Below are 55,778 nucleotides of genomic sequence, written 5' to 3' on the forward strand. Positions count from 1 at the left end.
GTCCGTCGGTCCGGTGCCCGCGGGTCCGCAGCCCGTGGGTCGGCGGCGCAGGGGTCCGCAGCCCGCCGGTCGGGAGTCTGTGGGTCGACAGCACGCCGGCCCGCAGTACACGGGGCCGCAGTACGCAGGTCCGCAGGCAGCCGGTCCGCGGCCCGTCGGTCCGGAGGGCGCCGGTCCGGAGCCTTCGGGCCGGGCGGACCGGCGGCGGGCCGCGCGGGGGAAGGGGGCCGGGCGCTCGCGGCGGGTGGTCGTGGCCGTCGGAGCCGTCGGGGTGGTGTCGGCGGTGGCCCTGATCGCGGGGCTGTCCTCGCCGGACTCCTCCTCGGACCCCTCGCGGGATCCGCGCGACGGCACCCCCTCCGCCTCCACCGGCACGAGCGGCGCCACGGACCCGGCCTCTTCCGTCCGCCCCGCTGCCCCGGGGGTGTCGCCCACCGATGGGTCGGCGACCGGCGGTGTCGCCTCGCCCGGCGTGAGCGCCTCCACGGCCGACTCCGCGGCCCCGGAGTCGAGCGGGAGCCCGTCGGCCGGCAGCTCCTCCGCCCCGGCCGCCCCGTCGCCCTCAGCGAGCTCCACCTCCGCCGACGGCCCCGGCAACTCCGGCAAGGGGCGCGGACAGGGCGCCACCAAGGGTCCTAAGTAGCCCCGCTTCCGGGTAGGTTGACCTCGCCGAACACGACGGTGCGGCCGTGGCCCCCATGTGTGACGGTGTTGCTCGCCCGAAGGCGCGGGCTCGGCACAGCTTCTTGCCCAATCACCCACCCCTCTTCACAATGTGCATGACAAAATCGCGGGCGGCCGGAAAATTTCCGGTCGCCCAAGTCGCAAGAGGGGACCCCCACATGAGAAAGCCTCTCGTCGCCGCACTCTCCGTCCTGGCCTTCGCCGGGATGAGTACGGCACCCGCGGTCGCCGCCGAACCCACGGCCGCGAGCGTGGGCAAGAGCGTCGGCGCGGACACGGTCACCTCCGTGGTCGACGACGTGGTCACGTCCACCACCGCGAGTCTGTCCCAGCTCACGTCACCGTCGCCGAAGCTCCAGGCGGTGACCCTCGCCGGCACGGTCGCGCTCAGCAACTGCTCCGGCTCGGTCATCCGCTTCCCGAACTCCCTGGACACCGACCCGGCGCTGGTCCTCAGCAACGGGCACTGCCTCACCACCGGCTTCCCCGCGCCGGGCGAGGTGCTCACCAACCAGGCCTCCACTCGGACCTTCGGGCTGCTCAACTCCTCCGGCACCCGGGTCGCGACCCTGCGCGCCAGCAAGCTCGCCTACGGCACGATGACCGACACGGACGTGTCGATCTACCAGCTCACCAGCACGTACGCGTCGATCAAGAGCTCGTACGGCATCTCCCCGCTCACCGTGCAGGACACGCACCCGACCGCCGGGACCGCGATAACCGTGGCCTCCGGGTACTGGAAGCGCCTCTACAACTGCAACATCGACGGGTTCGCGTACCGGCTGAAGGAGGGCGACTGGACCTGGAAGGACTCGGTCCGTTACACCTCCGCCTGCCAGACCATCGGCGGCACCTCGGGCTCGCCCGTGATCGACCAGGCCACCGGCAAGGTCGTCGCCGTCAACAACACCGGCAACGAGGACGGCGAGACCTGCACGGAGAACAACCCGTGCGAGGTCGACGCGAACGGCAACGTCACCGTGCGCGAGGGCATCAACTACGCCCAGGAGATCTACAACATCCCGGCCTGCTTCACCACGGGCAACCAGCTGAACCTGAACGCGAGCACCTGCACCCTGCCCAAGCCGTAAGGGCGGCGCGGTAAGGCACGAGCCGTTCCGTCACATGGGACTGTGACGGACCGCTCTGCCGGCAAGTACGTCCGTGCGGCGGCCGTCCTCGATCACGAACCGGCCGTCGACCAGGACGTGCGGAATGCCCGTCGGCAGCTTGCGCGGGTCGGCGAAGGTCGAGCCCGGAGCCACCGTGTCCGGGTCGAACAGGACCAGGTCCGCCCGGTAACCCTCCTTGACCAGACCGCGGTCCGGCAGGCGCAACCGTGACGCCGGGCGCGAGGTGAGGTGGGCCACGCACTCCTCCAGGGAGAGGACGCCCAACTCCCTCACATACGTGCCGAGATACTGCGGGAACGTGCCGTACGCCCGCGGATGCGGCTTCGCGCCCTGGAGGATGCCGTCGGAGCCGCCGGTGTGGACGCGGTGGCGCATGATCATGCGGACGTTCTCCTCGTGGCCGACGTGCTGGAGGATCGACGGGGCCAGCCGGTCGGCGAGCAGCAGGTGCCGTGCGGTCGCCCAACTGTCCAGGCGGCGGCCCACGTACTCCGACAGCGAGGGATCGGTGACCCCCGAGATCTCGATCGTGTCCCACTCCATCGGCACGCCGTGGCAGCCGTCCGAGCCGATGACCTCAAGGTGGTGGCGGATGCGCTCCGCGGTCCCGTCGTCCGCGAGCCGCTTCAGGACCGCCTCGGGGCCGCCTTCGCTCGCCCAACTCGGCAGCATGGCCGCCAGGGTGGTGGAGCCGGGGGTGTAGGGGTAGGTGTCCAGGCTGATGTCGGCGCCCGACGCCAGCGCCTCGTCCAGCAACGCGATCAGCTCCGGCGCCCGGCCCTCGTTCACGCCGAAGTTCATGGTGGCGTGGGCGAGATGGAGGGAACAGCCGGCCTCCCGGGTCAGGGCGACCATCTCCGCGTAGGCCTCCAGGGCTCCCGCCCCGTACGAGCGGTGGTGCGGGCAGTAGTAGCCGCCGTACCGCGCCACCACCCGGCACAGTTCGGTGAGTTCGGCGTCCTTGGCGTACATGCCGGGGGTGTAGGTCAGCCCGGACGACATGCCGAGCGCGCCCTGTTCCATGCCTTCGGCGACCAACTCGCGCATACGGTCCAGCTCTTGCGGAGTCGCCTCGCGGTCCTCCCAGCCGACGGCGAGTGCGCGGACCGTGCCCTGGGGGATCAGATAGGCCGCGTTGACGGCGATCCCGCGGTCGAGGCGGTCCAGGTACTCGCCCACCGACCGCCAGTCGAAGTCGATGTCGTCGCCGTAGCTGTTCCAGCCGGTGATGGCGCGGCGGACCTCCTCCAGGGTGCGGTCGTCGACCGGGGCGTACGACAGCCCGTCCTGGCCCAGCACTTCGAGCGTGACCCCCTGCGCGGCCTTGGCGCTGTGGTCCGGGTCGCGCAGGAGGGCGAGGTCGCTGTGGGCGTGCATGTCGATGAAGCCCGGGGAGAGGACCAGGCCTTCGGCGTCCAACTCGCGGCGGGCCTTGGGGCGTTGGCAGCCCGCGTCGGCCGCCTCCTTGACGATCGAGACGATCCGGCCGGCGTCCACGACCACGTCGGCGCGGTACGAGGGGGCGCCGCTGCCGTCGACGACGTCCACGTCCCGGATGACGAGCTCTTCCATGCCGGACCTCCCGCTCCTGGAAGCTTCTAGAAGAACGTACGGATGTATTCGACGACCGTCCCGTCGGCCTCCGCCACCGGGATCAGCTGCCACTTGTCGAAGGACGTGCACGGGTGGGAGAGGCCGAGGCCCAGCCAGTCACCGACCTCCAGGTCCGCCTCCGGGGCGGTGCGCAGCCAGGCGTGCTGGTCGGAGAGGGCGGTCACCTCGACGCCGGTCGCGGGGCGCTCGGCGTTGTCGCGGCGGACCACCTGGGGGAACGGGAGGTCGAGGTCGTAGGCCGCGTCCCGCTTGCCCGCGTTGGCGAAGGCCTGCTCGGGGGAGGGGCGGGAGACGATCTGGGTCCAGAGGCGGAACGCGGGCTCCAGCGCGCCCTCCTCGGGGACCCGGTTGAAGGGGGTCACCTTGCGGTAGTGGCCGTCGTCGTGCGAGACGTAGGCGCCCGAGCGCAGCAACTTCAGTACGGGGAGCGAGAGTTCGGGGATCTCGGCGAAGACGTCGGCGACCGCGTCGAACCAGGCGCTGCCGCCCGCGCTGATCACGATCTCGTCCAGTCCTGCTCCGGCGAACCGTCCCGCCTTGTCGAACTCGGCGGTCAGGGCGACGAGTCGGCGCAGCCAGGCATGCACGCGCTCCGGGTTCGCCCGCGGGACCTCGCCCTCGTAGCCGACGACGCCGACGAGCCGTAGCGTTCCGGTGGCCGCGACCGCGTCGGCGACCGCCGCGCACTCCGCCTCCGTACGGGCGCCGGTGCGGGCGCCCTCACCGGCGGCGAGTTCGACGACGACGTCCAGGGGGCGTGTCGTCCCTTGCAGGGCCGCGTCCATCAGCTCGACTCCGCGGACGGAGTCGATGTAGCAGACGAAGCGGAAGTCCGCGTCGCTCGCGAGTTCCCCGGCGATCCAGCGCAGGGCTGCCGGGTCCACGAGTTCGTTGGCGAGGAAGATCCGCTCGATCCCGTAGGCCCGGGCGACCCGTACCTGGTGGGGGACGGCGAGGGTGATGCCCCAGGCGCCGTGTTCGATCTGGCGGTGGAAGAGCTGGGGGGCCATGGTCGTCTTGCCGTGCGGGGCGAAGGCGAGGCCGTGGCGGGCGGCGTACGTCTCCATGAGCCGGAGGTTGTGGTCCAGGCGCTCGGCGGAGAGGGCCAGTACGGGGGTCGTGAAGCCGTCGGTGAAGAGGTTGCGGCGCTGGGCGGTCAGCTCGGCGACGGTCAGGCCGTCCGCGTCCGGCGGGAGGCCCTTGAAGCGGTGGTCGACGCGGTCCTCCGCGAGACGGGCGAGCGCTTCGGTATCGGACACGGGGCCTCCCTGAAAGGGTGCGTTGCAGTATGTGCAACGTCCATTGCGTATATCGCTTACTGCTGTCTAACATCCACGCCAAGGTTGGGTCAATGAAGGAGCTACGACCATCGTGAATGCCCCCGACGCCGTGGACGTCGTCGCGCTCGGCGAGTCCATGGTCACGTTCCTGCCCAGCCGGCCGGGGCGGCTCGCCGACGTGCCGTCCTTCGACCGGGCGATCGGTGGGGCGGAGTCGAACGTGGCGTGCGGGTTGGCTGCAGCCGGCTTCGCGGTTCGGTGGGTCAGCCGGGTCGGGGTCGACGGGTTCGGGGATCACCTGGTCGAGACGGTCGGGGGGTATGGGGTCGATGTCTCGGCCGTCGGTCGGGATGCGGCTCGTCCTACCGGGGTGTACTTCCGTACGGCGGGGGATCGGGCTTCGGATGCGCATGAGGTCGCGTACTACCGGGCGGGGTCGGCGGCTTCGGCGATGTCGGTCGAGAACGTGGACCTCTCGGTGGTGCGGGCGGGTCGTTTGCTGCATCTGTCGGGGATCACTGCGGCCTTGTCGGACGACTGTCTCGGGTTGCTGCGGGAGTTGACGGCTCCGGGGGGCGGGCGGCCGGTGGTGTCGTTCGACGTCAATTACCGGGCCGGATTGTGGCGGGATGCCGAGGGGCCTCGGGTGCTGCTGGAGCTGGCTCGGCGGGCCGACATCGTGTTCGTGGGGGAGGACGAGGCGGAGGGGGCGTGGGGGGTCGCGGGGGGCCCCGCGGCGATACGTGCGGTGCTGCCCGAACCTTCAATGCTGGTGGTGAAACAGGGGTCGGTGGGGGCAACTGCCTTCGTGTCGGCCGCGGGCAGTGGTGGGCTGATCGCGCAGTTCCCCGCGCCCCTAGGTGGGTCCCAGGCGCCGCCAGTTGATACGCCGCCGTCGCTGCGGGCAGTCGTGCCGCAGGGCGGCACGGGTGGGCGCAGCGGCACCCCGCAAGCGCGGGCGAGCGAATCCCACCCCCGGCCGACCCTCGCACCGGGCACCTTCGTACCCGCCCTCACCGTCGACGTCGTAGCCACCACCGGCGCCGGCGACGCCTTCGCAGCCGGATTCCTCTCGGCGACCCTCCGCAACCTCCCTGTGAGGGATCGGATAAGGCACGGTCACCTCTGGGCCGCCGCCACCCTCACCACCCCCGGTGACCTCGCCGCACCCCCCTCCCGCGCACACGCCGACCGCCTCGCCACCGTCGGGGACGACGCGTGGGGGACACTTCGACTCGGCCCCGGCTGGACGCAAGCCGACACGGCCCCGGAGGAGGTACGCACCCCATGAGCCAGACCGTCGACCGAGCACTCAGCATCCTGCCGCTGCTCGCCGAGGGCCCCGCCGACCTCGGTCAGGTCGCCGACCGCCTCGGTGTTCACAAGTCCACCGCGCTGCGGCTCCTCCGCACCCTGCACGAGCACGGCATGGTCTACCGCCAGTCCGACCAGCGCTACCGCCTCGGCGCCCGGCTCATCGCGCTCGCCCAGGAGGCGATGGAGAACCTCGACATCCGGGAGATCGCCCACCCCCACCTCGTCGCCCTCAACGAGCAGTGCGGGCACACCGTCCACCTCGCCGTGTACGAGGAGGACGAGGTGCTGTACATCGACAAGGTCGAGAGCCGTTACCCGGTGCGGATGTACTCCCGGATCGGGAAACCGGTGGCCATCACCGTCGCCGCGGTCGCCAAGCTGCTGCTCGCCGATCTGCCCGAGGCCGAGCGGCGCGCCCTCGCCGACAAGCTCGACTACCCCCTGTACACGGCCCGTTCGACACCCAACGCCCCCGCCTTCCTCAAGGAGCTGGAGCGGGTGCGCGAACAGGGCTGGGCCACCGATCTCGGTGGCCACGAGGAGTCCATCAACTGCGTCGCGGCCCCCGTCCGCGGTGCCGACGGCAAGGTCGTCGCCGCGATGTCGGTCTCCGCGCCGAACGTCGTCGTCACCGCCGAGGAACTCCTCACCCTGCTCCCGCAGGTCCGCCGTACGGCCGATGCCATCAGCGGCGAGTACTCCGGCAGAACCCCAGCAAAGGACCCCAAGGACCCCGTATGACGGACAAGATCGCGCTCACCCCCAAGACGCACACCACCCCGCCCGCGAAGTTCTCCCACGGGGTGCGGAAGGGCAACATCCTCCAGGTCGCCGGGCAGGTCGGCTTCCTGCCGGCCGAGGAGGGCAAGCCCCCCACACCGGCCGGTCCCACCCTGCGCGAGCAGACCCTCCAGACCCTCGCCAACGTCAAGGCGATCCTGGAGGAGGGCGGCGCCTCCTGGGACGACGTGATGATGATCCGCGTCTATCTCACGGACGTGGACCACTTCGCCGAGATGAACGGCATCTACAACACCTACTTCGAGGAGCAGGGCCTCACCGCGCCCCCGGCCGCCCGTACGACGGTCTACGTCGGCCTGCCCGCCGGGCTCCTCATCGAGATCGACGCGCTGGCCGTCCTCGGCTGAAGCCCCGTCGGCTCCACCAACTCCCGCACGCGGTACGACGGTACGGCGCCCCACGAGGTGCCGTACCGCGCTCCCCCCTGCCCGAAAGCCGGATGTACTCACCCAGAGGACCCCCCATGACGTCCTTTCCGCTCGCCGCCACCGCCCCCGAGGCCCCACCCCACACCGGTGGCCTGCTCCTTCTGATCGACGGCACCGCGGGTCTGCTGACCGTGGCCGCCCTCGGTATCGCCCTGCTCCTCTTCCTGATCATCAAGGCGAGACTCCAGCCCTTCGTCGCCCTGCTCGGCGTCTCCATAGCCGTCGGCCTGCTCGCGGGCCTCTCGGTCACCGAACTCTTCGGCACGGTCCAGCGGTCGGACGCCGTGTCCACCATCGAGTCCGGGATGGGCGGCATCCTCGGCCATGTCGCGATCATCATCGGCCTGGGCACCATGCTCGGGGCGATCCTCGAAGTCAGCGGCGGCGCCGAGGTGTTGGCGTCCCGGCTGCTCAATCTCTTCGGGGAGAAGCGGGCGCCGCTCGCCATGGGCCTCACCGGCCTGATCTTCGGTATCCCGGTCTTCTTCGACGTCGGCATCTTCGTGCTCGCGCCGATCGTGTACGCGGCGGCCAAGCGCAGCGGCAAGTCGATCCTGCTCTACTGCCTGCCGCTGCTGGCCGGCCTCTCGATGACCCACGCCTTCCTGCCCCCGCACCCCGGCCCGGTCGCCGCCGCCGGACTGCTCCACGTGGACCTCGGCTGGGTGATCCTCATGGGCATCGTCTGCGGCATCCCGGCGGTGCTCGCCGCGTGGGCCTACTCCGCGTGGATCGGCCGCCGCATCTTCGTCGCCGTACCGCAGGACATGGTGGAGGCCGCGGCCGAGGCCAAGCAGGCGGTCGTCGAGGAACAGCGGGCGCAGGGTGTCGTACCGCGCGAGGACCCTGTCCCCCTCGGCACGGTCCTCGGCATCATCGGTACGCCCCTGGTCCTGATCCTCGCCGCCACGTTCTCCTCGATCGCGCTCGACCCCTCCACCGGCCGCTCGGTCATCGAGTTCTTCGGCAGCCCCTTCGTGGCGCTGACGATCGCCCTGGTCCTCGCGTACTACCTGCTCGGCATCCGCCGCGGCTGGTCCCGCAAGTCCCTGGAGACGGTGTCGACGGCGTCCCTCAAGCCGGTCGGCAACATCCTGCTCGTCGTCGGCGCGGGCGGGGTCTTCGGCGCGGTCCTCAAGGCCAGCGGGGTCGCCCAGGCGCTCTCCGACACCTGCAACGACGTCGGCCTGCCGGTGATCGTGCTGTCGTACCTGATCTCCGTGGTCCTGCGGGTGGCCCAGGGTTCGGCGACGGTCGCGATCGTGACGACGGCCGGCATCGTGGCGCCGCTGCTGTCCGAGGGCCACCACTCCCAGGCCTTCGTCGCCCTCGTCATCATGGCGATCTCGGCCGGTTCCATCTTCGCGTCGCACGTCAACGACGGGGGCTTCTGGATGGTGGCCAAGTACTTCGGCATCAGCGAACGGGACACGCTGAAGACGTGGACCGTACTTGAGACGGTGCTGTCGGTGGCGGGGTTCGCGGTGGCGGCCGTACTGAGTGTGTTCGTTTGACCTGCTCCTCGGGCTGAAGCCTGAAGAGCCTGGCCGTCCTCATCCGGACCTGTTCCGCTACGCGGCACTTGTTCGGATGAGGGTTCCGTGGCTTCCTGTTTCTTCGCGCTGTGCCAGAACGGGTTCAGGTCTTACCGGCGCTCCGCAGGCTGATGCCGCCAGTCCGGCGGCCTGTTTCACGTTGATCGCGGCGTTGTGGTCGCGGTCGTGGAGGGTGTTGCAGGCAGGGCAGGTCCATTCCCGTACGCGCAGGGGTTTGGGCCCATCCCGATGCCCGCAGGTGGAGCACGTCTGGCTGGTGGGCTCGAACCGGCCGATCTTGACGAAGGTCCGCCCATAACGCTGCGCCTTGTACTGAAGCATGGCCACGAACTGCGACCAGCCCGCGTCGTGGACACTCTTGGCCAACCGGGTGCGTGCAAGTCCGGAGACCGCCAAATCTTCCACCGCGACCGCTTGGTTATCGCGGATCAGCTGGGTGGAGAGCTGGTGATGGAACTCTTTGCGCGCGTCAGCCACGCCCGCGTGGGCGCGGGCGAGCTTCAGCCGGGCTTTGGCCCGGTTCTTCGATCCCTTCTGTTTGCGCGACATTTCCCGTTGGGCTTTCTTCAGCTTCTTCTCCGCGCGGCGCAGAAACCGCGGCGAGTCGATCTTCGTGCCGTCGGAGAGGACCGCGAAGTGCGTGAGCCCCAGATCGATGCCCACGGCACTGCCCGGCTCCGGTTCGTCCCAGCGGGCCCGGTCCGTCGCGGAGTCGGTGTCGATGACGAACGAGGCGAAGTACCGCCCCGCCGCATCCAGGATCACCGTCACACTGGAGGGCACGGCGGGCAGGGCACGCGACCACTTGACCTTCACGGCACCGATCTTCGGCAGAGCTAGCCGCCCACCGCTGGTGATCTTCCAGCAGGCGTTGGCGGTGAACCGGATCGACTGCCGGGTGTCCTTACGCGACTTGAAACGCGGAGCACCTACCCGCTTCCCCTTGCGCTCCCCTTTGTGGGAAGCGAAGAAGTTCTTGTATGCGGCCTCCACATCCCGCAAAGACTGCTGCAGCACCACCGAGGAGACCTCGCCCAGCCAGCAGCGCTCGACCGTGTGCCGGGCCTGGGTGATCAGCCGTTTCGACAACTCGGCCGCGTTCGGGAACGGCAGACCCGCGGTGCGGGCGTCTTCCCGTGCCCGTACCGCATCGTTGAACACCACCCGCGCACACCCGAACGCCCTGGCCAACGCGGTGCGCTGACCGGGCTCCGGGTACAGGCGGAAGGCGTATCGAAGCTGCATTCGGTGATCGTACGAACACACACCATTCGATGTCGCCGGGAACATCCGTTCCCCGTCTCACCTCTATGGGTGCAGTATCCGGCTCCGCCGGAACGACACCGCGACGCTCTGCGCCGCAGTCACGAGATTCGCTTCGCCGCCGGGCTGAAGCCCGATGCATTGCGAATGAAACTCGGTAGCCCCATGTAGGCGTCCGATAACGATGTAGGGGCTGGCTGTGTCCGGCACAGGATCGTCGACCATACTGCCCGCTGTGGAGCAGCGCATAGGTTCGAGCAGCCAGCCCCTGGAAGGCGCCGGATTCGACCCGGCCTACATCCCCGGGCTCACCTCACCCGTGTCCGGCGAGGCGGAGTCCGTCCCGGAGGACCCGGAGGTGACTCCGGAGGAGGTCGTCGAGGAGCCCGCCGGAGAGGCCGTTGAGGAGTCCGCCGAAGGGCCCGTCGAGGAGGAGGCCCCCGAAGGCCCCGTCTTCGAGGCCTCCGACCGGCGCGCGAAGATCGTCGCCGACCACCGGGGTGTACGGCTCTTCCTCGACGACCAGGCCTGTGAGTTCCGCTGGGACGAGATCGGTGCCGTCGAGACGGAGTCCCCGCGCTTCGGCAAGCGGTTCACCATCACGGTGCACACACCCGACCGCCGCTGGTATCCCATCGAAATCGAGGCCAAGTCGAGGTCGAGCTTCGAGGAGTGGGACGGACAGCTGGACGCGGTGATGGACAAGTACTTCGAAGAAGAGGCTGAGGACACCGACTAGGGGGCGCGGAGAGCTGCGCGACCAGCCCTCACCGGCCCGCAGCTCCCCCCAAACCTCTAGCAGTACTGAGACTCCTTGCCGATGGACCGGTACATGCAGTCCGAGTTCTCCAGCAGTTGCAGCACCGCGTCCCGGTTCCGGGACGTCTCCCGCTCGATCACCTCGTCGGGCGGGTAGAACCCACCACCGGAACTCGACGACGGGTACATCTCGAAGGTGTACGAGAAGATCTTGTGGGTGCCCCAGAGGTAGTCGTCGATCGACCCGTCGGTGATGTACAGGTCGCTGGCCTGCTCCGCCGTGTACCCGTTGCTCGCGGCCATCTTCTGCCCGACCGCCTTGAACACGGCGTTGTCGTCCGCCGTCATCCCGGTCGCCGTGTCGGAGTACGTGTACCCGTAGGGCCACAGCACGAGTTCGCTGTACGTGTGGAAGTCGATGTTCGTCTTGATCTGCTGGACCCCGCCGACGACCCGGCTGCGCACGAAGTTCGCGACGACCTTGACCTCGGGTGCCGACTCGGCCGCCGTACCCCGGTAGGTCTCGGAGGACGTCGTCCCGGACGAGCCGCCGCAGCAGCCCCAGCGGTAGGCCCAGTTGCGGTTGAGGTCGGTGCCGACGGCCGAGGAACCGGAGTTGGGCTGCCGGTTCTTGCGCCACGAGCGGTACGAGCCGGTGGCGACGTCGTACTCGCCGCCGTCCGGGTTGAGGTCCGGGACGATCCAGATCTCGCGGTTGTTCACCATGTTGGTGACCCGGGAGTCGGAGCCGTAGCCCGCGCCGAGTTCGCGCAGCAGGTACAGCGCCATCTCCACCGTGAGGTGCTCACGGGCGTGCTGGTGGTGGGTGAACAGCACCTCGGGCTCGGCCTCGTCGGTCGCCACGTTGTCGCTGATCTTGATGGCGACGATGTCCCGGCCCTGGTACGACGTGCCGATGACCCGCTTGCTCATGATGTTCGGGTAGGCGGCGAGCCGCTGGTCGATCTCGGCGTTCATCTCGGCGTAGTTGTGGTAGCGCGAGTCGGCCGAGGGGAAGTCGTAGAGCCGGACCTCGTCCTCCGCGACCCGGTCCGGAGCGGACCCCAACGCGGAGACCTCGTACCCGAGTTGGCGCAGTTTCCGGATCTGGTCGGCGCGGCCGGAGACCACGACGGTCTCCTCGTCGGCCTCGTCCACCGTGACGCCCGTCTGCTGGATCGCCGTACGGGTCACGGGTGTCGACTGCTGGTGGATCTCGTACTGGCGGACGTCCTCGGCGCTCGGTGCCGCCTTCGCGGCGCTGTCGGCGTTCGCGGAGAGCGGGGCGGCGAGGGCGAGGGCCAGGACTGCGGCGAGGGCGGCGTAGCGGGTGCCGCCGTGGGCGCCGGAACCGCGTATGCGAAGTCGCATGAAGTCTCCTGTGTTCTCCAGGGATTCCGGGGTCTCCGGAAGCGGGGAGTGGAGCGGGGGGTGGTTCAGCGAGCTCTGCGACGTGCTGCCGGTGCGGGTGTGCCGGTGCGGGTGTGCCGTGCGGGTGTGCCGCTCATCGTCCGTGTATGACATGGTCAGGTCAAGAGGGCCGTGCAGTGTACGCGGATCGGTGGGCCGCGGCATGATCCCGGGAGAAGTGCACCCGAGGGTGTGAGCCGGGCGTGCATATATGTGAGGGCCGCCCCCACAGTGGGATCTCCGACCACACCCCGGAGGACTGGCTGATCATGGGGCACCTGCCGGTCGAGACGACCAGTTTCGTCGACCGGCGCCGTGAACAGGCCGCGGGTCGCGAACTCCTCACCCGCGCCCGCCTGGTCACCCTCACCGGCCCGGGCGGCGTGGGCAAGACCCGCCTCGCCGCCCGCATCGCGGCCCGGGCCGAGCGCACCTTCCCCGACGGAGTCCGCTTCGTCCACCTGGCCGGGCTGCGCGACCCGGAGCTGGTCCCGCTCGCCGTCGCCGACGCGCTCGGCCTCCACGACTACTCCGCGAGGCCGCCGCTGGAGGCCCTCGTCGCCCATGTACGCGACCGGAAGGCGCTGTTGGTCCTCGACAACTGCGAACACCTGCTGCCGGCCTGCGCCGACCTCGCGGCCGCGCTGCTGCTCGGCACCACCGGCGTCCGGATCCTCGCGACCAGCCGGCACCGGCTCGGTCTCACCGAGGAGAACCTCCTCGACGTACGACCGCTGCCGGTCCCCGATCCGGACGGCGACCTGTCCGCGGCCGACGGCTATCCGGCGCTGGCCCTGTTCGCCGACCGGGCCGCCGCGGTCGTCCCCGGCTTCGCGCTCACCGCCGACAACCGGGCCGCCGTCGCCCGCCTGTGCCGGCGCCTCGACGGACTCCCGCTCGCCATCGAACTCGCCGCGGTACGCATGCGCGTGCTCGGCGTGGAACAGCTCCTGGAACGCCTCGACGACCGTTACCGCCTGCTCACCTCCGGCAGCCCGGCCGCCCTCCCGCGCCACCGCACCCTGCGCTCCGCGGTCGACTGGAGCCACGAACTGTGCACCGAACGCGAGCAGTTGGTCTGGGCCCGCCTCTCGGTGCCGGCCGACGGCTTCGACCTCGACACCGCGGAGGCGGTCTGCGCGGACGGCGACCTCGTCCACCGCGCCGACGTACTCGAAGCGGTCGCCGGACTCGTGGACAAGTCCGTACTGGCCCGGGAGCCGGGGCCGGACGGGGCGGTGCGCTACCGGCTCCTCGACACACTGCGGTGCTACGGCCTGGAGCGGCTGCGCAGGACGGAGGGCGAGGAGCCCGCCACCCGGCGCAGGCACCGGGACTGGATGCTGCGGCGGGCGGCCGCCTGCGAACAGGCCTGGTTCGGCCCCGGGCAACGGGAGATCGTCGCCCGCCTCCGCGCCGACCAGGACAACCTGCGGGCCGCCCTGCACTTCAGCCTGGAGAGCCCTACCGACGCGCTCGCCGGGCTGCGGCTCGCCGGCACGCTCTGGTTCTACTGGCATGCCTGCGGGGCACCCCGCGAAGGGCGTTACTGGCTCGAACGGGCCCTGGAACTGAACCCGGAGCCCACCGTCGAGCGGGCCCGCGGACTGTGGGTGGCCGGGCTGCTCGCCGGATGCCCCGAGGACCTCACCCGGGGACTGCGCCGCGCAGAGGAGGCCCGCGACCTGGCCCGCGCGCTCGGGGACGCCGCCGAAGCCGCCCACGCCGAGTACGTCATCGGCGTCATCCGTCTCTTCGCCGACGACCTCCCCGCCGCGCTCGCCCACTTCGAGGCCGGAGTCGCCCGCGGCCGCGTCCCCGGGCAGCACCTCAGCCTCGTCGGACTCGACCAGGTCGAACTCGCCTGCGCGCTCGGCTTCCTGGGCCATGCCGACCGGGCCGTCGAGGTCTGCCAGAAGACCCTCCTGCTGTGCGAGGAGCACGGCGAGGAATGGGTCCGCTCCTATGTGCTGCGCATGCTCGCCCTCGCCCACACCGTGAAACAGGACTGGCCCCGCGCCGAGCGGTACGCCCGCGACGCCCTCCGCCTCAAACTCGCCGTCAACGACCTCATCGGGCTCGCCCTCACGCTGGACCTCACGGCCCGGATCGCCATGGAGCGCGGGGCCCACGAGCGGGCGGCGGTCCTGCTCGGCGGAGCCGACCGTGCGTGGGTCGTGGTGGACGAGGGGCGTTGGGGGTCGGCCGCGCTGAACTCCTCGCGTCGGGAGACGGAGGACCGGGCGCTGGGAGCGCTGGGGCGGGCCGCGTTCGTTCCGGCGTACGACCGGGGCGCCGGACTCACCCTCACCGAACTCGTCGGCTACGCCCTTCAGGAACCCGGGCTGCCCGCACCGCGCTCACCGGAGAGCCCACCGGTACGGCTCACTCCGCGGGAGGCGCAGGTCGCGGAGCTCGTCGCGGAAGGGCTGGCCAACCAGCAGATCGCGGACCGGCTGGTCATCGCCCGCCGCACGGCCGAGGGGCATGTCGAGCGCATCCTCAACAAGCTCGGATTCAACACGAGAACGCAGATCGCAACGTGGGTCACGGCCCAGCGTTGACAGGCGCGGCGCAACAAGGAGCCCTCTCCATGACCACCCCCTTCGACCACCGCATGACCGTCTACGGCACCGACGACCAGTTCCTCGCCACCGCCCTCCCCTTCCTCACCGAAGGCCTCAACGCCGCCGGAGAACCACCTCCCGTGGCCATCGCCTCCCCCCACAACCTCGCCCTCCTCCGGGACGCCCTCGGCGCCGACGTCAAGCACGTCACGCTCATCGACCACGCCGAGTGGTACACCGGCTCCGCCGCCAACGCCGTGGCGCAGGGCGCCGGTTACCTCGCAGCCCACGCCGGGCCCGGTGGTCGTGTCCACCTGCTCATGGAGCCCGTCTGGAACGGCAGGGCGGGCCGTTCGCCTCGGGAGGCCACGGAATGGATCCGTTACGAGGCGCTCGCGAACCTGCTCTTCGCGCCGCTCGCCACCACCGCCCTGTGCGCCTACGACACCCGCACCGCGGGCCCCGCGATCGTCGACGCGGCCCGCCGCGCCCACCCCGACACCGGCGTGTACGAGGAGCCCGTACGCCTCGTCGCCGAGCTGGACGCCGTACCCCTGGCACCGCCCCCGCCGGACGCGGAGCTCCTCACCGAGCTGGCCGCCGACGCCGTACGGGACCGGGCGCGGGACCGGGGGCTCGCCCTCGCCGACGCCGAGCTGTTCGGGACGGCAGTCGCCGAGGCGGCGGAAGCCGTGGGGCAGCGGGCCGGTACCGCGCTGCTGTGGGGGGAGGGCGCCCAGTGTGTCTGCGAGCTGCGTTCGGGGCGGCGCGTCGGCGACCCGCTCGCCGGGTTCGTACCGCCGGACGCCGGCGGCCCCGCGCCCGGGCAGGGGCTCTGGTACGCGCGTCAGGTGTGTGCGTACGTCGACGTACGCGACGACCGGGACGGGGCGACCGTACGACTGCAGTACGCGTAGCCGTACAGGTGTGGTGCAGGTATGGAATCAGGTAGTACTCCCCGTGTGCGCCGCACCCGCGGGGGTCACCCTGAGACCATGCTGCGACTCTCTGGGGGACGCCTTCCGGATCCCGACCCTCGATACGCCGCCTACCCCCAACCGCCCCTGGGCGCGGGCCATGTGAGTGTCGAGTACGACCCCCGCCCGTCCGCCGTGCGCGAGGCCCGTGCCGAGGTGCGCAGACAGCTGGAGGGGTGGGGGCTCGCGGAGCGGGACGACGACCTGGTCGACACCGCGGTGCTGCTCGTCAGCGAACTCGCCACCAACGCCCTCCTCCACTCGGCGAGCCGCTTCACCCTCACCCTGTCCGCCGCGCACGGCGTGCTGCGCTGCGAGGTCGCCGACTCCGGCCGCCGCACCCCGCGGGTGCTGGACGCCGGGAACGCGGAGAGCGGCCGCGGGATGTTCCTGGTGGAGGCGCTCGCGCTGCGCTGGGGCTGGCGCCAGGACGGGCGCGGCAAGACAGTCTGGTTCGAACTGGGTACGTGCGGCGAGTGCTGACTTCCTTCACCGCACGCCCTCTTGCCGGTGCGCGATCTTTAGGGTTTCTTGACCTTCATGGCGGACACCACGGACAACACAGCGACCGGTGAGGCGACTTCCGTACCGCGCAAGTCCAGTTGGCGGTACATCGGCCCCGGAATCGTCGTCGCCGCGACCGGCGTCGGCGCCGGCGACCTCGTCGCCACGCTCATCGCGGGCAGCAACTTCGGCTACACGCTGCTGTGGGCGGCGGTGATCGGCTGCCTGGTCAAGATCTCCCTCGCGGAGGCGGCGGGCCGCTGGCATCTGTCCACCGGCCGCACCCTGTTCGACGGCTGGGCGAGCCTGGGCCGCTGGACCACCTGGTTCTTCGCGGTCTACGTGGTGATCTGGGGCTTCGTGTACGGTGCGGCGGCGATGTCGTCCAGCGCACTGCCGCTCCAGGCGCTGTTCCCGGACGTGATGGACCTCGAATGGTGGGCCATCGCCTGCGGTCTGGTCGGCCTGGTGTTCGTCTGGTTCAACAAGTACGCGGTCTTCGAGAAGGTCATGACGGTCCTGGTGGGCGTCATGTTCGTGGTGACGGTGTACCTGGCGATCAGGGTCACGCCGAACCTCGGCGACGCCTTCGCCGGTCTCCTCCCCGTCCTGCCCGACGAGAAGGACTCCATCCTCAACACCCTCGGCCTGATCGGCGGTGTCGGCGGCACCATCACGCTCGCCGCGTACGGCTACTGGGTCAACGCCAAGGGGTGGACCGACACCGGCTGGATGAAGGTGATGCGGCTCGACAACCGGGTCGCCTACATCACCACCGGCATCTTCGTCGTCGCCATGCTCTTCGTCGGCGCGGAGCTGCTGCACAGCGCCAACGTGGCGATCGCGAGCGGCGACAAGGGGCTCATCCAGCTGAGCGACATCCTGGAGGACGAGTACGGTTCGGCGACCGCGAAGTTCTTCCTCATCGGCTTCTTCGCCACGTCGTTCACCTCGCTGATCGGCGTCTGGCACGGGGTGAGCCTGATGTTCGCGGACTTCGTGGCCCGCTTCCGGGGCCAGGGCGAGCAGAAGGGCGAGGAGGTCGCCTCCGGCGCCCGCGAACGCTCCTGGCCCTTCCGCGCGTACCTGCTGTGGCTGACCTTCCCGCCCATCGTCCTGCTCTTCCAGGGCCAGCCCTTCCGCCTGATCATCCTCTACGGCGTCCTGGGCGCGGCCTTCCTCCCCTTCCTCGCCGGCACCCTGCTCTGGCTCCTCAACTCCTCGCGCACACCCGGGCAGTGGCGCAACGGTCCCCTGAGCAACGCGATGCTGGCGATCGCGGGGCTGCTGTTCCTGGTCCTGTGCGTGAAGCAGATCTGGGACCAGCCGTGGTCGGAGTTCTTCTGAGTCGGGCGGATCGCTCGACGTGAGGGCTGAGGCTCCGGGTGCAGCGGGGCGAGTCTGCCCTTCTCGGTCGGCGCGTCCTGCACGGTCGACCCCAAGGCGCACCCCAAGGAGGCACGAACGGGGACCCGGCCCGGACCCCGGCAGGGGAGATATCCTCGGCCACCGGGAACCACACCACCGACGAGGGCCGACGCAGATGACCACGCCACAGGACCCGACTCCACAGTCCCCGGCCTCGCCGGAAGCCCCGGCTCCGGTCGCCCCCGATGCCGCCGCGCAGTCCACCACCCCACCGGCCCCCACGGAAGCGGACTGGGTCCTCGCCCCACCGGCTGCCGCGCCGCCGGTTCCCGTCCCACCCGCTGCCGCGCCGCCGACCGCGGCTCCGCCCGTGTCCGCCTGGCCGCCGCCACTCCACGAGGGCCCCGCCACCGCATCGGGCGCCGCTTCGCCGGTCCCCGTGCCGCCTGCCGCGGCTCCGCCCGTGTCCGCCTGGCCGCCGCCACCCTACGAGGGCCCCGCCACCGCACCGGGCGCCGCTTCACCGACCCCAGCGGCACCGACCCCCTCCGCGCCGCAATCCGTCCCGCAGACTTCCGTCGAGCCGCCCGCCACCCCGCCGGGCGCGCCGGCCCCTCCCGCCGCCGCCCACCCCGGCTTCGGATCCCCGGTCCCCGCGGCCCCCGGGTTCGGTCCGCCGACGCCCCCGCAGGACGGCCCGCCCGCCCCGGCCCAGTACGCGCCCCCGCAGTACGGCCTGTCGGCCCCGCCGCCTCCGCAGTACGGTCGGCCCACTCCACCGCCGCACCCGCAACAGCCCACCGAGGGCCCCGAGTTCATGGCCGTCGACCGGCACAACTCCATCGTCGTCGACTCCGCGGGCGTCGCCTTCGAGGATCACGGGTACGCCGCCGAGTTCCCCTGGCACGAGATCCGCAGCGTCCACTACAAGGCCGGTCCCAACGGCAAGACGCTCATGATGGCCGTCATCCACGTCGACGGCCGTTTCTACGAGTGCGTCGTCGACGCCAAGGGCCGCGACCTGCTGGGCCAGTGGTTCGCCCAACTGGCCGCGATCCTCGGGTACTACAAGCCCCTGGCGTGACGGTGGACGCAGAGCTCCAGATCCACGAGGTGCGCAGCGCCGAGGGGGCGGAGGTGTCCGTGGTCGTACGCTGCCTCCGCGGGCCCGTCCACCTCGGCGCCCACTTCTCCCGGGTCCGCGACTCACAGGCTCCGATCGACCTGACCGTGACACGCATGGTGCGCTACGACCGCCCGGTCCACGTGATCGACCCCGTGCACAGCGGCCTGGTCACCCTCCACGGCACAGGCGCGCACGAGCTGGGTCCGACGCTCGGCACGACCGGGCGGGAGGTCATGGCCGTCATCCAGGGCCGCACCTCACCCACCCCCTGACCACCGACTACGGCAGCCCGTGCACATGCGGCCCCACAGCCCCCGACCACGCGTTCCCCGCTGCCGCGTCCCAGTTCGTCGACCAGGTCATCGCCCCACGCAGGTCCGGGTAGGTCTTCGACGGCTTGAAGGACCCGCACCCCGTGCCCTTCGTCAGGCAGTCCAGCGCGTTGTTCACCACGGACGGCGAGACATAGCCGCTGCCCGCCCCGCGCGGCGACGCCGGCAACCCCAACCCCACCTGCGACGGCGCCAGTCCGCCCTCCAGCTGGATGCAGGCCAGTGCGGTCAGGAAGTCCACCGAGCCCTGCGAGTAGACCCTGCCGTCGCAGCCCAGCATCGAACCGCTGTTGTAGTACTGCATGTTGACCACCGTGAGGATGTCCCTCACGCTCAGCGCGGTCTGGAAGTACGCGTTCGACGTGGACTGCATGTCGATCGTCTGCGGTGCCATCGTCAGAACCAGCCCGGAGCCCGCCTTTGCCGACAGCGATCGCAACGCCTGTGACATGTAGGTGGCGTTGAGCCCGTTCTCCAGATCGATGTCGACCCCGTCGAACCCGTACGTCTGCATCAGCGCGTACACCGAGTTCGCGAAGTTCGTCGCCGACGTCGAGTCGCTCACCGACACCGTGCCGTTCTGCCCGCCCACGGACACGATGACCTTCTTGCCCGCCGCCTGCTTCGCCCTGATGTCCGCCTTGAACTGGTCGACCGTGTACCCCCCGAGCCCCGCCGAGTCCAGGTTGAAGGTCACGGCACCCGGAGTCGTCGTCGCGTCCGCGAACGCCACCGCGATGATGTCGTACTGCGCCTGCACGTCCGACAGCTTCTGGACCGTCGCCCCGTTGTCGAAGTTCTGCCAGTACCCGGTGACCGCGTGTCTCGGCACCGCCCCGCCCCCGCCACCCGGAGCAGCGCTCGTCGTCCCCGTCACCACACCCGACCTCACGGACTCACCCGCCGCGTTCACGGCCGTGATCTGGAAGCTGTACGACGTCGACGCGGCCAGCCCCGTCACGGTCGCCGAGGTCCCGGTGACCGCCGTGACCTTCGTACCGTTCCGGTAGACGTGGTACCCGGTCGCCCCCGACACCGCGTTCCAGGACAGCGAGACGGACGAGGCGGACGTGCCGGTGACCGTCACAGCGGCCGGCGCCGCCGGGACCGTAGGAGAAGGGCCGCCTCCGCCGCCTCCGTCGGGGCCGTACACCGACACGTCGTCGGCGAAGTACGCGGCCTGGCCGTACCAGCCGTGGGTGTACACCGTCACCGAGGTCGTCGAGGCGCCGGTGGTGAAGGTCGTCGACAGCTGCTTCCAGGAGGCCGTGTCCGGGGTCCAGGCCGACACGTCGGTCGTGCCGGTGCCGGTCGCGCCCAGGTAGGCGTAGCCGCCCTGCACCCAGGCGCTCAGCGTGTACGTCGAGCTCGGCTTCACGGCCACCGTCTGGACGCAGCGCGCGTTGTCCTGCCCGGCCGGGGTCGCCTTCAGCGCGGCCGAGCCGCCGTGCACGGGGGAGGAGACCGTCGTACCGCTGCCGGCGGAACAGGTCCACTCGCTGAGACCGGACTCGAAACCGGCGTTCTTCGCGTTGTCGACGTCCGCGGCGGAGGCCGGTCCCGTGACACCCAGGGCGAGGGTCATGGCGAGGGCGGTGGTCCAGAACCGCGTCGGTTTTCTGCTGAATATGGGCATGACAAGAGAGTTGGTCCAGACCAATGCCGCTGTCAAGGATGCCGTCAGGGATGGATGCGCAACCGGCCTTTCTCTGGCTCGCGCACGTGGCAAGTGCGCCCCATCTGGGCGGTAATCGACCGCTTTTGGTCCGTCGGGCAGGACAGGAAGTCACAGAATCGCTGTTCTCCGGTCACAGAGGCGTGGTTACAGTGCTGAGGTAGTCACGCAGTGAAGTCGACCGGGTGCGCCGGAGTGATCCGTCGGACCCTCGGGCATGGGATACGGGGAGCTGCGCGTGCCAACTGCCATCGCAGTGACCGGTGCCGACATGGCGCTGCCGGCGCAGGACGAGCGGACCCTGCCCGCCGTCGTGCTCGACGGCCTCGACCGGCAGCCGCTGGACCACTCGCTCGCCGCGCTCCAGACGCTGATCGACCAGCACGGCCATGTGATCGTCGTGTACTCCCAAGCCGTGCCACCCGCGGTGGACCAACGGCTGCGCACCGTCCGGTCCCTCCTGGAGAGCGACCGGATCGCCCTGTTCCGTCCCGAACTGCCGCCCCTCGGAATCGCCGTCCTGGCCCGCCAGTTGAGACAGCTCGCCTCCTGCGACCTCAGCCCGGGCGTCCTCGCCTCGGCGGGCCGGCTGCTCACCCACTACCTCCACGCGGGCGCCCTCCTCGGCTCGGTGGCCAAGCTCGACCGGGTCCCCGTCGGCCTCAAGTCGCACGCCAAGTCCTGGGTCCCGGGCAGCCAGTTCGCCGTCCTCGCCCACCCCCAGCCGCAGCTGGTCAGGCTCGCCCCGGACGCCACGCTCGCAGGGCCGGAGTTCGCCACCTCGATGCTCGTCGCCCGCGGCCAGCTCCAGTCCGACTGGGTCTCCGGGGCCCTCGCGAAGTCCTGGCGGATCCAGGGGCTGCGCGAGACCCCGCTGCCCGCCGAGTCCGCCGAGTGGTGGGGCACCGGCAAGCTGATCGAGTTCTGCACCTTCCTGCCCGACCTGTCCGTCCTTTACCAACTGGTCACCTCGGTGCGGCAGAACATCTGTCACTGGTGCGGTATCGACGTCATCGGAGACCGCTGCGTCTTCTGCTCGGCCACCGCACCCGTGACACCCGCCCCTCAGTACGAACAGCACCAACTGCCCGCCGGGTGACCCGTACGCCGGATCGCCCCCGTCCCCGATTCCGCCCGACCGAGCCCCCCAACGAGGTCCACGGTTCATGAACTCCCGTCAGCGCCGCGGCGTGATACTCCTGCTCCTGTCGGTCCTGGGCGCCCTCGCGGCCTTCGCCGGCGTGCTGTCCGTCATCAACGACGTGAAGTCCGAGGTCGGCCCCGAGGTCACGGCGTACGAGGTCAAGAGCGACATCGAGCCCTACACCCGGCTCACCGCGGCGCAGTTCGAGAAGACGGAGATGCCCAAGCGCTGGCTGTCGGCGAACGCGGTGACCGACCTCGACGCCGTCCGCGACAAGATCGCCGTGACGACCCTCAAGAAGGGCTCCCTGCTCCAGAGCGACATGATCGTCGACCAGCCGGCCCTGCAACCCGGGCAGCAGGAGATCGCCATCATGATCGACGCGGCGACCGGCGTCGCCGGAAAGATCACGGCGGGCTCCGCGGTCAACGTGTACGCCACCTTCGAGGGACAGAAGGAGGGCGACCCCGACCAGTCGAAGATCATCGTGACGAACGCGCGCGTCCTGGACGTCGGCGACCTCACTCCGCTCCAGCCCGACGCCGACGACCGCACCCGCGCCGCCACCGAGGCCCGCCCCATCACCTTCGCCCTCTCCGCCCTCGACGCCCAGCGCATCACGTACGCCGAGTCGTTCGCCAAGCGCGTCCGGCTCGCCCTGGTCGCCCCCGGCGAGACCGGGACCGTGCCCGAGCAGGAGCGCACGTACGAACTCGCGAAGGACAAGTGAGAGGCCGCCATGCCCACGAGGATCCTCCCGGCAGTCGGCGACGCGGACGCGGTCCGCTCCCTCACCACGCTGCTCAGCCAGCTCCCGGACGCCGAGCCGGTCGCCCCGGTCACCGACTCCACCCAGCTCATCGACACCCTCGCGCGCCTGGCCGCCGAGTCCATCGACGAGCTGCCGGAAGTGGTCGTCGTCCACGAGCGCATCGGCCCCGTCCCGGCCCTGGAGCTGATCCGCGACGTCGCCCTGCGCTTCCCGGCCGTCGGCGTCATCCTCGTCACCTCCGACGTCAGCCCCGGCCTCTTCCAGGCCGCCATGGACTACGGCGCCCGCGGCCTGATCTCGCTCCCGCTCGGCTACGAGGAGCTCGCCACCCGGGTGCACGCGGTCGCCCAGTGGTCGACGGGCGTACGACGGCACCTGGGCGCCGCCACCGACGTGTTCACCGGCGTCGGCGGCACCGTCGTCACCGTCAGCGGCGCCAAGGGCGGGGTCGGCGCCACCACCACCGCCATCCAGCTCGCCCTCGCCGCCCAGGCATCGGGGCGCACCACCGCCCTGCTCGACCTGGACCTCCAGACCGGTGACGTCGCCTCCTACCTGGACGTCCAGTTCCGCCGCTCGGTCGCCGACCTCGCCACCATCACCGACATCTCCCCGCGCGTCCTCGCCGACGCCGTCTTCCCCCACGACACCGGCCTCGCACTGCTGCTCGCCCCGGGCGAGGGCGAACGCGGCGAGGAGGTCACCGAGCGCGCCGCCCGCCAGATCGTCTCCGCCCTGCGCTCCCGCTACGAGGTCGTCGTCGTCGACTGCGGGGCCCAGCTCAGCGGAGCCGGCGCGGCCGTCGTGGAGATGGCCGACACGGCCCTGCTGGTCACCACCCCGGACGTGGTCGCCGTCCGCGGCGCCAAGCGTGCCGTGCGCATGTGGGACCGGCTCCAGGTCCGCAAGGCCGAGGAGACCACCGTCGTCGTCAACCGGCACAGCCGCGGTACGGAGATCCAGGCCCCGCTCATCCAGAAGATCACCGGCACGGGCGTCGCGGCGACCGTCATCCCGGCGAACTTCAAGGAGCTCCAGGGCGCGGTGGACGCGGGCCGGGTCCACGAACTCGACGCCAAGGGCACGGTCAAGCAGGCCCTGTGGACGCTCGCCGGTGAACTGGGCCTGGTCAAGGGCACCGAGGCGAACTCCCATCGCAACGGGGGCCGGGAGCGGGGGTCGTTGACCTTCCGGCGACGCAGGGAGCTGGGGAGATGAGGGCCGCGGCCGTGTGGGCCCGGCCGGCGGACCCGGGCCGTCGGGGCAAGGGGCGCTCCCCGGTCGAGCCGGGCGTGGGCCGGTGCGGACAGCCGCGGGGCGGGGCTTCGGCAGCCGACGACACCGTGGCCGGAGGCGCGTTCTCCGCGGGGCCGGGTATCTCCGGAGGGCCGGGCGCGGGGGGACGGCTTCTCGGGGGCATGAGTACCGCGGGCGCGCTTCCGGCGGGTCCGGGTGTCGGGGGCGTGCTTCCGGCGGGTCCGGGTGCCGTGTCCCGTGCCGCCGCCGGGCCGGACGGCCGGACGGCTTCTCGGCGCTCCCGCGGGGACGAGGGCCAGGTCACCATCGAGTTCCTCGGGATGATCCCGCTGATCCTGATCACCCTGGTGCTGCTGTGGCAGTTCGTGCTGCTGGGGTACACGTTCACGCTGGCGGGGAATGCTGCGGACGAGGCGGTACGGGCCGCGACGGCGGCGGCGCCGGGGGAGCGGGAGGCCGCGTGCGAGCAGGCGGGACAGGACAAGCTGCCCGGCGCCTGGAGCGGCGAGGTCGACTGCAGCACCGGCGGCGGCTATGTCAGGGCCGATGTCCACCTGGACGTCCCGGTCCTCTTCCCGGGTGCGCTCGCCTTCCCCTTCCAGGTCGACGGACACGCGGGCGCCGTGGAGGAGGACAGGGACTGAGATGTCGGACTCCCACAAGAGCCTTCGCGACCGCGGCCAGGTGGCCATCGAGTACCTCGGCTTCCTCCCGATCCTGATCCTCGTCGCCATGGCGGTCGTCCAGCTCGGGATCGTCGCCTACACCGCCCAGCAGGCCGGTACGGCGGCCAGGGCCGGGGCGCGGGCCGCCTCGCTGGACCTGAGCGCGCAGGACAGCTGTGTGAACGCGATCAGCGACTGGCTGTCCGTCGACTGCGCCGAGGGCGGGGGCGGCGACTCGGTCACCGTCACCGCCACCGTCCAGATCCCGTCGATCGTGCCCGGGTGGGACTTCGACCCCGCCGTGAAGTCCGCCACCATGCCGCTCGACCACTGAACGAGGTACCCCATGAGCCTGCGGTCCCGCATCAACACCCCCGAGGAGAACGGCAGTCGGGGCGAGGACGGCCACCTCGTCTCCTCCTACCGGGCCAAGCTCCTGGAGGAGATCGACCTCGCGGAGATGAGCTCGCTGGCGGCCGCCGAGCGCCGGGCGCGCCTTGAGCGGGTGCTCGGGCACATCATCAGCCGTGAGGGTCCGGTCCTGTCGACCGTCGAACGCTCGCAGCTGATCCGGCGGGTGGTCGACGAGGCGCTCGGACTCGGCATCCTGGAGCCGCTGCTCGAAGACGCCTCCATCACCGAGATCATGGTCAACGGCCCCGACTCGATCTTCGTGGAACGCGGCGGCCGGGTCGAGCAGTTGCCGCTCCGCTTCCCCTCCCACGACCAGCTGATGCAGACCATCGAGCGCATCGTCTCGACGGTCAACCGGCGCGTGGACGAGACGAACCCGATGGTCGACGCGCGCCTCCCGTCCGGCGAGCGCGTCAACGTCATCATCCCGCCGCTGTCCCTGACCGGCGCGATCCTCACCATCCGCCGCTTCCCGCGCTCCTACACACTTCAGGAGCTGGCGGGCTTCGGCTCGCTCGACGAGCACATGCTGTACCTGCTGGCGGGCCTGGTGCAGGCCCGCTTCAACATCATCGTCTCGGGCGCGACCGGCACCGGGAAGACGACCCTGCTGAACGCCCTCTCGGGGCTGATCCCCGAGGACGACCGGATCATCACCATCGAGGACTCCGCCGAACTCCAGCTCCAGCAACGGCATGTGGTCCGTCTGGAGTCGCGCCCGCCGAACGTGGAGGGCCAGGGCCGGGTCACCATCCGTGACCTGGTCCGCAACTCGCTGCGCATGCGCCCCGACCGGATCGTGGTCGGTGAGGTCCGCGGCGGCGAGTCCCTGGACATGCTCCAGGCGATGTCGACGGGCCACGACGGCTCCCTCGCCACCGTGCACGCCAACAGCGCTGAGGACGCGCTGATGCGGCTGAAGACCCTGGCATCGATGTCCGAGGTGGAGATCCCCTTCGAGGCACTGCACGACCAGATCAACAGCGCGGTCGACGTGATCATCCAGCTCACCCGGTTCGCCGACGGCGCCCGCCGGATCACCGAGATCGCGCTGCTCGAGAGCAACGGCAGCGAACCGTACCGGCTGGTGACGGTGGCCCGCTTCAACGCCCAGCCGATGGCGGCGGACGGCCGGATCTACGGCCAGTTCGAGTACTTCCCGCTGCCGCGCCGTACCGTCGACCGCCTCTACATGGCCAGTCAGCCCACCCCCCAGGCCTTCGGGGTGGCCCAGTCCGCAAGCCAGTTGGCCATCCGAGAAGCCAGGTAGGACCCACCCTCATGGACCTCGACTCCCTGATCATGCTCACCACCGGCGCGACCCTGCTGGCCCTGGTCCTCGCCGTCGTGGGTATCCACGTCTTCGCCAAGGGCCGGGCACAGCGGGCGGCCCTGGTGGACCGGCTGTCGTCGGCCGGCCAGGTCACGTACGTGGGCCGCCGCCGGTACTTCCGGGACCTGGACCGCCGGCTGCGCCGCACCCGGCTGGGCAGACAGCTGGAGCTCCGCCTGGCGGCGACGGGACTGGACGTGACACCGGGCGAGTTCTTCGCCGCGATGCTCGCCGTCGTGGCGGGTCTGTGGCTGGTCGGCCAGGAGACCATGGCGCCCTTCTTCGGCCCGATTCTCGGTCTCCTCGGTATCTGGGCCGCCCTCCAGTTCCTCAACTGGCAGCGCCAGAAGCGCATCGAGAAGTTCATCAACCAACTCCCCGAACTGGCCCGCATCCTGGCCAACGCCACCCACGCGGGCCTCGCCCTGCGCACCGCGATCGGCATGGCGGCGGAGGAGCTGGAGGCACCGGCCGGGGAGGAACTGGAGAAGGTGGCCAACCAGTTGGCGATCGGCGTCTCGATGGAGGACGCCCTGGACGAGATGGCGAAACGGCTGCCGTCCCGGGAACTGGTCGTCCTGGTGACGACACTGGTCCTGTCGAACCGGGCGGGCGGCCAGGTGGTCAGCGCCCTGCGGAACCTCACCGAGACGCTGGAGGAACGCAAGGAGACCCGGCGGGAGGTCCGCACCCAGCTCTCCCAGGTGAACATGACGTCGTACGCGGTCCCGGTCCTCGGCATCGGCTCGCTGTTCCTGATGAACGGCGTCAAGGACGGAGCGCTGGCCCGGATGACGGGTTCACCGCTGGGCCAGGCGGCCGTGCTCATCGCCTTCGGCCTGTACGCGGTGGGCTTCGTCCTGATCCGCCGCCTGTCCCGGATCGACGTGTGAGGGGGGTGCGGACATGATCGCCGTCGGACTGGCGCTGTTGATGGCCGTGAGTGTGTGGGGCTTCTTCGCGGGCCTGCGCATGTACCGCGCGGAGGCGAAACTCCCGAGCGACCTGGTGCTGGCGCTGGAGGTCGGCTCGACCCGCACCGGCGCGGTGGACTCGCTGATCGACCGCATGGGCATGCGGTACGCCCCCGCGGTCCTGCGCCTGATGGGCCCCAAACAGGTCGCGAAATACCGCCGCAAGATCGACCTCGCGGGCAACCCCGGCGGCCTGACCATCAACCGCTACGCGGCCCGCAGGGCGGTGTACGGCTTCCTCGGCGCCCTGGGCTTCCTGGTGTTCCTGCTGCGGGGGCAGGTGTTTGTGGCGTTGTTGCTCCTGGCCTTCGGGGCGTTCTGGACGGAGGTCGGCATCTGGTCGGCGATCCGGGTCAGGAAGGACGTCATCGAGCGCACGCTCCCCGACTTCCTGGACGTGCTCGCGGTGGTGGTGAGCGCGGGCCTGGGCTTCCGGCAGGCACTGGACCGGGTGGCCTCCAAGTACGAGGGCCCCTGGGCCGACGAACTGCGCATCACGCTCCGCCAGATGGACCTCGGAATGAGCCGCCGCCAGGCCTTCGCGGAGCTCCGCCGCCGCAACGACTCCGAACAGGTCGCAATGTTCGTGACGGCACTTCAGCAGGGCGAGGAACTGGGCGCGCCCATCGTCGACACCCTGGTCTCCCTGGCCAAGGACATGCGCCGCACGGACGCCCAGAACGCCCGCCGCAAGGCCGCCCGCGCGGTCCCCAAGGCCACGATGATGATCACGACGTTCATGGTCCCGGCGACGATGCTGCTGCTGGCCGCGGGGTTGCTGCTGGGTTCTGGCACGGACTTCGGCACGATTACGGGGAAGTAGGGGGGCCGGGGATGTCGGTGACGGGTGCGCGGCGGGTGGGGCGGGGGCTGGAGTCGTGGCGGCCGATGGGCCCGCGCGGACGCGCGGCCGCCGACGGCGGTCAGCCCCCGCAGGGGCCACCTGCACCCGACGGCGATGGCCGCACGGGTGGTGCGGGTGGGAACACAAAGGACGCGCACCCCCACGCACCCGCACTCGACATCCAGGTCAACGCCCTCCAGGCCATGTGCCGCCAGGTCTTCGGCTTCCGCCTCGCGATGATCGCCCTCGCCGCCCCCGCCGCCCTCCTCAACGCCAACCCGGGCATCGGCACCCGCCTCGTCGGCGCCGCGGTAGTCGTCACCTTCATGGTCTCGTACGCGCTCTTCAGGGACTGGGAACGCTTCGGTCCCCTCCTCCTGCGCCACCCCACCCTCCTCGCCGCGGACACCCTCTTCGGCAGCCTCCTGCTGATCTCCGCGGGCCCCGACACCACCCTCGCCTACGTCAGCGTCTGCACTCCCCTCCTCGCCGGCATCGCCTACAGCTGGCGAGGCGCCGCGGTCTTCGCCTCCCTCCAGTCCCTGATCCTCCTCGTGGCCCAGACAGCCCTCCCGCACCCGAACACCACCCCCGCCGACACCCTCCTCCTCCCCGGCTTCTGCGTGATCACCGGGGCGGTCGGCTCCACCCTCCGCAACCTCCTGCTCCGCTTCGGCACAGCGACCCAGGCCCTCACCGCGATGAAGGCCCGCCTCGCGGTGACGGAGGCGATCAGCGAGGAACGGGCCCGCCTGGCAAGGGAGATGCACGACTCGGTGGCGAAGACGCTCCACGGCGTGGCACTGGCGGCGGAGGGCCTGGCGACATCGGCGGCAGCCCCCACCCCGGACCCGACCCTCCTCAGGCAGCAGGCGGAACTCGTGGCCCGAGCGGCCCGCAGAGCGGCGACGGAATCCCGGGAACTCCTCACGGACCTACGGCGCGACCCGGACCCGGCTCCCACCACGGACGTACTGGAAGAACTGGCGACCCGGACAAGGGACTTCAGCACCCGTACGACGCTCCCGGCGACCTACCGTCCCCCCACCCGTCCCCACCCCCCACTCGACGTCCCGCACCCCGTGGCCCGCCAACTCCTCTCCATCACGGAGGAGGCGATGGAGAACGCCCACCGCCACGCCGGGGCCACGCACCTCGACGTGACCGCGGAGATCGACCCCGAACACCACCTGCTCCGCATCGGCGTCCACGACGACGGCCGCGGCCTCCCCCCGCACGCCACCCTCGACGAACTCCGCAGGTCCGGACACTTCGGCCTGGTCGGCATGGTGGAACGCGCGGAGTCGGTGGGAGCCCGCATCCACATAGGCGCCGGCACGGAGGCGAAGGGCACAGAGGTCCTCCTGGAACTCCCCCTGGCACCCCCACCGGCTGCCGCGTAACAGCCCTTACCCCCTGAGAGGAGGCCAGGAATGCAGAACGAACCCCCACCCCCGGGGACGCCCCCCACCCCGTTCGCGCTGTTCCCGACGGCACCGCAGCCCGACCCCGTCCGGATCGTCGTCGCCGACGACAACCCGGTGATCCGAGCGGGCCTCACCGCCCTCCTCTCGGGCCGCGAGGACATCACGGTCGTAGCGGAGGCGGCGGACGGGAGGGAGGCGTACGAGGCCGCGCGCCGGCACCGCCCGGACGTGATCCTCCTGGACGTCCGGATGCCGGGCGTGGACGGGATCTCGGCGCTGCCCCACCTCGTGCCGATCGCCCCGGTGCTGATGCTGACGTACAGCGGGGAGCCGGAGACCGTACGGGAGGCGCTGCGCAGGGGCGCCGACGGCTACCTGGTCCACGGCGAGTTCACGACGGACCAACTGGTCACGGCCGTCAAGGACACCAAGGAGGGCCGGTCCCACATCACCCCCACGGCGACGGCCGCACTGCTGGCCCAGCTCCGCGAGCCCGGTGCGACTGCACACGTCACCGCGCAACTCCCAGCTGCCGTCTCCACAATTTCCCCGCAAGGGCTTTCGCAATTGCAACCACTTGTGGGACAGTCCTTGTCGGACAGGTCGCGTTTCCAACTCAGCGCGAGGGAGGCGGAGATCATGGACCTCATCGCGACCGGCATCACCAACCAGCAGATCGCCGCCGCCTGCTTCATCAGCGAGAAGACGGTCAAGAACCACATCAACCGCATCTTCGCCAAACTCCACAGCACGAGCCGCTCCGAAGCCGCCGCCAAGTGGCTGGGCACGGCGCCGGGTTCGAACCGGGGAGTGGGGTGACCGTGAAGATGCCGACATGGGCCCGGATTTGGGCCCAGGGACCCTCGGCCGAAGCGAAGACCCCGGTCTACGTTCCGGAGGTCGACAGCGATGACGCCGAAGGGGCCCACCATGAGCAACCGGTTCAACGACGACAAGGGTCAGACCGCGGTCGAGTACCTGGGGATCATCGCCGTGGTGGTGGCGATCGTGCTGGCGATCACGGGGACGGACATCGGCAACACGATCTACGACGCGATCACCGAGCAGATCGCCAACGTGACCGGCGGCTGACGCGCCTCTTTCCGCACAGCGACGCGGGGCAGGCCTTCCCCATCTACATCACCGTGGTGGGGGGCCTGCTCCTGCTCGCGTTCGCCTTTCTCGCGGTCGGCCAGGCAGCGGCCAACCGGAACAGCGCCCAGACCGCGGCCGACGCGGCGGCACTGGCGGCGGCCCTGGACACCCGGGACGAGCTCACCGACGAGTGGGTGGCGAACGTACTCGATCCGACCAAGTGGCGGGACATCTTCAACGGCGTCGGAGTGCCGTTCGAGGGGTGCGCACGGGCGACCGAGCTGGCCGCGCAGAACGACGCGAACGTGCAGTGCGACGGGCACCCGGAGTGGCCGCTCCCGGGCTACGAGGTCGAGGCCACGACCAACCAGAGCGTCGGTGACTCCATCGTCCCCGGTACCGAGGATGCGCACTCGACCGAGACGGCCAGCGCCGTGATCGAGCCGCGCTGCGATTTCAAGCTCCCCGGAGCGGGCGCCGACCCGGATGTGCTGCCCGAGCTCAAGTGCGACAACGACGTCGACTGGACCCTGGACCCGACGGACCTCACGGATCTCCCGAAACCCGAGGATCTCTTCGACGTCCACCTGGCGGACTGACAAGCTGACGACACCAGTGACGAAGGAAGCAGAGTGATGAGCATTCGGTTCACGGCGAAGGCCCGCAGGGGGATCGTCGCGCTGACGGTCGCGGCCGGACTGGCCGTCGGCGTGGCCGGTTGCGGCGGAGGCGGCGACGACAAGAAGCCGGAGTCCTCGGCCTCCGCCACCAAGGGGAACGGCTCCCAGCCCAGCACCCAGGAGGGGCAGTCGGACGTACCCCTGGCGGAGCTGAAGGGCCAGGACGGGCTGCTGCTCCAGATCACCTCCGCCGAGCGGGACGCCGGCGGCTTCGTCACGGTGAACGGCACCCTGAAGAACGATGGTGGCAAGAGCGTCGTCGTGCCGGCGGCGGTGCGCGGCGACGAGACCGAGATCGTCAGGAACGGCCGGTCGCTGGGCGGCGCCACACTCGTCGACTCGAAGGGCAAGAAGCGTTACTACGTGCTGCGGGACACGGACGGCCGCCCGCTGACCACGACAGGCTTCTCGACCCTGAAGGCGGGGGAGAGCCTCGCGGTGTTCATGCAGTTCCCGGCACCGCCCGAAGGCACGAGCGAGGTGGCCTTCCAACTCCCCACCTTCGCCTCCGCCACCATCCAGATCTCCGGGTGACGCCCACCATGACCGCCACCCGAACCCCACCCCGCCTCGCCCTGACCGTCAGGGCCGCCTCGCTCATGGCGGCCCTGACCCTCACCCCCGCCTACGCGGACGACGGCGACCCCAGCTATCCCCCCGGCACCGAACCCTCCGCCACCGCCCCCGTCGAAGTCGACCCCAACGACCCCGACCTGAAACTCCCCGAAGACGCCACCCTCGCAGAGCCGAAGGTCCTGGACATCAAGCAGGTCGTCGAGGACCAGAGCGGAGACGAGCGCCGCGAAGACACCAACGCGGACGTGAAGTTCGCCCTCCAGGCGGAGGTCCTGTTCAGCAAGGACAGCTCGAAGCTGAACGGCGAGGCGAAGGCCCGTATCTCCGCGATCGCGGCGGAGATCAAGAACCAGAACGCCACCCAGATCCGCGTCTTCGGCTTCACCGACAACCTCGGCAGCTACGCCCACGGCCTGACCCTCTCCCGCCAACGCGCCAACGCCGTACAGGACGTCTTGGACCAGGAACTGAAGGACTCCGGCATCACCTACGAGGTCCGCGGCTACTCCGAGGACTACCCGATCGCCTCCAACACGACGGAGTCGGGCCGCAAGAAGAACCGCCGGGTGGAGGTGTCGTTCCCGCGGGGGGAGAGCTGAGGGGGCGAGCGAAGAGGGGTCTTGGATATAGACGAGGGGCCGCTGCTGCTGCGCCGGCTTTGGTCTCCGTCGCCATTCCCGGCGTCGGCGGTGTGGTCGACGCGGGACGGGCCGGACTGGAGGCGGCCCTTGCCACCGGATCCACCCCAGCAGGCAGTCTGGAATCGCTGCGGACGGCCATGACCCATCAGTTGGTCGAAGCGTTGCTGGCGGAGGCGCGCGACGGCGCACCCCTCCTCCTGCTGATCGATGACATCCAGCTGTTCGACGAGAGCAGCCGTCAACTCCTCCACATGCTGCTGCGCAGACTCGATGGTGAGCCGCTCGGTCTGGTCCTGGGCCTCGGCTCCCACGAGTCGACGACGGCGAGCGGAGCGCAGATCGGGGAACTGCTCCATATGTGGGAGACCAGGCACAATCTGCTGGTCGCCCGCCACAAGGTCCCGCCCCTGCCGGACTGGGCCGTCGGCGAGTTGGTGTCGGCCAGACTGCAGGGCCAGGACGTTCCCGCCGGATTCGCCGAGCAGGTGCACTCGGTGACCGACGGGAGCGCTGTTTTCGTGGACCAGGTACTCAAGCTGTGGCGTCCCGGCTACGGGGCGGACGTACCGCTCCCGCGTGAACTGCCGCACGCGTTCAGGGAACGCTTCCTTCGTATCGACCCCGAAGTGCGCGAACTGCTTGTTCTCGGCGCCACCGTAGGCCAGTTCTTCTTCTCGCACACGCTCGCCGAAGTGACCGGAACGCCCCAGCTCCGCGTTCAGGATCTGCTGCACCGCGTGGCTCGCGAGCATGGGCTGGTGCGCGAACGGCGCCGCGCGGACATGCCGCGATGGGCGGACGGACTGCACGTCGACTGGTACGACTTCGAGCACCGCGCCCTCCAGTCGTGTATCCGGCAGGAGCAACAGGACGAGGGGGCTCGGCTGTCGAGGCACGCCCACATCGCCGAGGCCATGGAACGGCTGCCACGGGTCGGCGAGGATCTTCCGCGTTAAGTGCGTGTCATGATCGCCGGCCATCTGCGCGAGGCAGGCCCCGCCCGTGCCGCCGCCAGCGCGGAGGCCCACTACCGGCTCGCACGGTCCGTGGCTGTGGACGAACTGGCGTTCATCCAGGCCGAGAAGCCCTGCCGGACGGCTCTCGACTCGGCCCGGCAGCTGCCCGTGGGCGACCCGCAACGCGACCGTCTGCTCGTGGAATCGGCCGAACTGCTGCTGAGCCTCACCGAGGTGCGCTGGAAGGGCAGCGAAGACCGGGTGGACTCGCCCGGTATCGACATGCTGGCGGCCGAGGCCGAGGAGGCGGCCCGCCGCCTTGGCGACCCTCTGCTGACCGCCCGCACCGCGTTGCTCGTGGCAAAACCCTGCTCGCGGTACACGGTCTTGAGCCCTCACTCGAGAAAGTCCACGAGGCGGTCGAGCTTGCCCGGGCATGCGGTCCGGACGGCACCGAGGCGCTCTACGTGGCGCTCGTCGAGTACGGCCGTCAGCTTCCCAAACGCGACCTGGAAGCCGGCCTGCGTGTGCTGTTCGAGGCTGAGGAACTGTATGCCTCCGCTGCCGAACTCGGCGATGCCGCGAGCCCGGTGCTACAGCATGCCCGCAACCTGAACGAGATGCAGATCGGCGTCAACCTCTTTGACGCGGGCCGGTTCGACGAAGCACTGCAACGGTTGGTGCGCTGTGTCGAGCGGTTGAGCAGTGAGTCGATGCGTGCCGAGCTGCCCATAGCGTTGAACTATCTCGCCCAACTCCACATCGCCATGGGCGACATGGCGGAGGCGGAGGCCGCACTCACCAGGGCGCTGACCTTCGAGGAGGAATACCAGGAGACGGGCGAGACCATCAGCGGCTGGCACGCGTACAACAACGCTCTCCTGGCGTCGATCGCCTCCAGCACACCCGACCGCGCGCCGGAAGCCCTCAGGCGGATCCGGGCGGCATGGCTCGAAACGCAGGAGACGTGGCTGGTCAACCTCGTGCCCATCGTCCGTAACCTGCACGTGAACGTGCTCATGGCCGTAGGGGAGCACTTCGGGCAGGCACTCCGGTTGATTGGAGACACGCTCGTCGAGACCGAGACCACGAAGATGGACCGCAGCCGCATCGCCGCGTTCTGTCTGCGCAGCCGCCTCCGGCTCGCGGAGGGCGACGTCCGGAACGCGGCCGACGATGCCCGCGAGGCTTACGAGCTCCTCGAAGAGCGGGGCGCGATGCCGGCCCTGCGGACGGAAGAGGTCTTGTACGAGGTCACGCGCCCTGGCGGCCGTCGGTGCTGACGAAGAGGCGGCCGAGCTGTTGGAGCGGGCCCGCGCCGAGGTACGCCGCAAGGCGGACAGCATCGCCGACCCGCGTCGACGGGAACGCTTCCTGAACGCCGTGCCGCTCAACCAGTCCCTGTTCGCGGACGTGCCGTCGGAATCCGACGACCCCGCGGCTACAGTTCGGGACCAGGGCGATGCGCGTACGCAGGGATAGAGGGAGGCGGAAGGCGTGTTCACGATAACCAAGGAGTTCCACTTCTCCGCCAGCCACGTCCTCGACCAGCTGCCCGCATGGCACCCCTGCGCCCGCATGCACGGCCACAACTACATCGTCGTCCTCGAACTCTCGGCGGAGGACGACGCTCTGACCCCGCCGGGATTCGTCCGGGACTACAGAGACCTCGACACGTTCAAGAAATGGCTGGACGACACGCTCGACCACCGGCACCTCAATGGAGCGATGGGGGGGGGGTGCGTCACCTTCAGCGGAGAACGTGGCCAAGTGGATCTTCGACAGATGGCGCGACGAGCTGCCCGAACTCGCGGCCGTGAAGGTTTCGGAAACACCCAAGACGTGGGCGGTGTACCGGCCGTAACCGTATTCAGCGGTTCAGCCGTCGGTCGGACGCGCGGGGAACCGTCGGCGCCCCGAGGCGTCTCCAGAGCGCGCAGAATGACGGGGATGTGGCGCACCGTATCCGAGACCACCGCGGTCACACACTCACACAGCGAACCGCGTCCCCGCACAGCATGGTCATGTCGTCCAGGTCTGAGGTCACGATGATGCGAGAACCGGAGTAGCCGAGCGCGCTGGCGGCCACCACCGAGTCGATCGCGTACTTGTGGCCGTGTAGGGCAGCGTTGCGCAAGAGCTCGACAGCCCGCCATGTGATGGCCTCCGTGACTGGCGGAACCTCCAGTCGCGACACGTGCCAGCGGAGGCGATCCATGCGAATCCTGGAACGCGCCAGAGCGCGTTTCTCGTGCGCTGCGCGGTCAGCCGTTCGTCTCGTCATTCTCGACGGCGATATCTGCAGCGGTCTTGGGCAGTGGGTCGGCGACGAACGTGCCACGTCCGTGCACAGTCTCGATGAGCTCTCGGTCGCGCAGCACCTGGGCGGCTCGCCGGACGGTGAGGTAGGCGACGCCGTATTCCTGTGCGAGATCACGCTCGGCGGGTAGGCGCGCACCGGGCTGCAGCTCTCCGGCTCGAATCCGCGCCTCGACGTGGTCGGCTACGGCGACGTAGATGAGCTGGGATCCCTGCGGGGCGAAGTCGGGCACCTTGCTGCGGTCACTCACAAGGGCAACGTAGGTCGATGCCGAGCTACGCGAATCTCCAGAGAGCTATACATAGCTCTACATGGCTTAGTAAGGTCATGAAGACAGATGAGACCCCGGCGGCCGCGCGAACGGCCCCGGGGCACGGCCACCAGCCCTGAGGAACTGATGACAGTGAGCATTATCCATGCAGTGTTGTGCCGGATCCTGGACGTGTGCGTGCCGGGGAGTGGTAGACGGAGGGTGGATGTGCGCTCCGTCGTGCCGGTTTTCGCGGGGGAGGCGGAGGTGCCGGGCCCGGTCGCGGTACGGCTGCCCGTGCACCGTTCTCCGTACGGGCTGTTCGCGCCGCTGGACGGCTCGGCGGCGGCCTCGGTGCGGCCGTACGTGATCGCGGCGGAGTGGGCCTGCCAGGTACGGGAGCGTGAGCGGGTGCGGCAGGCGCGGCGGCGCGTGGCGCTGGTTCTCGCGGACGACTCCGGGATCGACCTCGACCGTCATGTCGTCGGTGCGGAAGGGGTGGCGTGATGGGAGCGCAGCGTGAGACATGCGGCGCAGAGACAGCGGTGCCGTTGGGTGTGGGGAATCCGGGTAAAGCCGAGAAGCCCGGGGCGGTTGCGTCGCCAGCCCGGGGACGACAGAGCAGGCCGGAACCCGCCCCGGCGCAGGACCCCGCGCCGCCGACCGAACCTCGGGCGCGGTCTCGTAAGCCGGTACGGATGTGTGTCCGCTGCCATGTGACCACCGAGACCCCGGTCGTGGTGGCCGTGGTGCACCAGAACTCGGGGCCGGGCTTCGTCGTGTACGCGTGCCCGGCGTGTGCCGTGCACTTCCCGCCGGCCGGACGTCCTGACCGCCGTGCGACCGTCCTGCGGAGCCAGGAGGAAGCCGTGAGTGTGCGATCCGTAGATGCAGCGGATTCGGGGGAGTTGTCGCTGGAGTGCGCAATGGCCCGTCGCCCCGGATACGAGGACGTGCACGCCGAGTGTCACCAGCAGCGGGACATTCCACTGCCGTATGGCAAGGGCCTGTTGCTGGCGCGCGCCTGTGAATGTGACTGCCACCGTCCGACGGTAGAGCGAGGGGGGCCGGAGCCGGAACTCCGCCCGGCCCAGGCACCCGCCGCTTGACGCAGCGCGCTCACCGGTAGATCCGGGCGGGCGGCGCCTCGACCGGGTCTGCGTTCACATCCGGAATCCCGCCTCGGCGATGACATCGGGATATTGCTAGATATACGGTGTGATTTGACCGTAGCTGACGCTGATCTGTCTGTGACCCGAGTGGCCAAAAGCCGCGCGAAAGCTTCGGGTGGCCAAGCATCGTAGTGATATTTTTGCTGACGCATCGCCGACGAATTTGCTGCTCACATCGAAGGCTTCGCCCAGCACGAAGCGGAAACAAGCATGGGGGACGAGACATGTCTGGCGGCACGGACATCGACGATCCGGCAGCCCTGAATCGTGCGGGCACCGGCGCGCAGGAGATCGCGGGACGGACGCGGACCAGCGGCGCGCATCCCGTGGACGAGACGCGCTCGGCGTCCCGGGATTTCGGTAGCGGCAACTGGGACGGCGGGCTCGGCGGGGCGTTGAGCGGCTTGGCCGAGACCTGGTCGAGCCAGGTCTCCGCGCTCGCGGCCAGCTGTGACGGCCTCGCCAGGCAGTGTGGGAGCTCAGGAATGCTGTTTCAGAGCACCGAAACGGCGAACACGCAGACCATGAACTCGCTGTCCGTCAAGCCCTCACCCTTCGGCTGACCGGCCCCAACTCACCACCCGCCTACGGCAACCGCCGTCTGACGAGCCACACCACTCCACGGGGGATCCACCAGCGTCATGCCGACGTACGAGCAGCTCTATCACCTCAACCTCAGCAACCTCAAAGCGACCGCTGACCGTTGGGAGGAGACAGTCGGCAAGTTCAAGGGCCTGCACACCGCGTTCGGCGACGAGGTCGCGGGGCCCTTCAAGAAGGCCGGCTGGCGGCAGCCGGTGCTGACCGCTGCCAAGGCGGACAACGACGTACGCGCCGCACACCAGGAGTTCGCGGACGCGCAGAAGGAAGCGGAAGGCATCGCCGGTGTCCTCACCACCCTGCACGCCGCGCTGAAGAAGGCCAAGGACGACCTCCACCACCTCGCCGAAGTCGAGGCCAAGAAGGAGGACCTGCACGTCAGCGCCACCGGCACCGTCACCCCGCGCAACGACCTCTCCCAGAACTTCGCCGCCCGCCACGACCCCGACGGCCAGGCCCTCATCCGTGAGCAGCAACAGGCCTGCGACGCCTTCGTCCGCCGTATCGAAGCCGTCCTGCAGCGCGCTGCCGACGCCGACGAGACCGCCTGCTGGGCCCTGCGCCGCGACCTCGGCGGCTACACGGACAACTTCAACTCCAAGGTCGTCACTTCCCTGGACGCCGCCGATGCCACCCACGCGGCAGAGCTGATGAAGAAGGGCGACAAACTCACCGACACGGAGCTGACCGAGCTCAACCACCTGATGAAGGCCAACGCCAGCGACCCGGTCTTCGCCACGAACTTCTACAAGCAGCTGGGCCAGGAAGGCAGTCTCCAGCTGTACGGTCAGCTCGCCCTCCAAACCGCCGACGCCAGCGACGAACGCAAGGCGCTGCTCCAGCAGATGCAACGCAACATGGGCAACACGCTGGCCACCGCCACCGACCCGGGCAAGGAACCGCACCTGTCCGAACAGTGGACGGCGGAGTTCCGCAAGCTCGGCACGCAGCACGTCAAGCTGCACGAGGACAGCATGAACGAGGGCCCCTACGGCTACCAGCTCCTCGGCGGCATCCTCCGCTACGGCGACTACGACTCCAGCTTCCTGACCCCCATCGCGGAACACGTCACCCAACTCCACGCCGAGAACCCGTACTTCTTCGCCAACACCAAGGCAGACTTCGGAGACCCCGAGTACGGCTTCAACCCCTCGGGTAAGAACGGCGCCGGATACGACCCCATGAACAGCGTCCTCGAAGCCCTCGGCCACAGCCCGCAGGCGGCCACGGACTACTTCACGCCGCCGATGGAGGCGTACGCCCAGGACGGCACCCACAAGGGCGCACTCGCCGACATCGACGGCGCCGGGAGCTACCTGGACTACCTCGTCAACAAGGACTACGACTCCTTCCCCGACATCACGGGACACGACCCCGACGCCGTGGGGAAGTCCATGAACGACTTCCCTGACTCTCTGGGGCATGCCCTCGAAGCAGCGACCAATGGCCGTCCATGGGACGGCGATCCCAACGCCGACTCCGTCCCGCACACAGAAGACCAGGCGAAGCTGGCCCGCCAGATCGTGGACAAGTTCGGTGGCCAGGGAGGCCCCGAACTACTCAACGACAAGGACGGCGCCCCCTACGAGGCAACCCGCGACAGCCTTGGCAACATCGCCGCCGAATACATGGGCGACGTTCAAGCTGCTGTTTCTGGGCACGATGATCTACCCGTGTCCGGCGCGTCAGCGGGGTTGCAGGCCGCTACCGCCGAGCCATTCCTCGCTGCCGTCGGCCAGGACCCGGATGCATACGCAGCGATCACAGGATCACAACAGGCCTATACCAGCGGAGTGGTTGACAGTGTCATCAACGGCGATTCGCACTCCACCGTTGATGACGCCGAGCGCGTCAAGCAAGCTGTCGCACCTGGTTCCATCGTGTCGGGCATCATGAGTGAAGCTCGCGCGGAGGCGATCTTCGAGACCCATCGAGCCACGGACGCGGATTTCAACGAGTCGGCTGAGACGGCCAACAAATGGGTGGGCCGCGGCCTTGGCTTGGCAACCGGAGCTATCAAGGTGCCGGTTGTCGGGGATGTCGCAGGTTGGGCAGTCGAAGACATCCAGAGCAGTGTCATGGAGAGCATTCAGCGGGACACGACTACGGAGGCGCGGTACGAAGCAGGCCTTGAGTACTCCGCAGGTCGGGAAAGCACACAGGATGCGGCAGCAGCAGCCATCGACCGAGCGACATCGAACAGCCGACTGGATCAGGACACGATCGGTGATCTCCGTAAGGCGGCCATCACCCAGGCAGGACTGAGCCACTCTGAGGGGTCTCAGTGGGAGGATTCGCGGAATGGCTGAACGTCGAAGGAATGGACCAACGGTATTCGGCGTGATGGCGGTCATCTCTGTCGTACTTATGACGTCCTGCAGCAAGGGGAAAGAGACCCGAGAGTACGCTGTCCCGAGCAAGATCTGTGGAGTATCCGTCAGCGCCAAGCTCGTGCAGCCGCTCCTGCCGCCCGGAAAGGCCATCGATCCAGGCGAGTCGCTGACCGGACCTGACGACACACAGCGGTGTGCCGTGTCGATCGATGGCGACACGGCACTCGAAGTCACAGGCCAGCGGTATCCGGATGTTTTGGGAGCGAAGAACATCGCTCTGAACTATCTCGGCGTTCCCGCCGACGAACTCGGGGAGGTAAACGCTGATGATTCGGTCATGGTGTGGGACTCACGGATTGTCGGCGTGACGGAGTGCACCGACTATCCGACGGATGCCGCTGGCCGGAGCACCAGGCGGTACTCCATCGCCATCAATGCCACCTACCCGGACGACGCGAAGGCCAGGCGGGAGGCCCTGCGGCAACTCCTCTCGCCATATCTGACAGCTGCCGCTCGCGCCCTGGGGTGCTGACGAAGGGAACAGACGATCTTGCTGCCCCCTCCAGGTCTCGGGTGCGCCCTCCGCGTCAGTTACGTCTAGCTGTAGGGATTGAGTGCTTGAACGCCGGTGAAGCGGTACGCCTCGTCTCGCAGCGACAGGACGGTGACTGGCTCGCCCGCTGTAGCCATCTGCCAGGCCACCGCGGCCGCATGAGCCACGGCAGGTTCGGCGCGCGGCCAGGACAATACCTCTACAGCATGGGCCGTGGTGAAGGGAACGCTCTGTGCGTACCGTAGCCCGGCCGCGTACTGACCGCAGCCGGGCTTCAGTCGGTCGGAGGCCAGTACGCACAGTGACGGTACGAGGATGTGCCCGCGCTGATGGCTGGCCTCGACGTACAAGCCTGTGAAGAAGGGGTCGCCCTCGTACAGTGCGACCAGGGAAGTGTGGTCCAGGACGACGGTTTCGACGTAGTCGCTCACGCGGCGCGGCCGCCTTGGCGCGCGCGGTGGGAGCGGACTTTCGCCCAGGCATCGGTCCCCTGAGCCTTTACCTCCGGCGTGTACTCCACACCGAGCTCAAGGGCGGCGTCCCGGGCTCGCTGCTCGCGCTCCTCCTCGGTCAGCTCTCGGAACGCAAGTTGCTCAAGAAGCCCGTCCATCGTGGTGCCGTGCTCGGCGGCGAGTACCCGCAACCGGGCGGCGACCGCCTCCTTGGTCTTGATGCTGGTCCACTTCTGGTCACTCATGCCAAGGATTCTACCGCTGGTAGAAACGCCCCGTCTGCCACTTCGGCTGATTGCCTTCCCACGCCGCTGTGAGCACCGGTGAATGCCGCAGTGCCAGGGCATCCACCGGTGAGCGTGCCTACTGCTGGGGCGGCCAATGGCCCTGCTGCGTGGGCTGCTGGTACGGGTCCTGCTGCGGAGAGACGTGCTGTTGGTAGGAGCTCTGCTGGGGCTGGCCGGGCTGCTGGGTGTAATGCAGGTAGGCCGGAGGGTTGTCGGGGGCGCCGCTGTCGTTGCTCCTCCGCCTGGACCGCTTGACGATCAAGAGCACGATCAGGCCGATGACGGCCAGGCCCACGACACCGATGACAGCCCAGATGATCACTGCCTTCTGGTCGGCCTGCGCCTGATCCTCATCGGAATCACCAAGTGAAGAAGTGCTCGACTTCTCCTTCAGGGACTCCGGAACAGTGAGTGGACCGTACTTCGAGCCGGCCGGCATGCTGTCCTTCAGGGCGGCGAGCGGCTGGATGATGCCGTAGCCGTAGCTCTTGTTCGGGAGGGACAGGCCCTTCTCCGAGTCGGGCAGTGCCGCGGTCTTGACGAGGCGGTTTGCGATCTGGCCTGCCGTCAAGTCAGGGAACTTTGATCGGAGGAGGGCGGCTGCTGCCGAAACGTAAGCAGCGGAATCAGATGTGCCGGTTCCGCTGCGGTATCCATTGCCCGTGCCCTTGGCGCTGACAATGTTAGTTCCGGGAGCCGTCAACGAAACAAAATCACCAGGGTTTGATCCCTCCCAGATGTACCCGTCGTTCTTTACGGCACCCACTCCCAGGGCGCCTGGTGAGGCTGCTGGATAACACTTACCGCCCTTATCCGAGTCATTACCTGAAGAGCCCACGACCAGCACATCGTGCTTCAGCGCGTATGCGACAGCGTCATTCGTCTTATCTAGTTCATCTTGATCGCTGGAATCGAAACATTCAGATGCGTTGATCACGGATGCGCCGTGGTCGACTGCGTATCGGATGGAGGCGGACAGCCCAGTCCCTTTTGTGCCGTAATCCCGAATGGGGAGGATCTTCGCCTTCGGTGCGAGGCCTGTCACACCTTCGTTCGTCCCATGGCCGTGACCGGCAATGATCGAAGCCATCGCTGTACCATGATCTACGCCTGGCCCGGGCTCTGGGGTTGCGCTACCCCCATTGAGGAAATCCTTCCCCTGAAGGACGTTTCCCTTGAGATCGATATGATCGGCGTTTACTCCGGTGTCGATGACTGCGACTACGACACCACTGCCCTGGGAGAGTTTCCACACGGATTCGGAATTCAGTGCCTTCAGCGCCCACTGTATATCTCGGATCTGGTCCGCCGCCACAAGTGGTGCGGAGGCAAACAGTAGTGCGCCGGTCAATGCGCCGCAGCCTGCTGCGCGAAATACCTGGGTGAAGCCCATCCGTATGTCCTCTCTCAGGTCAGTGCGGGGATGTCGCCGCAGCCTGCATCCCCGCACCTTCCTGCCAACTGCGGCATGCCGCGCGGCTTACTCCTCGATGACCCGAGGAGCCACATTACGTTGTGGCGCCCAGGTCTCCTCGTCCTCTACCAGATAGTCGGGACGCTCCCCCTCGCGACGCTCATCCTTCGGGCGGCCATTGCGTGCACCGGGGGCGCCGACGACGCCACCCTTGCGGCTGGCGCTGGCGCTGGCGCCCCGCCCCGCGGCACCGCGGCTACTGTGCAGGCCTGAACCACCGGCAGTGCCCTTCCCCGAGCCCGCACCGGCCTTGGGCGTTCCGCCCGCGACGCCACCACTCTGGCGACCCAATCCACCGGCGCGTGCGGCACCGCCCCTCGCAGCGCCTGCGCCAGTGGAACCGCCTACGCCTCCGGTTCGCCCTGCCATGCCTCTGGTTTCGGCCCGACCGGCCAAGCCGCGAGCGGCACCGGCCCCAGTTGCCCCGCCCGCAGCGCCGCCGACGAAGCCAGCACCACCACCGACGCCACCGCCACCAGAGGCTCCGCCCCCGACCATTCCGGAGCCGCCAATCGAGGGCCCTCCGGTATGGCCACCAGCAATGCCGTCAATCGCCGTGCCGACATTTTGCGTCGGCGCAATCGGCTTATGTGCTCCGCCAGTGACGCCTGAAGGCGGAGTAACAGACCTCGACGTACTGATCGTTCCTGTCTGGGCACGCCTGGCTGTGCTCGACGACACACTCTGCGGGCTTCGAGGGGTGCTGGTCGTGGGAAGGGCGACGGGAGTGGGAGTAATGCCGCCGGGATCCCCTGGTACATCGTGACCATCGTCTTTGATGGGCTGCTTTTTCCACGACCCCATAGCCTTCGCCTGCGAGTTGTACGCAGCCCCCAAGAACTCCATCTTGGAGGCCATCCTCAGCTGCGCCTCCCGCCCCGCCGAAAGGTCGTCGTGGTTGTTGTCGAGCGCTTCCTGCGCGCTCTTCCCGGCGGCGACGTCCTTCCTCATACCGCTGTCGTCGCCGGTGAAGCCGTCGCCCGCGCTGTTGAAGAAGCTGGACACCGCGCCCGGCTTCTCCATCGCCAGGACCTCGTCCTTGATGGGCCCCAGCGCCGCGCCGGCGTTCGTCATGGCGATCGACGTATGGCTGGCGTACTTCGCCGTGTTGCCGATGCTCCTGCTGAACTGCGCGGCCTTCGCGGCGAATCCGTCGGCGGCCGCGCCCGTCCAGTGGGCCTGGATGCGGGTGACCTCCTTCTCGAACTCGGTCTGGATACTGGCCAGCTGGGCCGCCAGCCCCTTCCAGCCCGCCGCGACGCCTGTCACGAGGTCCGGCCTGGCATGGCTGAGCATGGCCTTCATCTCGTCCATGTTCTTGCCGAGCGCGAAGTTTGTCGTGTGCTTCTCGTTGAAGCACCTGTTCATCTCGGTGTAGTCGTAGTCGATCTGGCCGTCGCTGTCAGCCATGCCCCTGTGCCCCCTCGTAACCGCACATCCCGCCGCCGCACATCACGCCCTGCACCCCGTCCATGGACCTACTGCCCCGCGTTCGGGAAGCTCTTCTTGGCCTCGTAGTCGGTGTCCTGGTACGCCCCGTGTGTGTACTTCGTCTTCCGGCCGAACTCGTCCATGACGGTGTTGAGGTACCTCACGGCGTCCTCGATGTACGTCTTGATCTCGTTGTGGGCGTTGGCGAGCTTGTCCGCCTCGTCGAAGCCGGTGCCGAGGGCGCCCGGCGGGAGGTAGGTGTTGGTCGCCGTGTCGGTGCCCGCCTTGCCGAGACCGCTCAGCACCTGGTTCAGCGCGGTGACCGTCTTCTCCAACTCGTCGAGATCGACGCTTACTTCTTCAGCCATGCCTGCCCGACTCCCCGTTGTCACCTGCGCCCAGCTCGCGCCACCAGCCGCTCAGAACCACTCCGTTCGCGGAATGCCACTACCGAACGCCATCTGGTGTATCCAACCTGGCCAGGCGCCACTCTAGTTACGTCCAGTGACAGAACGATCATCGATCGAGCTCGTTGGCGAGATCGCGATCAACCCAGCTCACTTTCTTCACACTCAGTGGAGCCGCCGTACGTCCCGGCACTCGACCTCCACGGACGCCCCGTACGGCTCGACAGTGGTCCTGCCGTCGGCCGTGACGCCGTCCAGGCACAGGGAACCGCCCAGCAGACGTAGGTCCAGGGTGAACTTCACCCGGTTGGCCGCGAGTTCGGGGCCGTGGATGCGCTCGTCGATGTAGCCGAGGGTGTGGAGGGTTCGCCTGACCTGCTCAGGGGTGGTGGCCGGTGTTGTCGTCAGGGCTTTGGTGATGCGGCGGTCGTGGATGTCGGCCTCGCACTTCTCCACCGACGCCAGTTCCAGCTCCTTCCTGGGATCCACGGGGTCCCCGGTCTCCTCGGTGGGCAGTGGGTCGGTCGGAAGGGGCGGCTCGGGCGGAAGGTCGGTGGGCGGTGCCACGGAGTCCAGTTCCTCGGCCAGTTCGGACGGGTCAGTGGCCGGGGGCAACTCCTCTTTCGCGCAAGGCTCCATGAGGGTGACGAGGAGTTCCATGAAGGGCAGGAAGTCCGGCCCCTCGGTGTCACTGGGCGCGGCCGAGTCCGCTGGGAGGGGCGTGCTCGTGACAGCCCCGCCCCTCCCGGCGGACTCGGCCTTCATGTCGCCGCCGCCCGCCCGTTCCGTCCCGCAGGCGGTGAGGGCGAGGGCACACAGTGTCCCGAGGACAACCAGTGCGGAACTGCTGCTACGGGGCTTCCCCCGGGAAAGTCGGCTCATGTTCGCAGTGTCGGTTCAAGCGTTGACCCGGGCATGAGTACGGCTACTCAAACGGGCCGCCGGTGTCGGCGAGTACGCCCCGACCGGGGGTGCAGGACCATCGTGGGACACCTGGACGCTTCCTGGTCCCGTCGACAGTGCGGGAACCGCGCATGCCATCCCCCGTACGCGTCCTGGACGGCGATCGGCAGGGAACCGGCTCTGCGCGGTCACTGCCGAGGTCTGATCCGGATGGCCAGTGGCGGGCGGCACCCGTCGCCGCCAACACCCGTCAAGCCGAACTGGACTGACACGCGATCATCGGGCGCCCGCGACGCGGTCGAAACGGTTGCCGGGCACACGGGGGAATCAGCCGCCGAGGCCGCGTCCAAGTCCGCGGGCAAGGGCGCGCCGCTCCCGGACAGTTGGACCTCCTACAAGCACCCAGGAGATCTCGCCGACGCCACGGCGGACACCGCCAAGGACGCCGCTCGTGGCGAGTGGGACGAGCCGGACGCAGGCTCCGCGGACGGTTCCCCGGCCACGGAATCCGGCGCCGGAAACCCCGTCCAGGACACCGCCAAGCACCGAGCGGCGCTGGCCGAGATCTCCGACAACGCGGTCACGTTCGACAGCAACACGGCCGCGGAACAGTACGGCGCCAAGCACTGGAACGACTACGCGGACAACCTGCCCGCCGAACAGAAGGCAGCGGTGCACAGCTACACGGGGCCCGACCACTTCCGGATCAACGGGTTCCTGAGGGAGGGCGAGGGCAGCTACCACGACATCCCTGAGGTACGCCGACACGTGGAACAGCTCGACAAGGCACCCGCCGGGAGTCGGGTCCCCGAGGACGTCGTCGTCAGCCGCGGTACGGGCCTGAGGCACTATCTGGAGCAGATGGATTCCGTGAACCCGGCGCACATGGTTGGTAAGAAGTTCACGGACGATGCCTACATGTCCACCTCATTGGGAGACGCCGTTTTCACGAACAAGGGCGCTGTCCTCCATCTGCGCGTGCCCGAGGGGACCCCGGGCCTGTACGTGGAGAACCTGGGCCGCTATGGCGCCAAGGAACGCGAACTGCTGCTCGGCCACGGCAACGAATACACGATCACCGAGGCGTTCAAAGACAGCAACGGTACGTGGCAGATCTACGGAAAGATCCATCGATGAGCGAGCGACACGAGCCGGACGAGCACTCCGAGGAGAGGCCGTTCTCCCGGCTGGCGGATGACCTGCAAGTACGGGTGACCGGAGGCCCGGACGACTACGCGCATCGGGCCAAGGGCCCTGTGCAGTATGTCCTGTTGGCCAATATGGACGGGATTCTGGGGGCCCTGTTCGCGTCGGACGCGGAGGGGGCCGTCGGCGATGTCGTACGACCGGAGCTGGGGCCCGATGCCAGCAACTCCAGCATCCACTGGATGAAGCTCCGGCGATCCGCGAAGCAACGGGGCCTCGCTCCCACCGAGGCGTTGGCCGAGATGGCGCAGCAGCCGGGCGCCTATCCCTTGCCGGGGCGAGTCCTGCCCGGGTCGTGGCAGGAGGCTCCCAGCCTGGCCGCCCTGGAGGAAGAGATCGTGGGCGACGGCGAGTGGGTCCGGGGACCGCGCGATCTCAAGATCCACGTGTATCCCGACATCCCGATCCGTGGCCCCAAGATGCTGCCCCCCAAGGTGACGGAGGCCATGCGGGTGTCCGCCCGACGTCAGCCGGGCAGGGCGATCTTCGCCATCGACCCGGCCTACACCAACCCGCACGGCGAGGTCCCGGAGCACGGAAAACTGGGCGGCTGGCCCATCGACGAGCACGGTGAGATCGGCGACTTCCACTTCAACCCCGGGTACGAACCCACCCTCACCGCGCTGGGATACCGGGTCCCGGAGAACGAGGTGGAGCGCACGCTCCAGGCTCTGCGCTCACGCCGCGGCTCCCCCGAGGCACTCCTTGACGCCTTCCGGGAAGGCACTCTGCTGGTCTCCGTGGAGGCGGACGGCAGGCAACTCCGCTTTCGCCAGGGCGACGCCGGCGAGCGTTTCCTCGACGTCTACACAAGCACCCAGTACGTCCCGCAGGACGGCCGACAGGTGCGGGCGATGAACGGAGGAGAGATCTCCAAGGGCCTGTACGGCTGCCTTGTGTGGATCAACCCCGGCAGCCGTCCGAGTATGTACATCCCGTCAGCCGATCTCGCCGTCAGCGCGTTCGGCTGACACCGGCACCCCCCGCCACGAGACCGTCACTCCACAACAACCTCCACCCGCACCCCCACCCGAACCCCCCACCCCTCCATCACCCCGGCCCCCGCCTCCAGCACGTGCCGGGACCGCACCCGAGGCCACCCCAGCCGCCCCGGCTTCATCGTGCGTACGGCGATCACGCGGAGCCCGCGGTCGAGGTAGGCGACGTCGATGGGGAACCGCATCCGGAAGGTGTGCACGCTGTTCGCGGGGGAGAGGAGCAGGGCCCCGTCGACGGAGTCCCGGCCGAGCAGTCCTCTCGTCCGGGCCCGGTAGGAGGAGGCGATCTCCAGGGGGACGGCGAACTCCTCCCGCTCCCCGCGCACGATCAGCTTTCCCCGCCCGTCCTGCCAGCGCCCCATCCCGGACCCACCCTTCCGCCATGGCGTTCCCACGCCGTCCGTGCCGCTCCCCGGTACCGTGGGAGTCGATCCTCTCTCTCCTGCTCAGATGAGGTGTCCGATGCGGAAAATCATCCTGATGATGGGCATCTCGCTCGACGGCTACATCGAGGGCCCCGACCGCGACATCAGCTGGCATCGCGTCGACGAGGAACTGCACGCCCACATGAACGACACGATCGCAGGGATGGGCGGGCTGCTCCACGGCCGGGTCGTCTACGAGCTCATGGCCGACTACTGGCCCACCGCCGACGCCGACCCCGACGCCCCCGCGGCCGTCAGGGAGTTCGCGCCGATCTGGCGTGATCTCCCCAAGGTCGTCTACTCCCGGACCCTCACGAAGGTCGACTGGAACTCCACCCTCGTCCGTGAGGTCGTACCGGAAGAGGTCCGGGCCCTGAAGGAGCAACCAGGCGGTGATCTCTTGCTGGGCGGGGCCGGCTTGGGGGAGACCTTCCTGCGGTACGGCCTCGTCGACGAGCTGCGGATCTACGTCCACCCCGTCCTCGTCGGCCGGGGCAAGCCGCTCTTTCCGAGCGCCGACACGCTGACCTCCCTCCGGCTCGTCGAGTCGCACACCTTCGGCAACGGGGTCGTCCTGCTGCGGTACGAGACGGAGAGGTAGAGCAGCCGGGCCCCCGCCCGCCGTCACCGGGTCCGGACCCCAACACCGCACCCCCGCCGGGAAAATGAGCGGCGCCCACCCCCACCCTCCTGCGACGATCACCCCATGGCCTCCCACCACTCCCGCACCTTCGAGGACCTCGTGGCCGAGGGCGCCGCCGTGCCCACCGACGGATGGGACTTCTCGTGGTTCGAGGGGCGGGCCACCGAGGCGCGGCCATCCTGGGGGTTCGCCCGCTCGCTGGGGCGTCGGCTGGCCGGTGCCGTCGCCTCGCTCGACATCCAGACCGGCGGCGGCGAGGTCATGGACTTCGCCCTCGGCACGGCGAAGGCACCTGTACTCGCCGCGGCCACCGAGGGCTGGCCGCCCAACGTCGCCAAGGCCACGGCGCTGCTGCGCCCGCGCGGCATCGTGGTCGTCGCCGTTGCCGAGGACGCCCCGCTACCCTTCGCCGACGACACCTTCGACCTCGTCAGCAGCCGGCACCCGGTCAAGCCCCAGTGGGCGGAGATCGCCCGGGTGCTCCAGCCCGGCGGCACCTACTTCGCCCAACACGTGGGCCCGCGCAGCGTCTTCGAGCTCGTCGAGTACTTCCTCGGCCCCCTGCCGGAGGCACAGAGCTCCGACCGTCATCCCGACAACGAACGCGTCGCCGCCGAGGCGGCCGGGCTGGAGATCGTCGACCTGCGCGCCGAGCGGCTGCGGATCGAGTTCCACGACCTCGCGGCCGTCGTCCACTTCCTGCGCAAGGTGGTGTGGATGGTCCCCGGCTTCACGGTGGCCGAGTACGAACCACGGCTCCGGGCCCTGCACGAGCGCATCGAGTCCGAGGGGCCCTTCGTCGCGCACAGCAGCCGCCACCTCTTCGAGGCCCGCAAGCCCGTCGGCTGACTTCGCGAACAAGCGTAAAGCGGGCAATGGGTGCATCGCATGGCGATCTGCCCTGTATATCCATGGTCTTCACGGGGTTTCCACATCGTTATCCCAGGAAACTCGCACCCGAGCCGCTTCTGACGTAAATTCAACACGAGGCAATTCGCGTCAGCAAAGCTGCGCGGTGGCACCGCGCAGAGGAGGGGGCTGCGCGGTGCCGCGCCCACTTCCCGGCGTCAAAGAAACGTTCCGACCCGGAGTCACCCGCGTGGGCGATGCCCTGTGCCCCCATGATTCCGCCGTGATTCGGCCACGAAACCCCCATGAACAGGCCTTCAACCGGCCACCCGGCCGTCGCCACCCGACTCCGGAGAGTAGTTGTGGCACGCCGATGCACGCAGCATCACTTACGAAGGGTTATGGTGGAAACCCCCCCTCGGGCCGGTCCGTCTCCCCCCCACGGACCGGCCCGTTTTTTCATGACTGGAGCAGGGGCGCGGGGCTGTGTCGATGTGCGGCTCCGCCGCGCGGGCGCGAGCGGACCCGCACTCGCCCAAACACCCGCCGCACCCCCCACATTGGGCGCCCGGTACGCTCAATCCGCGGGGACCGCCATCTCACAAGGGGCTGACTTTCACGTGAACCTGCGCGACAAGCTGCGCGGCCTGCTCGTCAGGCTCTACGCACGCCGGGTGGAAGGCCACCTGGACCACGCCCAGGTGCCCAAGCACATCGGTGTCATCGTGGACGGCAGCCGGCGCTGGGCGAAGGCCGCCGGTTCCACCCCCGTCGACGGCCACCGCGCCGGCGCCGAGAAGATCGAGGAGTTCCTCGGCTGGTGCACCGAGACGGACGTCGAGGTCGTCACCCTCTGGCTGCTGTCGACGGACAACTTCAACCGCCCGCCGGAGGAGCTCGGCCCCCTCCTCGGCATCATCGAGGACGTCGTGCGCACCCTCGCCGCCGACGGCCGCTGGCGTGTCCACCACGTCGGCACCCCCGACCTGCTGCCCTCCCCGATGCAGACGGCGCTGAAGGAGGCGGAGGAGTCCACCGCCCACGTCGACGGAATACTCGTCAACGTCGCCATCGGCTACGGCGGCCGCCAGGAGATCGCCGACGCCGTACGGTCGATGCTGCTGGACGCGCGCGAGAAGGGCACCTCGATGGAGGAGCTCGCCGAGGCCGTCGACATCGACATGATCGGCCGCCATCTCTACACCGGCGACCAGCCCGACCCCGATCTGGTGATCCGTACCAGCGGCGAACAGCGGCTGTCCGGATTCATGCTGTGGCAGACGGCCCACTCGGAGTACTACTTCTGCGAGGTCTTCTGGCCGGCCTTCCGCAAGGTCGACTTCCTGCGCGCGCTGCGGGACTACGCGGCGCGCCACCGCCGCTACGGCGGATGACGTAACCGGAGCCAGTACCCCATTTGGGGCGGAAGTAACAAGGAGTTCACCAGCGCGCCGTCATATGCGCTGGCATGGCACCGCATGTTCGAGGGCATAAGCCAAGCAGGTCGATGCCCGAACCACGGGTGTCGGATCTCAGCGGGCGGCACGGGGCCGTCCCGCCCGGGAGGCCCTTTGCACCAGCTCGACCGTGCGGTATCGGCACGGAAGAAGCAGTGGAGGGCCGGTCCCCGGCCCGTGCAAACGGGCCGTCGACCGGTCCAGCTCCACTCCGTCGCTCCCCGACCTCATCCGAGGGGGTACGTCCTTCCGTGGTGACCAGCACAAAGCGCCGTATGCCTGACCGGCGCACCTATGTTCTCGACACCAGCGTCCTGCTGGCCGACCCGAACGCCCTGAGCCGCTTCGACGAGCATGAAGTAGTGCTCCCCATCGTCGTGGTCACGGAGCTGGAGGCCAAGAGGCACCATCCCGAACTCGGATACTTCGCCCGGCAGGCCCTGCGCCTGCTCGACGAGTTCCGGGTGCGGTACGGCCGTCTCGACGCCCCCATCCCCATCGGGGAACTGGGCGGGACCGTCCGTGTCGAGCTCAATCACTCGGACCCCAGCGTGCTGCCCAGCGGCTACCGCCTGGGGGACAACGACTCCCGCATCCTCGCGGTCGCCCGCAATCTGCAGGCCGAGGGATTCGACGTCACCGTCGTGTCGAAGGACCTGCCGCTCAGGATCAAGGCCTCGTCCGTCGGTCTCCTCGCCGAGGAGTACCGCGCCGAACTCGCCATCACGGGCTCCTCCGGCTGGACCGGAATGTCCGAACTGACCCTGCCCGGCGAGCAGGTGGACATCCTCTTCGAGGAAGGCCACGTCTACGTCCCCGAGGCCTCCGAGCTGCCCGTGCACACGGGTCTGACCATCCACTCCGAGCGCGGCAAGGCGCTGGGCCGGGTGTCGCCCGAGGGCAACATCCGGCTGGTGCGCGGCGACCGGGAGGCGTTCGGCATCAAGGGCCGCAGCGCGGAGCAGCGCATCGCGCTGGACATCCTTCTCGACCCGGACATCGGGATCGTGTCGATGGGCGGCCGGGCCGGCACCGGAAAGTCGGCGCTCGCGCTGTGCGCGGGTCTGGAGGCGGTCCTGGAGCGCCGCCAGCACCAGAAGGTGATGGTCTTCCGTCCGCTGTACGCGGTGGGCGGGCAGGAACTCGGCTATCTGCCGGGCTCCGAGTCCGAGAAGATGAGCCCCTGGGCACAGGCGGTCTTCGACACGCTGTCCGCGGTCGCCAGCCGCGAGGTCATCGAGGAGGTCACCGCGCGCGGGATGCTCGAGGTCCTGCCGCTCACCCACATCCGCGGCCGCTCGCTCCACGACGCGTTCGTGATCGTGGACGAGGCGCAGTCCCTGGAGCGGAACGTACTTCTCACCGTTCTGTCCCGAATCGGCGCGAATTCACGGGTCGTTCTGACCCATGACGTGGCACAAAGGGACAATCTCCGCGTCGGTCGCTACGACGGTGTCGTCGCCGTGGTGGAGAAGCTGAAGGGGCACCCTCTCTTCGCCCATGTCACGCTGACGAGGTCCGAGAGGTCCCAGATCGCGGCCCTTGTGACCGAAATGCTCGAAGACGGCCAAATCTGAGGTAGTACCCGCCAGTTGGCGCCGTCCGGAAAGGCCAAGAGCCTAGCCGGGCGGCGCCTTCGCGTGTTGCTGTTTCTCAAATTCACTGGGGTCAAACGGGATGTGAGCTTTCACACGCAACTCAGAATTGCCACCCGGCGTCCGGTTACGGCAGAGTCTCATTCCTGTCAGGCCCCGCATACGACACACCTGTACCCCCAGCGGTACGGCACCACAGCAACATCACAGCCAACTCCATAGTCGACGTCGTATGCCGCCCGAGCATCACGCGGCGCTCCCCGCAGGGGAGTTGCCCACCGGGCCCGCGCCTCCCGTGACCCCGCAGTTCGGAGGCCAGTGTCCAGGGGCACGATTGCGTCCGCCAGGGTCACCGAAGCGGGCGATGCTGGAAGGAAACCGTGTGAGCCCGATTTCGGTCCGGGGATTCGCAGTGGCCTCTGCCACCGCGGTCACCGCAGTGGGAAGCGTCGTCGGAGTCGCCTCCGGCAGTGTCGCGCAGCCGAACGACGCCGAGGCGACGGCAGCCGACACGACGCTCCTGGCGGACATCCCCGCGGGTGAGCAGGCTCAGGTGCAGACCGCGTCCCTCACGCAGCAGGCCGACTACCAGGCCATCGCCGCGGACGCGAGCGCCAAGAAGGTCGCGGAGGAGTCGGCCCGCAAGGCCGCCGCCAAGTCCGCGATCGAGAAGAAGGAAGCCGCCGAGCAGGCGGCCAAGGAAGCCAAGGAGCGCGCCGAGGCCAAGGAGAAGGCCAGCAGGAGCGCCTCCAGCTTCCCGGTGCAGAGCTCGTACACCGTCGCGCAGATCCAGTCGATGGCTGCCTCGATGGTCCCGAGCGGACAGTTCCAGTGCTTCAGCAACATCGTGGACCACGAGTCCAGCTGGAACTACCGCGCCGTCAACGCCTCCTCCGGTGCCTACGGTCTCTTCCAGGCACTTCCGGGCTCCAAGATGTCGTCGGTCGGTGCCGACTGGCAGACCAACCCGGCCACCCAGATCAAGTGGGGCCTCAACTACATGGACAGCCGCTACGGCAGCCCCTGTGAGGCCTGGTCGTTCTGGCAGGCCAACCACTGGTACTGAGCGCGCCCGGCTCTCAACCTCGCGAGGCCCCTCCCCGTCCTAGGGGGAGGGGCCTTTGCCCTGTACGGTCGGACGCGACGACTCCAGGGGGGAGTGGTGGGGAGAGACGGGGGAAGAGGACGGATCATGTCGCGAGTACCAGGGTGGCTCGGTCGGATCGGTGCCCGACTGACCGATATGGGAGAGCGGTTGGACGAGCGCCGCGCGGAGGTGGCCCGCGAGGAGGCTGAGGCCGACTCGGGCGAGCCGCCCGAGCGCAAGCCGAGGAAGCCGTCGAGGGCCGCCTCCCGCCCGCCCGTCGTGCTGGTCCCGCGTCCCGATCCGGCACAGGCCGTGCCCTGGGGCGTACGGGTCGCCGCCGAGGCCGGCTGGCGGCTCCTGGTCCTCGCGGGCACCGTCTGGGTGCTGATGCGGATCATCAGCTCCGTACAGCTCGTCGTCTTCGCCTTCGTCGTCGCCCTGCTCATCACCGCGCTGCTCCAGCCGACGGTGGCCCGCCTCAGGAGGTACGGCGTCCCGCGCGGCCCCGCCACCACCCTCACCGCGATCCTCGGCTTCGTCATCATCGGCCTGCTGGGCTGGTTCGTGACCTGGCAGGTCATGGAGAACATCGACGACCTCTCCGACCAGATCCAGAACGGCATCGACGACCTGCGGAACTGGCTGCTGAAGAGCCCCTTCCACGTCACCGACAAGCAGATCAACCAGATCGCCAAGAACCTGCGGGAGGCGGTCGGGGCCAACACCGACCAGATCACCTCCTTCGGCCTGGAGGGCGTCCAGGTCGTCGTCGAGGCGCTCACCGGCATCCTGCTGACGTTCTTCTCGACGCTCTTCCTGCTCTACGACGGCCGGCGCATCTGGGAGTGGTCGCTCAAGCTGGTCCCCGCGGCGGCCCGACCCGCCGTCGCCGGTGCCGGCCCGCGCGCCTGGCGCACCCTGACCGCCTACGTCCGCGGCACGGTCCTGGTGGCCCTCATCGACGCCATCTTCATCGGCATCGGGATCTACTTCCTCGACGTCCCGATGGCCGTCCCGCTGGCCGTCTTCATCTTCCTGTTCTCCTTCATCCCCCTCGTGGGCGCGGTCGCCTCCGGTGCGCTCGCGGTACTCGTCGCACTGGTCACGCAGGGCGTGTTCACGGCGGTGATGACCCTCGCCGTGGTCCTCGCCGTGCAGCAGATCGAGGGCCACATCCTCCAGCCGTTCATCCTCGGCCGGGCGGTGCGCGTCCACCCGCTCGCGGTCGTCCTCACCGTCGCGACCGGAGGCATGGTGGCCGGCATCGGCGGCGCGGTGGTGGCCGTACCGCTGGTGGCGGTGACGAACACGGTGGTGAGCTACCTCAAGGCGTACGCCGAGGAACAGAACGCGCCGCCCGAGATCGAGGACGAGGCCGTGGCAGAAGGGGCCGCGGCAGCCGAGGCGGGTCCGGCGGAACCGCCCCCGGACCCTGAAAAACCTGCCTCGGATTCGGTCAAATGAGCGCCGAACGCACTGTTTTGAGCAGCCCGCAAACCCAACTTCCGTCAACTAACGGCAGCTAGGAAAACCGGCACCCGGAATATGCGCCCGGACTGATACACATTCCCTCCTCAGCGCTACGCGTCAGGCGTGTGTGCGAGGCGGCGGGGGGTGTGATGTCGGGCCACGAACACCTGGCACAGGCCCTGGCCACGTGCGGGCGCGACAGCTTCACCGGCGAGCTGCGGGTCACCGGGACGCCCGGCGGCGTCTTCCACTTCGGGGACGGCCGGGTGGTCGCCGTGGAGTCGCCCGGCGCCC

57 protein-coding genes and 1 pseudogene (1 of these 58 only partly in view) are annotated in these 55,778 nt (G+C 69.2%); 44 read left to right on the forward strand and 14 right to left on the reverse strand.

From position 1 onward, the window contains the following. Positions 1 to 250: 250 nt before the first annotated feature. Together AB0D34_RS40275 and AB0D34_RS40280 are read left to right on the forward strand one after the other, a co-directional pair. Positions 251 to 643 carry a hypothetical protein gene (locus AB0D34_RS40275; RefSeq protein ID WP_362671413.1) on the forward strand — a complete coding sequence of 131 codons (393 nt, stop codon included), beginning with the start codon at positions 251 to 253 and terminating at the stop codon, positions 641 to 643. 199 nt (positions 644 to 842) lie between these two features. Continuing rightward, the gene (locus AB0D34_RS40280) at positions 843 to 1,775 is read left to right on the forward strand and encodes a serine protease (RefSeq protein WP_362671415.1); all 933 of its coding nucleotides are present in this window, start codon (positions 843 to 845) and stop codon (positions 1,773 to 1,775) included. Positions 1,776 to 1,805: 30 nt separating this feature from the next. On the opposite strand, the gene AB0D34_RS40285 is transcribed toward AB0D34_RS40280, so the two are convergent. Then, positions 1,806 to 3,389, reverse strand: a complete 1,584-nt coding sequence (locus AB0D34_RS40285; RefSeq protein ID WP_362671417.1) for a D-aminoacylase — start codon at positions 3,387 to 3,389, stop codon at positions 1,806 to 1,808. A gap of 26 nt (positions 3,390 to 3,415) precedes the next feature. Beyond that, positions 3,416 to 4,690, reverse strand: coding sequence for an amino acid deaminase (locus tag AB0D34_RS40290; protein WP_362671419.1), 1,275 nt, complete (start codon positions 4,688 to 4,690; stop codon positions 3,416 to 3,418). Between the two features lie 112 nt (positions 4,691 to 4,802). Here AB0D34_RS40290 and AB0D34_RS40295 point away from each other — a divergent pair, with 112 nt between their 5' ends. From AB0D34_RS40295 to AB0D34_RS40310, 4 genes are all read left to right on the forward strand, one after another. Then, positions 4,803 to 6,002, forward strand: a complete 1,200-nt coding sequence (locus AB0D34_RS40295; RefSeq protein WP_362671421.1) for a sugar kinase — start codon at positions 4,803 to 4,805, stop codon at positions 6,000 to 6,002. Continuing rightward, on the forward strand, positions 5,999 to 6,769 hold the full coding sequence (locus AB0D34_RS40300; RefSeq protein ID WP_362671423.1) for an IclR family transcriptional regulator: 771 nt from the start codon (positions 5,999 to 6,001) through the stop codon (positions 6,767 to 6,769). The genes AB0D34_RS40295 and AB0D34_RS40300 overlap by 4 nt, the downstream gene beginning before the upstream one ends. Beyond that, positions 6,766 to 7,176: a RidA family protein gene (locus AB0D34_RS40305; RefSeq protein ID WP_362671425.1), complete on the forward strand. Its 411-nt coding sequence runs from the start codon at positions 6,766 to 6,768 to the stop codon at positions 7,174 to 7,176. The genes AB0D34_RS40300 and AB0D34_RS40305 overlap by 4 nt, the downstream gene beginning before the upstream one ends. Positions 7,177 to 7,292: 116 nt before the next feature. Further along, a complete protein-coding gene (locus AB0D34_RS40310; protein WP_362671427.1) occupies positions 7,293 to 8,771 on the forward strand; it encodes a gluconate:H+ symporter in 1,479 nt (492 codons plus the stop codon). A 57-nt stretch (positions 8,772 to 8,828) separates the two neighbouring features. Here AB0D34_RS40310 and AB0D34_RS40315 read toward each other — a convergent pair whose 3' ends face one another. Continuing rightward, positions 8,829 to 10,058: an RNA-guided endonuclease TnpB family protein gene (locus AB0D34_RS40315; protein ID WP_362671430.1), complete on the reverse strand. Its 1,230-nt coding sequence runs from the start codon at positions 10,056 to 10,058 to the stop codon at positions 8,829 to 8,831. A gap of 253 nt (positions 10,059 to 10,311) precedes the next feature. Here AB0D34_RS40315 and AB0D34_RS40320 point away from each other — a divergent pair, with 253 nt between their 5' ends. Next, entirely contained in the window at positions 10,312 to 10,815 is a 504-nt protein-coding gene (locus AB0D34_RS40320; protein ID WP_362671432.1) for a hypothetical protein, read from the forward strand. 56 nt (positions 10,816 to 10,871) lie between these two features. On the opposite strand, the gene AB0D34_RS40325 is transcribed toward AB0D34_RS40320, so the two are convergent. After that, a complete protein-coding gene (locus AB0D34_RS40325) occupies positions 10,872 to 12,206 on the reverse strand; it encodes a M14 family metallopeptidase (RefSeq protein ID WP_362671434.1) in 1,335 nt (444 codons plus the stop codon). A gap of 242 nt (positions 12,207 to 12,448) precedes the next feature. Between AB0D34_RS40325 and AB0D34_RS40330 the strand changes: the two genes are divergently transcribed. The 6 genes from AB0D34_RS40330 (at position 12,449) to AB0D34_RS40355 (ending at position 19,059) form a co-directional block, all read left to right on the forward strand. Next, a complete protein-coding gene (locus AB0D34_RS40330; protein ID WP_362671437.1) occupies positions 12,449 to 14,809 on the forward strand; it encodes a LuxR C-terminal-related transcriptional regulator in 2,361 nt (786 codons plus the stop codon). Positions 14,810 to 14,838: 29 nt separating this feature from the next. Beyond that, positions 14,839 to 15,729: an MEDS domain-containing protein gene (locus AB0D34_RS40335; RefSeq protein WP_362671439.1), complete on the forward strand. Its 891-nt coding sequence runs from the start codon at positions 14,839 to 14,841 to the stop codon at positions 15,727 to 15,729. 78 nt (positions 15,730 to 15,807) lie between these two features. Beyond that, positions 15,808 to 16,272 (forward strand): ATP-binding protein, encoded by a 465-nt coding sequence (locus tag AB0D34_RS40340; protein ID WP_362671441.1) that lies wholly within the window; start codon positions 15,808 to 15,810, stop codon positions 16,270 to 16,272. Positions 16,273 to 16,329: 57 nt separating this feature from the next. Beyond that, positions 16,330 to 17,640: an Nramp family divalent metal transporter gene (locus AB0D34_RS40345; protein WP_362671444.1), complete on the forward strand. Its 1,311-nt coding sequence runs from the start codon at positions 16,330 to 16,332 to the stop codon at positions 17,638 to 17,640. Positions 17,641 to 17,836: 196 nt separating this feature from the next. Continuing rightward, complete coding sequence (locus tag AB0D34_RS40350) at positions 17,837 to 18,745, forward strand: hypothetical protein (protein ID WP_362671446.1); 909 nt, start codon at positions 17,837 to 17,839, stop codon at positions 18,743 to 18,745. Continuing rightward, positions 18,742 to 19,059: a hypothetical protein gene (locus AB0D34_RS40355; protein WP_362671449.1), complete on the forward strand. Its 318-nt coding sequence runs from the start codon at positions 18,742 to 18,744 to the stop codon at positions 19,057 to 19,059. Before AB0D34_RS40350 ends, AB0D34_RS40355 begins: the two co-directional genes overlap by 4 nt. A 7-nt stretch (positions 19,060 to 19,066) precedes the next feature. Here AB0D34_RS40355 and AB0D34_RS40360 read toward each other — a convergent pair whose 3' ends face one another. Continuing rightward, entirely contained in the window at positions 19,067 to 20,755 is a 1,689-nt protein-coding gene (locus tag AB0D34_RS40360) for a glycoside hydrolase family 18 protein (protein ID WP_362671451.1), read from the reverse strand. Positions 20,756 to 21,011: 256 nt separating this feature from the next. Between AB0D34_RS40360 and AB0D34_RS40365 the strand changes: the two genes are divergently transcribed. The 18 genes and pseudogenes from AB0D34_RS40365 (at position 21,012) to AB0D34_RS40450 (ending at position 35,436) form a co-directional block, all read left to right on the forward strand. Further along, positions 21,012 to 21,893: a hypothetical protein gene (locus tag AB0D34_RS40365; RefSeq protein WP_362671453.1), complete on the forward strand. Its 882-nt coding sequence runs from the start codon at positions 21,012 to 21,014 to the stop codon at positions 21,891 to 21,893. A gap of 67 nt (positions 21,894 to 21,960) precedes the next feature. Then, positions 21,961 to 22,668 carry a Flp pilus assembly protein CpaB gene (gene cpaB, locus AB0D34_RS40370; protein ID WP_362671455.1) on the forward strand — a complete coding sequence of 236 codons (708 nt, stop codon included), beginning with the start codon at positions 21,961 to 21,963 and terminating at the stop codon, positions 22,666 to 22,668. Between the two features lie 9 nt (positions 22,669 to 22,677). After that, a complete protein-coding gene (locus AB0D34_RS40375; protein ID WP_362671457.1) occupies positions 22,678 to 23,928 on the forward strand; it encodes an AAA family ATPase in 1,251 nt (416 codons plus the stop codon). Between the two features lie 359 nt (positions 23,929 to 24,287). Beyond that, a complete protein-coding gene (locus AB0D34_RS40380; RefSeq protein WP_362671568.1) occupies positions 24,288 to 24,611 on the forward strand; it encodes a pilus assembly protein in 324 nt (107 codons plus the stop codon). A 1-nt stretch (position 24,612) separates the two neighbouring features. Continuing rightward, positions 24,613 to 24,966, forward strand: coding sequence for a TadE family protein (locus tag AB0D34_RS40385; RefSeq protein WP_362671460.1), 354 nt, complete (start codon positions 24,613 to 24,615; stop codon positions 24,964 to 24,966). A gap of 12 nt (positions 24,967 to 24,978) precedes the next feature. Next, positions 24,979 to 26,316 carry a CpaF family protein gene (locus AB0D34_RS40390; RefSeq protein WP_362671462.1) on the forward strand — a complete coding sequence of 446 codons (1,338 nt, stop codon included), beginning with the start codon at positions 24,979 to 24,981 and terminating at the stop codon, positions 26,314 to 26,316. A gap of 11 nt (positions 26,317 to 26,327) precedes the next feature. Then, on the forward strand, positions 26,328 to 27,272 hold the full coding sequence (locus AB0D34_RS40395; RefSeq protein ID WP_362671465.1) for a type II secretion system F family protein: 945 nt from the start codon (positions 26,328 to 26,330) through the stop codon (positions 27,270 to 27,272). 16 nt (positions 27,273 to 27,288) lie between these two features. Beyond that, a complete protein-coding gene (locus tag AB0D34_RS40400; RefSeq protein ID WP_362671570.1) occupies positions 27,289 to 28,176 on the forward strand; it encodes a DUF5936 domain-containing protein in 888 nt (295 codons plus the stop codon). Positions 28,177 to 28,241: 65 nt separating this feature from the next. Then, entirely contained in the window at positions 28,242 to 29,600 is a 1,359-nt protein-coding gene (locus AB0D34_RS40405; protein ID WP_362671572.1) for a histidine kinase, read from the forward strand. A gap of 30 nt (positions 29,601 to 29,630) precedes the next feature. Further along, the gene (locus AB0D34_RS40410; RefSeq protein WP_362671467.1) at positions 29,631 to 30,443 is read left to right on the forward strand and encodes a response regulator transcription factor; all 813 of its coding nucleotides are present in this window, start codon (positions 29,631 to 29,633) and stop codon (positions 30,441 to 30,443) included. Positions 30,444 to 30,554: 111 nt separating this feature from the next. Beyond that, the gene (locus AB0D34_RS40415; protein ID WP_037903624.1) at positions 30,555 to 30,716 is read left to right on the forward strand and encodes a membrane protein; all 162 of its coding nucleotides are present in this window, start codon (positions 30,555 to 30,557) and stop codon (positions 30,714 to 30,716) included. Beyond that, positions 30,713 to 31,318, forward strand: a complete 606-nt coding sequence (locus AB0D34_RS40420) for a pilus assembly protein TadG-related protein (RefSeq protein ID WP_362671575.1) — start codon at positions 30,713 to 30,715, stop codon at positions 31,316 to 31,318. The genes AB0D34_RS40415 and AB0D34_RS40420 overlap by 4 nt, the downstream gene beginning before the upstream one ends. A gap of 36 nt (positions 31,319 to 31,354) precedes the next feature. Then, the gene (locus tag AB0D34_RS40425) at positions 31,355 to 31,933 is read left to right on the forward strand and encodes a hypothetical protein (RefSeq protein WP_362671469.1); all 579 of its coding nucleotides are present in this window, start codon (positions 31,355 to 31,357) and stop codon (positions 31,931 to 31,933) included. 8 nt (positions 31,934 to 31,941) lie between these two features. Further along, positions 31,942 to 32,574 carry an OmpA family protein gene (locus AB0D34_RS40430; protein WP_362671471.1) on the forward strand — a complete coding sequence of 211 codons (633 nt, stop codon included), beginning with the start codon at positions 31,942 to 31,944 and terminating at the stop codon, positions 32,572 to 32,574. A 92-nt stretch (positions 32,575 to 32,666) separates the two neighbouring features. After that, positions 32,667 to 33,572, forward strand: a complete 906-nt coding sequence (locus tag AB0D34_RS40435; protein WP_362671578.1) for an AAA family ATPase — start codon at positions 32,667 to 32,669, stop codon at positions 33,570 to 33,572. Positions 33,573 to 34,039: 467 nt separating this feature from the next. After that, on the forward strand, positions 34,040 to 34,855 hold the full coding sequence (locus AB0D34_RS40440; RefSeq protein ID WP_362671473.1) for a tetratricopeptide repeat protein: 816 nt from the start codon (positions 34,040 to 34,042) through the stop codon (positions 34,853 to 34,855). 19 nt (positions 34,856 to 34,874) lie between these two features. Continuing rightward, positions 34,875 to 35,054 carry a hypothetical protein gene (locus tag AB0D34_RS40445; protein ID WP_362671475.1) on the forward strand — a complete coding sequence of 60 codons (180 nt, stop codon included), beginning with the start codon at positions 34,875 to 34,877 and terminating at the stop codon, positions 35,052 to 35,054. 15 nt (positions 35,055 to 35,069) lie between these two features. Beyond that, positions 35,070 to 35,436, forward strand: a pseudogene (locus AB0D34_RS40450) (6-carboxytetrahydropterin synthase). 117 nt (positions 35,437 to 35,553) lie between these two features. Here the strand turns inward: AB0D34_RS40450 and AB0D34_RS40455 are convergent. Further along, positions 35,554 to 35,709 (reverse strand): hypothetical protein, encoded by a 156-nt coding sequence (locus AB0D34_RS40455; RefSeq protein ID WP_362671477.1) that lies wholly within the window; start codon positions 35,707 to 35,709, stop codon positions 35,554 to 35,556. A gap of 127 nt (positions 35,710 to 35,836) precedes the next feature. Beyond that, positions 35,837 to 36,142 carry a winged helix-turn-helix domain-containing protein gene (locus tag AB0D34_RS40460; protein ID WP_362671479.1) on the reverse strand — a complete coding sequence of 102 codons (306 nt, stop codon included), beginning with the start codon at positions 36,140 to 36,142 and terminating at the stop codon, positions 35,837 to 35,839. A gap of 228 nt (positions 36,143 to 36,370) precedes the next feature. Here AB0D34_RS40460 and AB0D34_RS40465 point away from each other — a divergent pair, with 228 nt between their 5' ends. The 4 genes from AB0D34_RS40465 (at position 36,371) to AB0D34_RS40480 (ending at position 40,779) form a co-directional block, all read left to right on the forward strand. Next, positions 36,371 to 36,649 carry a hypothetical protein gene (locus tag AB0D34_RS40465; protein ID WP_362671481.1) on the forward strand — a complete coding sequence of 93 codons (279 nt, stop codon included), beginning with the start codon at positions 36,371 to 36,373 and terminating at the stop codon, positions 36,647 to 36,649. 889 nt (positions 36,650 to 37,538) lie between these two features. Next, complete coding sequence (locus AB0D34_RS40470; RefSeq protein ID WP_362671483.1) at positions 37,539 to 37,877, forward strand: hypothetical protein; 339 nt, start codon at positions 37,539 to 37,541, stop codon at positions 37,875 to 37,877. A gap of 78 nt (positions 37,878 to 37,955) precedes the next feature. Continuing rightward, a complete protein-coding gene (locus tag AB0D34_RS40475; RefSeq protein ID WP_362671486.1) occupies positions 37,956 to 40,223 on the forward strand; it encodes a DUF6571 family protein in 2,268 nt (755 codons plus the stop codon). Then, a complete protein-coding gene (locus AB0D34_RS40480; RefSeq protein ID WP_362671488.1) occupies positions 40,216 to 40,779 on the forward strand; it encodes a hypothetical protein in 564 nt (187 codons plus the stop codon). The genes AB0D34_RS40475 and AB0D34_RS40480 overlap by 8 nt, the downstream gene beginning before the upstream one ends. 65 nt (positions 40,780 to 40,844) lie before the next feature. On the opposite strand, the gene AB0D34_RS40485 is transcribed toward AB0D34_RS40480, so the two are convergent. The 6 genes from AB0D34_RS40485 to AB0D34_RS40510 all read right to left on the reverse strand — a co-directional run bounded on the left by AB0D34_RS40485 (position 40,845) and on the right by AB0D34_RS40510 (position 45,733). Continuing rightward, on the reverse strand, positions 40,845 to 41,231 hold the full coding sequence (locus AB0D34_RS40485; protein WP_362671491.1) for a hypothetical protein: 387 nt from the start codon (positions 41,229 to 41,231) through the stop codon (positions 40,845 to 40,847). Beyond that, positions 41,228 to 41,497: a hypothetical protein gene (locus AB0D34_RS40490; protein WP_362671494.1), complete on the reverse strand. Its 270-nt coding sequence runs from the start codon at positions 41,495 to 41,497 to the stop codon at positions 41,228 to 41,230. The genes AB0D34_RS40485 and AB0D34_RS40490 overlap by 4 nt, the downstream gene beginning before the upstream one ends. A 118-nt stretch (positions 41,498 to 41,615) precedes the next feature. Next, on the reverse strand, positions 41,616 to 42,932 hold the full coding sequence (gene mycP / locus AB0D34_RS40495; protein WP_362671496.1) for a type VII secretion-associated serine protease mycosin: 1,317 nt from the start codon (positions 42,930 to 42,932) through the stop codon (positions 41,616 to 41,618). Between the two features lie 87 nt (positions 42,933 to 43,019). Then, entirely contained in the window at positions 43,020 to 44,423 is a 1,404-nt protein-coding gene (locus AB0D34_RS40500; protein WP_362671499.1) for a PPE domain-containing protein, read from the reverse strand. Between the two features lie 68 nt (positions 44,424 to 44,491). Next, positions 44,492 to 44,812 carry a hypothetical protein gene (locus AB0D34_RS40505; RefSeq protein ID WP_362671501.1) on the reverse strand — a complete coding sequence of 107 codons (321 nt, stop codon included), beginning with the start codon at positions 44,810 to 44,812 and terminating at the stop codon, positions 44,492 to 44,494. Between the two features lie 204 nt (positions 44,813 to 45,016). After that, positions 45,017 to 45,733 (reverse strand): hypothetical protein, encoded by a 717-nt coding sequence (locus AB0D34_RS40510; protein WP_362671503.1) that lies wholly within the window; start codon positions 45,731 to 45,733, stop codon positions 45,017 to 45,019. Positions 45,734 to 45,964: 231 nt separating this feature from the next. Between AB0D34_RS40510 and AB0D34_RS40515 the strand changes: the two genes are divergently transcribed. Both AB0D34_RS40515 and AB0D34_RS40520 read left to right on the forward strand, forming a co-directional pair. Beyond that, a complete protein-coding gene (locus tag AB0D34_RS40515) occupies positions 45,965 to 46,891 on the forward strand; it encodes an ADP-ribosyltransferase (protein ID WP_362671506.1) in 927 nt (308 codons plus the stop codon). Continuing rightward, a complete protein-coding gene (locus AB0D34_RS40520; RefSeq protein ID WP_362671509.1) occupies positions 46,888 to 47,931 on the forward strand; it encodes a type VII secretion system-associated protein in 1,044 nt (347 codons plus the stop codon). Before AB0D34_RS40515 ends, AB0D34_RS40520 begins: the two co-directional genes overlap by 4 nt. 26 nt (positions 47,932 to 47,957) lie before the next feature. On the opposite strand, the gene AB0D34_RS40525 is transcribed toward AB0D34_RS40520, so the two are convergent. Beyond that, a complete protein-coding gene (locus AB0D34_RS40525) occupies positions 47,958 to 48,320 on the reverse strand; it encodes a DUF192 domain-containing protein (RefSeq protein ID WP_362671512.1) in 363 nt (120 codons plus the stop codon). A 100-nt stretch (positions 48,321 to 48,420) separates the two neighbouring features. Between AB0D34_RS40525 and AB0D34_RS40530 the strand changes: the two genes are divergently transcribed. The 7 genes from AB0D34_RS40530 to AB0D34_RS40560 form a co-directional block, all read left to right on the forward strand. Beyond that, positions 48,421 to 48,984 (forward strand): dihydrofolate reductase family protein, encoded by a 564-nt coding sequence (locus tag AB0D34_RS40530; protein WP_362671515.1) that lies wholly within the window; start codon positions 48,421 to 48,423, stop codon positions 48,982 to 48,984. 105 nt (positions 48,985 to 49,089) lie between these two features. Further along, complete coding sequence (locus AB0D34_RS40535) at positions 49,090 to 49,875, forward strand: methyltransferase domain-containing protein (protein ID WP_362671518.1); 786 nt, start codon at positions 49,090 to 49,092, stop codon at positions 49,873 to 49,875. Between the two features lie 620 nt (positions 49,876 to 50,495). After that, positions 50,496 to 51,269: an isoprenyl transferase gene (locus AB0D34_RS40540; RefSeq protein WP_362671520.1), complete on the forward strand. Its 774-nt coding sequence runs from the start codon at positions 50,496 to 50,498 to the stop codon at positions 51,267 to 51,269. A 314-nt stretch (positions 51,270 to 51,583) separates the two neighbouring features. Continuing rightward, positions 51,584 to 52,909 (forward strand): PhoH family protein, encoded by a 1,326-nt coding sequence (locus AB0D34_RS40545; RefSeq protein WP_362671522.1) that lies wholly within the window; start codon positions 51,584 to 51,586, stop codon positions 52,907 to 52,909. Positions 52,910 to 53,309: 400 nt separating this feature from the next. After that, a complete protein-coding gene (locus AB0D34_RS40550) occupies positions 53,310 to 53,993 on the forward strand; it encodes a lytic transglycosylase domain-containing protein (RefSeq protein ID WP_362671525.1) in 684 nt (227 codons plus the stop codon). Positions 53,994 to 54,119: 126 nt separating this feature from the next. After that, a complete protein-coding gene (locus tag AB0D34_RS40555; protein WP_362671527.1) occupies positions 54,120 to 55,478 on the forward strand; it encodes an AI-2E family transporter in 1,359 nt (452 codons plus the stop codon). A 155-nt stretch (positions 55,479 to 55,633) separates the two neighbouring features. After that, positions 55,634 to 55,778, forward strand: partial view of a MarR family transcriptional regulator gene (locus AB0D34_RS40560; protein ID WP_362671530.1) — the beginning only. It continues 674 nt past the right edge of the window; only the first 145 of its 819 coding nucleotides appear in the window; the start codon lies at positions 55,634 to 55,636; its stop codon lies off the right edge, out of view.

Origin of the sequence: Streptomyces sp. NPDC048420 (assembly GCF_040651535.1) — a bacterium.
Lineage (GTDB): Bacteria > Actinomycetota > Actinomycetes > Streptomycetales > Streptomycetaceae > Streptomyces.

What these genes read in the sequence shown, in the direction of transcription:
- AB0D34_RS40280 (WP_362671415.1), top strand. Translation starts at nt 843, where the DNA reads ATGAGAAAGCCTCTCGTCGCCGCACTCTCCGTCCTGGCCTTCGCCGGG.
- AB0D34_RS40285 (WP_362671417.1), bottom strand. Translation starts at nt 3,389, where the DNA reads ATGGAAGAGCTCGTCATCCGGGACGTGGACGTCGTCGACGGCAGCGGC.
- AB0D34_RS40300 (WP_362671423.1), top strand. Translation starts at nt 5,999, where the DNA reads ATGAGCCAGACCGTCGACCGAGCACTCAGCATCCTGCCGCTGCTCGCC.
- AB0D34_RS40305 (WP_362671425.1), top strand. Translation starts at nt 6,766, where the DNA reads ATGACGGACAAGATCGCGCTCACCCCCAAGACGCACACCACCCCGCCC.
- AB0D34_RS40310 (WP_362671427.1), top strand. Translation starts at nt 7,293, where the DNA reads ATGACGTCCTTTCCGCTCGCCGCCACCGCCCCCGAGGCCCCACCCCAC.
- AB0D34_RS40315 (WP_362671430.1), bottom strand. Translation starts at nt 10,058, where the DNA reads ATGCAGCTTCGATACGCCTTCCGCCTGTACCCGGAGCCCGGTCAGCGC.
- AB0D34_RS40325 (WP_362671434.1), bottom strand. Translation starts at nt 12,206, where the DNA reads ATGCGACTTCGCATACGCGGTTCCGGCGCCCACGGCGGCACCCGCTAC.
- AB0D34_RS40335 (WP_362671439.1), top strand. Translation starts at nt 14,839, where the DNA reads ATGACCACCCCCTTCGACCACCGCATGACCGTCTACGGCACCGACGAC.
- AB0D34_RS40340 (WP_362671441.1), top strand. Translation starts at nt 15,808, where the DNA reads ATGCTGCGACTCTCTGGGGGACGCCTTCCGGATCCCGACCCTCGATAC.
- AB0D34_RS40345 (WP_362671444.1), top strand. Translation starts at nt 16,330, where the DNA reads ATGGCGGACACCACGGACAACACAGCGACCGGTGAGGCGACTTCCGTA.
- AB0D34_RS40350 (WP_362671446.1), top strand. Translation starts at nt 17,837, where the DNA reads ATGACCACGCCACAGGACCCGACTCCACAGTCCCCGGCCTCGCCGGAA.
- AB0D34_RS40360 (WP_362671451.1), bottom strand. Translation starts at nt 20,755, where the DNA reads ATGCCCATATTCAGCAGAAAACCGACGCGGTTCTGGACCACCGCCCTC.
- AB0D34_RS40365 (WP_362671453.1), top strand. Translation starts at nt 21,012, where the DNA reads ATGGGATACGGGGAGCTGCGCGTGCCAACTGCCATCGCAGTGACCGGT.
- cpaB (WP_362671455.1), top strand. Translation starts at nt 21,961, where the DNA reads ATGAACTCCCGTCAGCGCCGCGGCGTGATACTCCTGCTCCTGTCGGTC.
- AB0D34_RS40375 (WP_362671457.1), top strand. Translation starts at nt 22,678, where the DNA reads ATGCCCACGAGGATCCTCCCGGCAGTCGGCGACGCGGACGCGGTCCGC.
- AB0D34_RS40380 (WP_362671568.1), top strand. Translation starts at nt 24,288, where the DNA reads ATGATCCCGCTGATCCTGATCACCCTGGTGCTGCTGTGGCAGTTCGTG.
- AB0D34_RS40385 (WP_362671460.1), top strand. Translation starts at nt 24,613, where the DNA reads ATGTCGGACTCCCACAAGAGCCTTCGCGACCGCGGCCAGGTGGCCATC.
- AB0D34_RS40390 (WP_362671462.1), top strand. Translation starts at nt 24,979, where the DNA reads ATGAGCCTGCGGTCCCGCATCAACACCCCCGAGGAGAACGGCAGTCGG.
- AB0D34_RS40395 (WP_362671465.1), top strand. Translation starts at nt 26,328, where the DNA reads ATGGACCTCGACTCCCTGATCATGCTCACCACCGGCGCGACCCTGCTG.
- AB0D34_RS40405 (WP_362671572.1), top strand. Translation starts at nt 28,242, where the DNA reads ATGGGCCCGCGCGGACGCGCGGCCGCCGACGGCGGTCAGCCCCCGCAG.
- AB0D34_RS40410 (WP_362671467.1), top strand. Translation starts at nt 29,631, where the DNA reads ATGCAGAACGAACCCCCACCCCCGGGGACGCCCCCCACCCCGTTCGCG.
- AB0D34_RS40415 (WP_037903624.1), top strand. Translation starts at nt 30,555, where the DNA reads ATGAGCAACCGGTTCAACGACGACAAGGGTCAGACCGCGGTCGAGTAC.
- AB0D34_RS40425 (WP_362671469.1), top strand. Translation starts at nt 31,355, where the DNA reads ATGAGCATTCGGTTCACGGCGAAGGCCCGCAGGGGGATCGTCGCGCTG.
- AB0D34_RS40430 (WP_362671471.1), top strand. Translation starts at nt 31,942, where the DNA reads ATGACCGCCACCCGAACCCCACCCCGCCTCGCCCTGACCGTCAGGGCC.
- AB0D34_RS40470 (WP_362671483.1), top strand. Translation starts at nt 37,539, where the DNA reads ATGTCTGGCGGCACGGACATCGACGATCCGGCAGCCCTGAATCGTGCG.
- AB0D34_RS40475 (WP_362671486.1), top strand. Translation starts at nt 37,956, where the DNA reads ATGCCGACGTACGAGCAGCTCTATCACCTCAACCTCAGCAACCTCAAA.
- AB0D34_RS40480 (WP_362671488.1), top strand. Translation starts at nt 40,216, where the DNA reads ATGGCTGAACGTCGAAGGAATGGACCAACGGTATTCGGCGTGATGGCG.
- AB0D34_RS40490 (WP_362671494.1), bottom strand. Translation starts at nt 41,497, where the DNA reads ATGAGTGACCAGAAGTGGACCAGCATCAAGACCAAGGAGGCGGTCGCC.
- mycP (WP_362671496.1), bottom strand. Translation starts at nt 42,932, where the DNA reads ATGGGCTTCACCCAGGTATTTCGCGCAGCAGGCTGCGGCGCATTGACC.
- AB0D34_RS40500 (WP_362671499.1), bottom strand. Translation starts at nt 44,423, where the DNA reads ATGGCTGACAGCGACGGCCAGATCGACTACGACTACACCGAGATGAAC.
- AB0D34_RS40505 (WP_362671501.1), bottom strand. Translation starts at nt 44,812, where the DNA reads ATGGCTGAAGAAGTAAGCGTCGATCTCGACGAGTTGGAGAAGACGGTC.
- AB0D34_RS40510 (WP_362671503.1), bottom strand. Translation starts at nt 45,733, where the DNA reads ATGAGCCGACTTTCCCGGGGGAAGCCCCGTAGCAGCAGTTCCGCACTG.
- AB0D34_RS40515 (WP_362671506.1), top strand. Translation starts at nt 45,965, where the DNA reads ATGGCCAGTGGCGGGCGGCACCCGTCGCCGCCAACACCCGTCAAGCCG.
- AB0D34_RS40520 (WP_362671509.1), top strand. Translation starts at nt 46,888, where the DNA reads ATGAGCGAGCGACACGAGCCGGACGAGCACTCCGAGGAGAGGCCGTTC.
- AB0D34_RS40525 (WP_362671512.1), bottom strand. Translation starts at nt 48,320, where the DNA reads ATGGGGCGCTGGCAGGACGGGCGGGGAAAGCTGATCGTGCGCGGGGAG.
- AB0D34_RS40530 (WP_362671515.1), top strand. Translation starts at nt 48,421, where the DNA reads ATGCGGAAAATCATCCTGATGATGGGCATCTCGCTCGACGGCTACATC.
- AB0D34_RS40535 (WP_362671518.1), top strand. Translation starts at nt 49,090, where the DNA reads ATGGCCTCCCACCACTCCCGCACCTTCGAGGACCTCGTGGCCGAGGGC.
- AB0D34_RS40555 (WP_362671527.1), top strand. Translation starts at nt 54,120, where the DNA reads ATGTCGCGAGTACCAGGGTGGCTCGGTCGGATCGGTGCCCGACTGACC.